Origin of the sequence: Pantoea sp. BL1, from assembly GCF_000963985.1 — a bacterium.
Taxonomy (GTDB): domain Bacteria; phylum Pseudomonadota; class Gammaproteobacteria; order Enterobacterales; family Enterobacteriaceae; genus Pantoea; species Pantoea rwandensis_B.
In genome coordinates this window covers 115,344-164,005 of record NZ_JZRH01000033.1, presented here as the reverse complement: position 1 = coordinate 164,005, position 48,662 = coordinate 115,344, and the positions used below count along the sequence as shown (strand labels likewise).

The following is a 48,662-nucleotide window of genomic DNA, read 5'->3' as shown; positions in this document are numbered from 1 at the left end:
GGCTTAACTGACTGGCATTACCCCTTCACGGGGCGTTTTTTATGCGGTCAGGCGGAAATCGCCGAACGTATGGGGAATGCGTGGGAAGGTGTGCAGGAACCAGGGCGTAAATTGTTCGGGCTGATCCTGCATCTCCTGCTGAATCTGTTCAACCGAACGATAACACCACGCATCCGCTTCTTCCGGATTGAGTTTCGGCTCAACATCACTAATGGCAAAGAAGACGTGACCGTACTCGTGCTCGGTCAACCCATTGCTAAGTGGCAGGTTGTAGCTCAACTCGAACACCGGGGTCAGTGCCAGTTGCATCCCCATCTCTTCACGCAAGCGACGTTCAGCCGCATCGCGGGTCGATTCCTGCGGATAAGGATGTCCACAACAGGTGTTGCTCCACAGGCCGCCACAATGATATTTACCGTTAGCACGACGTTGCAATAGCAGTTCATGGCGCGAATTGAACACGTAGACCGTCACCGCACGATGCAGCAATCCTTTCTCATGTACTTCCAGCTTTTCCATCTTGCCGGTGGGACGATCGAGGTGGTCGACGAGAATAACTTCAATGGCGGGCATGACAACTCCTTCAGATAATTCTCAGCTATTGTACACAACCTCAAAGACCGAAACTGAGGAAATCGCGCACATTCCGTGCGCTTAAATGGCGAAATTTAAGCTTAGCAGTCATCAGACAAAGCGGTAACGACGACGGAGGCAGAAATCAAATTGATCGGCGCTGAGCAGAATAAAGCTGTCGTAGTCATCAGCTGAACTGCGGTTGCGAGCGCCATTCCGGCCCCTTTGCATCTCACGTCATCGCATCTTTAAAAGCTCGAACGGTATAAGCGCGCAAAAGCTGCCATTCCTCACATGGCAGCCCTATTTGCAAAAATCCCAAACGGGGAGGCATGCGTTCTAAGGTCGCCCCTTTAGTTTTGGCTCGGCTTCGATCGTCGTATCGCGGGCAGTCGTGTGACGGGTTGCGCCCCACACTTCATCATATTCATAGCCAGTGAGATCTTTAATCACCACACGCGTTTCAGCATCGCAACCTCTCGCCGTGCCACCCAGTTTGCGGCGCGCCACCTCTTTGATCAGCAACTTATGGCTACGCTGCGTCAGTTTGAATTTAAAAGTCAGCCAGAAGCTCGCCACCAGCAGAGCCGTGGTGACAAACACCATCAACCCGACAATCGCATGGATGGCGCTTTCTGGTTGCGCGCCGTTGCCTTTTACAAAACCACTCTCCTGCAGCACGATGCCAATCATGAAAATGGCGATGGCCACCGAACTTTTGCGCGTCAACACCATGACACCAGCAAATATCCCTTCACGTCTCTTACAGGTCACCATCTCATCAATATCGGGAATAAAGCTGTAGATGTTCCACGGGATGTAAAACAGCCCGGCGCGTACGATGCCCAAAAACAGAAAGACTGCGCTGAACAGCAGCGTGGGCACCTGCCATTGCCACAGATAAACCGCAAACAGGAACAGGAAGATGACGACGATACTCAGGTAGGAGATCCGTAGCGCGTTGGAGGGCGTCATATTAAAGCGGCCCAGCAGCATCATGAAAATGAAGGTACCGGGAATCGACATAAACATCATGTTGCTCAGCAGCAGCGAAGCCAGTGAGGCATCCTGCTTCAGGCCATAGATCACGAAATAGGTGAACACCGCCAGAAACGCATCCATCGCGGTGAAAGAGCAGATATAGATCAGCAGATGCTGGCGGAAGGCTTTGATTTTAAAAGACGATGCTAAATCAACAAACAGATACTTTAGGTGGGCCTTCAGGCTTCCCTGGCGCGCCGAATGTTGCGCTACATCCTCTTCCGGCTGGATGTCTTTGGCCTCCCAGGTGGTTAGCCAGGTAATAAACACCGCCACGCAGTAAATCACCGAGAAGATGACGCCGGTCAGCGTATAGGTAATCGCATTATCTTTGCCGGTATAAGTCATGATGACGCCCGGCACCGAAACAGCGAGGAAACTGCCAAGCGCCGAGAACATCAGGCGCACGCCCGAAAGACGTGTGCGCTCGCTAAAGCGATTGGTCATCTCCGAGGACAAGGTTTCCCACGGCACCAGCACCATCGCTGACAGCAACTCGATGGTGAGATAGGTGCCGAGATAGTACCAGTAGCCCATATCCGTGACCCACAGTGCGCCATACAGCAGCATCAAGGGAGAGGAGATCAGCAGGAAGAAACGACGGCGGCCAAACTTACGCCCCAGCCAGGTGTTGCCGAAGTTGTCGGTAATGTAGCCCATGATTGGGCTTAATATCGCGTCAATGACGCGGGCGATGGCAAATATCGAGCCCGCTTCAAACACCGATAATCCGCAGTAGGTGGTATAGAAAAACAGCAGCCAGGTGCCAATCACCGCAAAGGCACCGCCACCAAATAAATCCGTCAGGCCGTAGCCGATTGCGACGCCATAACCGACGCGACGTTCTGTAGGTTTAACCATCGATCCGATTCCTGTTCTGGTAGGGTATGTAATAGCGGCAAGGTGCTATGCCCTGCCGCCGTTGTTATCAACAGAATTGGAAATCAACTTATTGGGCCGGGATGCTATCCCGCATTGGCTAACATCTGCGCTTTGACACAGAGTTCCGCCGCCTTAAAGGCATGGGCTTGCGTCATGGCGTGCTCTGTACGATGGAGGCAGTCATTAATCAGCTGTCCAAAGAACGGGAAGCCAACTTCGCCGGAAACGGCATAGCGAAACTCGCCCTCTTTGTTCACCAGATACACCACATCCTGCTCGCCACGCGTGAGATCGGTGTATTTGCGAATCTCGATGTAACCGTCAGTGCCGAGCAGCGTCATGCGCCCATCGCCCCAGGTCGATAAGCCGTCCGGCGTAAACCAGTCGCAGCGGAAGTAACCGGTGGCGCCGTTCTCGCCTGCCAGCATCGCATCGCCAAAATCTTCAAATTGCGGATGTTGAGGATGGCGGAAATTCCGCACCTGGCTGGCCACCACCGTGGCTTCGCTGTTGCTGGTGTAGTAGAGGAATTGCTCGATTTGATGGCTGCCGATGTCACACAGGATGCCGCCAAAATAGCGACGCTGATAGAACCAGTCGGGCCGTCCGGTGCCTTCACGGTGTGGCCCCGTGCCAAGGGTTTGCACCACCTGGCCGATAGCCCCTTTTTCTACCAACTGCCCGGCAAACACGGCGCTCTCCACATGCAGACGTTCGCTGTAATACACCGCATATTTGCGCCCGGTTTTAGCGCACATCGCTTTGGCATCTTCCAGCTGTTCCAGGCTGGTGAGCGGGGCTTTATCCGTGAAGTAATCCTTGCCCGCCGCCATCACTTTCAACCCCAGTGCACAGCGTTCTGACGGAATCGCCGCGCCTGCCACCAACTGCACCTGCGCATCGGCCAAAATGGTCTCCAGCGAGTCTGCGATCTGGACCTGCGGGAATTGCTGCACAAACTTATCGACTTTGGCGGCATCGGGATCAAATACCCACTTCAGCGTGGCTCCGGCTTCGGTCAGACCATTGCACATGCCGTAAATGTGGCCGTGATCCAGTCCGGCCGCCGCAATGATAAATTCCCCCGGCTGCACCACCGGCTGCGGTTTGCCTTTCGGCGCGTAGTTCATGCCATCCTGCTTATTCATGGTTGTTTCCTCACGCAAAGTTTTTGCCCAATGGGATGTCATCGACATCGGCGAAGTTGTCGACCGAAGCCTGTTTTTCATAGAAGTGCGGTGCATGGGCGATCAACCCGCCGGTGCGATAAAAGGCATCATCTTTAGGGATAGGTAACGAGACGGTGCTTTTGGTGATAGCCGATTTGTAGATGGCGGTAATCAGTTCCAGCGAGCGTTTGCCCTGCTCGCCATCAATCAGCGGTGCACGCTGCTGCTCAATCGCCGAGAAGAAGTCATCAACCTGTCCGGCGTGCAGCGTCCATGTGAGAGGTGCGGTGTTGGCATGCAGGCGATCCAGCTCGCGCTCCAGCGCCAGATTGTTCTCTTTTTCCGGGAAACCGTTCTCCGCTGCCTGCATGGCGACCGCTTTCCACGGAGCCGACAGGCGCGCGTTCTCTCCCTGCAGCACGATTTTCTGATCTTCACCGTGATGCACAACGGAAGCGGTCAACTGCGCCAGCGTGCCGTTGGGATAGCGGAATATCGCGGCGCTGAGGTCTTCCACTTCGGCGTTGTCATGTGCCACGTTGCCGATCATCGCCACCACTTCACTGGGCGCACCGAGCATCCACTGCATAGCATCAATGTGATGAACCGCATGGTTAAGTGTGCAGCCGCCGCCCTCTTTTTCCCAGGTGCCGCGCCACCACAGGTCGTAGTAAGAATGGCCACGCCACCAGAATGAATCGATCTGTGCGTGGCAAATTTTGCCTGCCAGCCCCGAATCCACCGCAGCTTTCAACTGCCAGAACGCATCAGTGAAACGGTTCTGCGCCACCACTGACAGAATTTTTCCGCTGGCTTTTTGTGCGGCAATCATGGCATCGCACTCTTCCAGCGAAGCCGCCATCGGTTTTTCGCACAGCACATGCTTGCCCGCCTGCAGGGCTGCAATAGTGTTTTCCGCATGCACATATGGCGGCGTACAGACATCGACCACGTCGATATCCGCGCCCTCGGCCAGCATCTCGCGGTGATCGTGGTAAACCCGCACATCGTACAGACCGTAGCGCTGCAATTTCTCCCGCGCTTTTTCGGGATACATATCCACCACCGCGACAATTTTGCCGCGCTCTGGAAACTGCAGAAACGCCTGGATATGTGAATTGGCGATGTTGCCCATGCCCACTATGGCAATTTTTAACATGGTAATTCTCCGCTCATGGCCGCTGTTGAGGTGTCTGCGAGGAACATAAAAAAGCGCTGCTAACCGGACAATCTGTTTTTGTGAGAATGCTCGCAGAGCGATGCAGGAGTTTGTGAACCAAATGTAAAACCGTCTTAATATCAGTCCACTGCGTCTGCAAAAACTTGCAAAAAATGATTGGGATGGGGATCACACTATGGCCGGCAAGCTCAGGATGGACGAAATTTCAGCAATTACGGGCTACTCGGTCAGTACCGTTTCGCGCGTGCTGAGCGGAAAATCCTACACCAGTGATAAGGCGCGTGAGGCGATTGTCGACTGCGCCCGTCGACTGGGCGTTTTGCAGGAAATGGTGAGTGGTCGTCTGCTGATCAATGACATTGTGGTATTTGCGCCGGGACGCACCTTCACGCCACGCGGCGATCACTTTTATCATGAGGTGACGCGCGGGATAGCCGAGGCATGCGCATCGCATGATGTGCATATCAGCTATTGCCCGCTGGAAGAGCAGCGCGCCGATGTGAAGCTGTTTCTGGAGAAGGCGAGTGCGAAAAACATCAGCGCCATCATCATCATCGGTACCGATGACCAAGCGATCTTTAGCCTGGCGGCATCACTCGGCAAACCCTGTGTGCTGATTAACTCTCGTGATAAAGATATGCGGCTGGATGCGGTGTCCCCCGATCACCGGGCGATTGGTTTCAGCGCTATGCAGCATCTGTTTGAACAAGGCCACCGCCGGGTGTTGACCGTCACCTGTCTGCGGCGTGAGACACTGTTTTTGCGTCTGGAAGGGATCAAAGACGCCTATCGCCATTTTCATATGCCGTTTAATGCGCAGCAGGATTTGATTGTCATCGAAGCTTACTCCTCGCAGGACACCGAGATCGCACTGAATCACTGGCTGGATACACACCCACGCGATCAATGGCCTGATGTGATTTTGCCCGGCGGCAAAGGCATTATTACCGGCGTGCAGAATGCACTGCTGTCACGCGGCTTGCGCATTCCCGAAGATATTTCGCTGATGACGACAGATTTAGCCAGCCGGCTGGAAGGATCGCCAGAGATGCCGATCACCGGCTTTGCGGTGCCGTGTCGCGAGCTGGGTTATGAGGCGATCCAACTGATCCAGAACCGCCTCAATCGTCCGCAGTCGTCGATTTACAATCTGCTATTGCAGGGGAAACTGGTGGATCGCGGTACGGTGGCGAATGCCACTCGCCATGCCGCGCGTGAGGAGATCCGTAACGCGTTTCCGTAAGGTGACCCAAAGCAGAAACGAACGTAATAAGAACATCGTGCCTGCGCACCCAAACCCAACGTCAAATCCTCGGCGCTGAAATAACCCTTTGAGTCACCAATCCATTCAAGCCTGAAACACATAGCCTTTTCTAACAAGCCACACAAAAGTTCAGAAGCAAGCTGGTGTCGCGCAGGGGCAGGCAATCCGCAGCGCCGAACAGAGTGAGTCTGCCAGGAGAGACCGCATGGATGCGGTCGAAAGGCTGGGCTGGAACAGGGATGTTCCATCCCAGCCGGTCCGTCAGGCGGACGAATGACGTGAGGGTACCGCGTCAGCGGCGCGAGGACAGTCGGCCCCTGCGCGGCACCAGATTGCGTTATCACCTGTGGTTTAGCAGCCTGCTATAAGCCAGCCAGCCTTACAACTTAAAGCTCTGCACCACCAGCTCCAGCTGTACGCTCTGCTCTTCCATCGCGCGCGCGGCAGCCGACACCTGCTCAACCAGTGCGGCGTTCTGCTGGGTGCTGCCATCCAGCTGGGTGATCGCCTGGTTAACCTGCTCGATGCCCATACTCTGCTCGCGGCTGGCAGACATGATTTCACTCATCAGGGTGGTCACACTGCTCACGCCCTGCATCAGCTCATCCATGGTCTGTCCGGCTTGTTCCACCAGCTGGCTGCCGGTATCGATATTCGCCACCGACTCCTCAATCAGCTTCTTAATCTCACGCGCCGAGTTCGCGGAACGTTGCGCCAGATTACGCACTTCTGACGCCACCACGGCAAACCCACGACCCTGCTCACCCGCTCGGGCCGCTTCCACCGCCGCGTTAAGCGCGAGGATATTGGTCTGGAAGGCGATGCTGTCAATCACACTGATGATATCCACCACTTTACGGGATGAGTGATTAATCGCCCCCATGGTGGTGACCACCTGACGCACCACATCCGTTCCGCGCGCCGCCACCTGCGAGGCACCGTCCGCCAGCTGATTGGCGTGGGTGGCATTGTCGGCGTTCTGGCGTACCGTGCCGGTCAGTTCTTCCATTGAAGCCGCGGTTTCAACAATCGAACTGGCCTGCGACTCGGTACGAGCAGACAGATCGGCGTTGCCGCTGGCAATTTCACGTGAGGCGGAGGTAATCGCCAGTGCGCTGTCGCCCACCTGACGCATCAACCCCTGCAGATACTCAATAAACTGGTTAAAACTTTGCGCCACCGCGTTAAATTCCGGGCTGTTGCTGGCAGGCAGACGCTGAGTTAAATCCGCGCCGCCAGTCGACAGGGCTTCGATATTGCGGTTCAGCAGGCTAAGACGTTTCATCATGGCGCGCACAAAGCCGAGCAGCACCAGCAGCAGAATCACCGCCAGCGGGATCTGCACCAGGCCGAGTCGGGTCAGCATGCTGTGGGTTTGCGCATCCAGCAAACTGGACGGCACATCGCTGGCGAGATACCACGGGCTACCGGCAATCGCCTGCAGGAACAGCGTGTGCTCGCCATCTTCGCCTTTAAAAGTGGTTTGCGTAGGCTGATTACCTGCCTGGCTCAGCAGACCTTTCAGCGCACCCGCCATCGGCAGTTGCGTATCCGCGAGATTTTCCAGCTTCGGTGCGCCTTCCAGCAGTGCGGCGTTGCCCACCACTTTGCCATCCGCTTCAACGATCAACACACGTCCGTGAATGGCGTCGCCCATCTGTTTCGCCAGTTGGTTGAAGAAACCGAGCGTTACGTCGATGGTTGATACCCCCCAGACCGTGCCATCACGATAAATCGCCATCGCACAGTTGGTTCGCGGCTGCGGGCTGGCCGCATCCTGATAGGCTTTGGCCCAGGCACATTGCCCTTTGGCCGCGGCCATACCGTCTTTGTACCACGGCTGCTCCCAGTATTTGTCCGCTGCATCGGAGTTCCAGTAGGTGTTGACCTGTAACTGGTTGCTGGCGTTACGGGCGAAGAACGAACTGTCTTTTTCCTTCGCCGGATCGCGACGATTAGGCAGCGGCCAGATACCGCCGCCAAACACGTTGCTGTCCTGATACTGGTTCACCAGCGCAGGCAGCAAGTTGTCGATGGCCGCGCTATCCATCACGCCTGCGGCTTCGGTAATGGCACGTTGCTGCGCCTGCACGCGGTTCATCTGCTCGACGATGCGTCCCGCCAGGCCATCCACCTCATAGCGCACTAATCGGCTTTCGTTTTGACTCAACTGCGGTGCCACAAACTGATTGATCACCACCACGGTAACCAGCATCAGCACCACGAAAAATGCGACCAGCGTCGCGGTAAAACGAGATTGTGTAGTTTTTAACATCGATGTGCCCTTACCCTGGTTGGCGAGTTGCCTGATCCAGGTTAACGGCGTGTTGCAGGGGAACTTGAGGTGCGCCAGATCACAAAAATGCAAATAGTTGATTTAGGTGATCATTAGGCGGGTGACTAACGTTGCGCTTACTGAGTCGCGTGCGGGCAACCGCCCGCAGAGAGGGCTATTGCGGCGGATCCACCACTTCCTGACGTGGTCGAAATACATGGTCATTACCTTCTGCCTGCAAACGCTGCAGCAGCTGTTGTCCACCGCGATCGTCGGCCTGAGCAAACTGACGTTCCGCTTCGGTGATTGGGGTGGCCCACAGCAGATTCGGCCGATCGCCATCGCGCTTGGGCAGTCGGAACTGGGCACCTTCCGGTGCTAAGCCATTGGCCAGCAGGAAGCTCTCGAAGCCCACTGGCGCCACTTCCGATGCCAGCGTATGCCCTTCGCCAATCCACGTTAGGCGCGCCCACGGCAAGTGCGCGAATTCCGCTAGCGCGCTGGCCATCTGCACCGCATTGGCTTCGGTCATCACTTCGCCGTCCACTGCCATCGCCAGCTCAACACGGCGGTACTGCGGGGCCAGCTCATCAAACAGGTAATCCACTTGCGGCATGGGCCGAATCCCCATACCCAGCGTGAGAAAAACCCACACGCCATTGTGCCAGTGCTGAGAGATGGCCATTGGCGGCCAGCTCCCCTGATCGATGGCGTAATACTTTACCGACTCACCAAACTGCGCCTGGTAGCACTGCATCAACTCATGCTGCACAACATCCCATAAATGGCCGTCGTGCCAGTCACGCCAGAAGTGCCGCTGCTGCTCGGCGCGAGCATAGTAATCATTGGTGGAGGCGGAGCCGAGCGGCGCGGTCAGGCGATTCTCTTTGATGCAGCCAGCGGAGAAACTGACCTGCTTATCCTGATACAGACTCCAGCCAGGGATCACCGCCAGCAGTTGGCCGTAATACCACAGGGCTGCGCCGTCATCACTCGGTTCCCACAGAATCTGTAGACCGGCAGGATCGAGCATCGGCTCGGCTTCTAAGGTGCGGCAATACTCTGCGCTGAGCAGTGGCGCAATGCCCTGCTCCATCGCTTCACGATCTTCACGCGCCGGGGCAGGCAACAGATTGCGCAGCCAGCAGCCGCGCACCGCATACTGGCTGCGAAACAGATCGTTTGGCCAGATGTAAAAGTAGGCCGTGCGCGCATCCTGTTCGACGATAGCGGTGAGTGTGTTTTGCTGATTTGGCACCTCAGCAATCAGAGGTTGGTGTGTCATAACGCCTCGACAAAGCCTTGAGGGATCCATTTTCCCTGAGAATAGAGCAGGATCGGCACTCGCACCACGTGACACAAGGGTAAAACTCTCAAAGTGCAGTCAGGAAGCGTGAGAATGGCTGATGAATGCCAGCACAACGCCCTGACAAACTTCAAATTAATTCGCGATTCATTTGCCGCCTCGCATGCTATTGTCTGCACATTCCTCCTTGCGGAGCTGCTCAGCATGGTGCTGCAAAACCTCGATTTGAACCTGCGCGATGTCGTGATTTTCGCGATTTTGGTGTGGCTGTTTCTTCGCTATACATGGGTGATGTCAGCGCTCACGTTCATGCTCGGTGGTGCGGTACTCTTGGTGTTGTTACCCATCGACATTTACTACAGCTTGTTGCCATTAGCGCTGCTGGGAGTGGGATTAGGGATGCTGCTTCATCATTATCAGCAGCGCCAGCTCACTCTTAAACGTGAAGCCCGCACACCGCGCACCTACACCAAAAAGCAGGACGAGCTGCATTTGTAGCGTTAGCGTCCCATGCGTTGCATGGCGCGGGAATAAGCCCCGCGCTGAATTGACCAGCGCAGCAAACCGGCAATCACCGCGATCTCTTTATCCACGCGCCACTGTGTCAACGGGCTGATCGGCTGCTGAATTTGCTGTTGCGCCCAGTCCGGTAGCAATCCCATCCCGGCTTTTAGCATCACCCGCATCGCCGGTTTCGCCTGCCAGCTTGGGGCCGGTGCATTGATTAATAGCTGCATCACTTCCAGCGTGCGTTCATCGCAAATCAGTTCCGGGCGCATGGCTTGCAGATAAGCGTCCACCGCCTGCACCGTTTTCGGTACCTTTTCCGCGCCCAGCGCTTCGGCGATGAGCGCCGCTTCATCGTAATAGCGATCCTGCTCGGCCAGCGAGAGCTGCGGATTTTTATAGCGCAGATGCGCGGCGAGGAAGCGGCTGGTTTCCGCCACGTGCACCCAGGTCAGTAAATGCGGATCGCTGGCGGCGTAAGGTTGCCCGGCGTTATCAATTCCTGTGACGCGCAGGTGGATAGCTTTAACGCGCTCGATCAGGATGTTGGCATCCTGCGTGTTACCAAAGGTGGTGACAGCGATGAACTGGCTGGTGCGCCGTAAACGGCCCAGCATGTCCTGACGAAAGTTAGAGTGATCCCACACCCCCGCCAGCGCTGCCGGATGCAGCATTTGCAGCATGAGTGCGCTAATCCCACCGCACAGCATCGAAGGGAAATCGCCGTGCACACGCCAAATCACATGATCGGGGCCAAACAGACCTGGATCGCCCAACGGTTGCGAGATATCGAATTCGTTCAGTGCGAGGCCATTCAGGCGAAAGACTTGCTGCTGGATGCGGTTACGAAGATTCATGGTGTCTGGATGATGAGCTGATTGACGTAGCAGGCATAAATGCCAACCCTGTAAAATCTGGCAAGCAAAGCATTGCAGGATCAGCACTCAGGCCAATCCTGCAAAACCTGGCAAGCAAAGCGTTGTCAGATCGGTTTTTAGGTCAACCTGACAACACCCCGCCAGCATAGCATTACAGGGACAGCATTCCTGCTGACCCTGTGCCAAATCGCACTAACGTTTACAGATAATCAAACTGCCCGTCTTGCGTGCGGACCGAATCCAGGCCAATCATCACATTGAATTTGCCCGGCTCGGCGACATGCTGCATTTTTTGATTCCAGAATTTCAGTGCATCCACATCAATCTTAAAGCTTACTGTCTGTGACTCGCCCGCTTTCAGCATGATGCGTTTGAAGCCGCGCAACTCCTGCACCGGACGGCTGATGCTGGCCACCGGATCGTTGAGATACATCTGTACCACCGTGGCACCATCACGTTTGCCGGTGTTGGTAACAGTGACGCTCGCTTCAACGGATCCATTGCGTGGCATGGTTTTGGCGGACATTTTCACCGGCGAAACGGTGAAAGTGGTGTAGCTCAGACCGTAACCAAACGGATACAGCGGACCATTCACCGCATCGTAGTAATGCGAGGTGTACTTGTTCGGCTTTGCGAAGTTGTACGGACGCCCGGTTGGCAAGTGGTTGTAGTAAATCGGCAGCTGGCCCACGGAGCGCGGGAAGGACATCGGCAGTTTGCCCGATGGGTTGTAATCGCCAAACAGTACATCAGCAATCGCATTACCCCCTTCGGTGCCGCTGAACCAGGTTTCTACCATCGCATCCGCGATACGATCTTCATTCACCACCGTCAGTGGACGGCCATTCATCAGCACAATCACCAACGGCTTGCCGGTCGCTTTCAGCGCCGCCAGCAGTTTTTGCTGGCTTGGCGGAATCACCAGATCACTGCGGCTGGAGGCCTCATGCGCCATCCCCTGCGCTTCGCCCACGGCAGCAACCACCACATCCGCTTTCTTCGCCTGGGCAACGGCTTCATCAATCAATTCCTGCGGCGAGCGTTTATCCACGCTAACCGCCTGTTCGTAGAGGTTGAGGAAGTCCTGAATACCTTTGTTATCGGTGATGTTGGCCCCTTTGGCATACAGCACGGTGCCTTTGCCCGCCATCGCATTGCGCACGCCCTGCAGCAGCGGAATCGACTGTTTCGCCACGCCCGCGGCTGACCAGCTGCCCATAATGTCACGCTGGCTGTCGGCCAATGGCCCCACGAGGGCCACGGTGGCGTCTTTTTTCAGCGGTAAGGTTTCATGCCAGTTTTTCAGCAGCACAATGCTCTTACGCGCCACATCACGCGCTTCGGCACGATGCAGACGGCTCTCGGCATTGGTGTCCTGCGGATCGCTGCCTTTTGGCCCCAAATGGCTGTAGGGATCGTTAAACAAGCCCATATCATATTTGACGTTCAGCACGTGACGCGCTGCATCGTCGATCTCTGCCATGGTAACAGCACCACTCTTGACCAGCCCTGGCAGGTATTTGCTGTAGTACTCATCGCTCATACTCATATCAATGCCGGACTTCAGCGCAATACGCACCGCATCCTGCGGATCGCTGGCCACACCGTGCTTCAGCAGCTCTTTGATCGCGCCGTGATCGCTGATGGTGATGCCTTTAAATTTCCACTCACCGCGCAGCAGGTCTTTCAGCAACCAGCCATCCGCCGTCGCTGGCGTGCCGTTCAGTGAGTTGAGCGCCACCATCACGCCGCCGCTGCCCGCATCCAGAGAAGCTTTGTACGGTGGCAGATAATCCTGGAACAGGCGCTGTGGGCTCATATCCACGGTGTTGTAATCACGTCCGCCCTCCACTGCGCCATAAGCGGCGAAGTGCTTCACGCTGGTCATGATCGAATAACGGTCGGCGGCGCTTTTGCCCTGCATGGATTTCACCATCGCGCTGCCCATTTGTGAAGACAGGAAAGTGTCTTCTCCGAAGCCTTCAGACACGCGTCCCCAGCGCGGCTCGCGCGTGATATCCACCATCGGCGCCCAGGTCATATTGAGACCATCATCGGCGGCTTCATAGGCGGAGATGCGGCCGACTTCCCCGATCGCATCCAGATCCCAGCTGGCTGCGAGGCCGAGCGGGATCGGGAAAATGGTACGCTGACCGTGCACCACGTCGTAGGCGAAGAACAATGGAATTTTCAGGCGGCTGAGTTGCATCACCTGATCCTGCATCGCGCGAATATCCGGACGCGTGACGGTATTGAAGATTGCGCCAACCTGACCGTGCTGGATCATGTCGCGAACCGCCTCTTTTGGCGTGTCTGGCCCCACGCTAATCAAGCGCATCTGCCCGATTTTTTCATCAAGGGTCATTTTGCCGAGCAGCTGGTTAACAAAGGCGTCACGCGCCTGTTCAGTCATCGGATGGGGGCCAAACAGGTCATCTGCGAAGGCAGGCTGCATGGCAAGGGAAACAGCGAGGCTAACAGAGCAAATCCATTTCATCAGGTCGGGTTCTCTTAAGTGACTGCGCAATATCGAAATAACCGGGCCAGTGTGCCACAAGTTCAGGATAGCAGGTAGCCACCGATGTCACACCGCGACCATGCCGTTGACGCGTGCTAAAGTAGATGCGCAACGTTAACGACAAGGACAGGTTCATGAATAACAACACCTCACACCCTACACTGCTGGCTGAACTGCGCCGCCTCGTCGGCCCTTCACACCTGTTAACCGAGGCGGAACAAACCGCACGCTATCGTAAGGGTTTCCGCTCCGGTGAAGGCGATGCGCTGGCGGTGGTGTTCCCCGGCTCCTTGCTGGAGTTGTGGCGGGTATTGCAGGCGCTGGTGCAGGCCGATGCGGTGATTCTGATGCAGGCCGCCAACACCGGCCTGACCGAAGGCTCGACGCCCAACGGCAATGATTACGATCGTCCAGTGGTGATCATCAGTACTTTGCGCCTCGATAAATTGCAGCTGATCGATGGCGGCAATCAGATTCTGGCCTTCCCCGGTAGCACCCTTTATCAGCTGGAAAAAGCCCTTAAGCCGCTGGGACGTGAACCGCACTCGGTGATCGGTTCCTCGTGTATCGGCGCGTCGGTCATGGGCGGGATTTGTAATAACTCCGGCGGTTCGCTGATCAAACGCGGTCCGGCCTACAGCGAAATGGCGCTTTATGCGCAGATTGATGCCGACGGCAAACTGAAGCTGGTCAATCATCTCGGCATGGATCTCGGCCACTCGCCGGAAGAGATGCTCGGTCGACTGGATGACGATCGCTGGCAGCAGAGCGATGTGCGCTGGGATGAACGTCATGCTTCGGATCATGAATATGCAGAACGTGTGCGCGATATCCATGCGGATACACCCGCTCGCTTCAACGCCGATGAGCGCCGCCTGTTCGAGGCTTCGGGTTGCGCGGGCAAACTGGCGGTATTCGCCGTGCGTCTTGATACCTTCCCCACCGAACCAAAACAGCAGGTGTTTTATATCGGCACCAACGATCCGGCGGTATTGGGCGATCTGCGCCGCCATATTCTGGCCGAGTTTAATAACTTACCGGTCGCGGGCGAATACATGCACCGCGACATTTTCGATATCGCCGAAGTGTACGGCAAAGACACCTTTGTGATGATCGACAAGCTCGGCACCGACAAAATGCCGCTGTTCTTCACGCTGAAAGGTCGGGTGGATGCCTGGCTGGGTAAGCTGAGTTTTGTTAAACCCCACTTTACCGATCGCGTGTTGCAGCGCATCAGCGGTTGGTTACCTGCCCATCTGCCGAAACGCATGAAGCAGTATCGCGATAAGTTTGAACATCACCTGATGCTGAAAATGTCCGGTGAAGGCGTAGCGGAAGCGCAGGAGTATTTGCACGAATACTTCCGCGAAGGCGGTGGCGAGTTCTTTGCCTGCGACGGCAAGGAAGGCGCACATGCTTTCCTGCATCGCTTCGCCGCTGCCGGTGCCGCAGTGCGTTACCACGCGGTGCATGCGGATGAAGTAGAAGATATTCTGGCACTGGATATCGCGCTGCGCCGCAACGATAGCGACTGGTTTGAACGTTTACCCGCCGAGTTCGACAACGATCTGAGCCATCGCCTCTATTACGGCCACTTCTTCTGCCATGTATTCCATCAGGATTACATCGTGAAGAAAGGCGTGGATGCGCATGCGTTGAAGGAGAAGATGTTGGCAATTCTGAGCGAGCGTGGTGCCGAATACCCTGCCGAGCACAACGTCGGGCATCTTTATCAGGCGAAACCGCAGTTGCAGGCGTTTTATCGTCAGCTCGATCCGACCAATACCTTTAATCCGGGGATTGGTAAAACCAGTAAGCAGAAGGGTTGGGCGGTGAAGGCTTGATTAAACTCATGGGCGGCCCGAGAGCCGCCCATTGGATTATGACAGTTGCTCGCCTTCATCCTGCGCTGCGGCAGGTATTGCCCGACGTTCAATGATCATCGTCTGCGGCGTGGACAACACAATGCCCTCTTTACGCAAGCGCGTCAGAATGTCGAACAGCAGATCACTCTTGGCGCTGGAGATCTGACGCTGGCCCGCCACGTTGCCGGTGACGCTCAACACGATACCCGCAGAGGTCAAATCCTTGAATGAGACGGATGGCTCAGGCGTTTCCAGAATACGCTCGTTCTCCTGGTAAACCTCCAGCAGAATCTCACGCACGCGCACCGGATCGATATCCAGCGGGAAGGTCAACATAATGGTCACCACACCCTGTGCATTGCCCATGGTGGCGTTACGCACGTTCTGTGAGATGAACTGTGAGTTCGGCACTATCACCGTGGATTTATCACTCAGCTGAATCTCGGTGGCGCGCACATTGATACGGCGAATATCCCCTTCAATGCCGCTGATACTCACCAGATCGCCCACTTTCACCGGGCGCTCGGTTAACAGAATCAAACCGGAGATAAAGTTCTTCACTATCTCCTGTAAGCCGAAACCGATACCGACCGACAAGGCGCTGACGATCCACGCCAGTTTGTTCCACTGCAGGCCCATGATCGACAGCGTCAGCAGAATGATCAGCACATAGCCGATATTGCTGAACAGCGTCACCAGCGACACGCGCATGCCCACGTCCATGGTGGTTTTTGGCAGGAAATCTTTATCCAGCCAGCGACGCACCGAACGCAGCACGTAGATGCCCACCACCAGACACAGAATGGCATTCACCATATGCGCCGGCACGATGTTCAGTGATTCCAGACCTTTGCCGCCCCAGAACTCAATCACTTTCTGAATCAGCTCGATCGGCGTTGAAGAGGCGAAGGTGCCGTTCAGCAGCGCCAGCACCACAATCCCTATCAGTGCGGTTTTACCAACAGCGCCCAGCAGCGTAGCCGCCTGCTGCAGATGGCGTTCGTCAATGTTTAACGAGGTCTGCAGACGTTTGCCGGTAGCATTGTTGGTAGAAAACAGGCTTTCACAGCCGTCATTGATCAAATGGCTGAGGAAGTAGAACGAGCCAAACAGAATGCCGCACCAGATCACCTCATAACCGAGGAAGCGTGCCAGCGTGACATAACCGACGATCAGCGAAATCAGAATCGCCAGTGCGGTCAGCGTCAGCGCCAGCTGTACCAGCCCGACAATAGTCGGACGGGCTTCAGGAGCATTGCCCTCTTGCACCATACGACGACGCACGCGGTTGGTACGCATGCTGATCGCCATACCGGTGGTACCGATCAGCAGTGCCGTCAGGCCGTTAGCGAAGATGGTGGTGTTCAGGCTGGTGCCGACGCTGTAGTTAAAGGACTCTGCGGTCTGGAAAATAAACACCAGCGCAGCGGTAATCGGCGGGAACGGCTTCAGCGCCTGCGCAACTTCATTGGAGATGCTGGGCAATCGCCAGCTCGGACGGCGCGTCGACAGGAAAGCACGGCCCAAACCGGCGATCAAACCACAATAGACGCTGAGTTGTACCAGACGCTCAACAAAATCCTGCACATCAGTCGAGACCTCATCACGACGGGTAAACGCCAGCGCGATAAAGTTAAAAGTCAGCACCACCGCGGCCAGGGTCGTCAGCGCAATCGCTGCCGCCAGGAAGCTACGGCGCAGACGCCCTTCCGGCATTTTGTGAATGCTCACCCAGGCGAGAAACTCTTCGCTGTAACGACGCCCCAGCGTCATCACCAGCATGGCCGCAATCAACCAGCCGATAGTGCCAAAACGCCAGCCAGGCTCCCAGGAGAGTGCTGCGGTGTCCTGCAATTCAGCGATAAAGTCGCTGATTTTCTCGCCATCCAAATCCTGACGGCTGACCATCGGCGCCCAAAAGCGCGGTCCCAGGATGCTACCGGAGTTCAACGCCAGCTGGCTCTTCAGCTGGTCACGACGCAGGTTGACGATCTGGGAGGAAAGCACCAGCGCGCCATTTTTAATGCCATCGGCCTGCTTGATTTGATCGTCCAGTTTACTTTTCTGGCTCTCCAGCGAGGCGCGTTTGCGCGTCACTTCCGGCGTTTCTTTCACGCCGCTGTCCGGTTTCGGTGCCGGACCCAGCACCGCGAGCTGCGCATCCAGTTGCTGACGCTGCGGGATCAGCGCCTGGCCCAAAGTTTCTGCGTTACCGGATAGCTCCAGCGCCATCTCATTGAGCTGGTTGAGCTGGCTCTCATTGGTATCGCCTGATACCTGGCCTTTAATCTTGTCGAGGATTTTCTGCATTTTCGGCAGCTCAACCGCAGGATTGACCTTGGGTGCGGCGTCCTCTTGCTGAGCCGCGGCGGCAGTGTTGTCATCCGCGTAGCTCAGTGCCGGGCTTAACAGCACCAGCAGCAGTATAAATGGGGTAAATAGCGAACGAAGCTTGTACATATGAGTGAGATTCCAGCGCAATGACAGCCGATAAATGCCAGTTAACTTTAGATGGCGGCCAGTGTAGAGCGTAGCCGAAGCGGAAACTATAGGAATGAAGCGCGAAAACTTTGGTGCTGACGATTAGGGATTTTTTTGGTCGTTCGGGAGTGCTTATCCCGCCAATCGGAAGCACTCACAGACGCACAATCCATTGTGCATCTGTGAAGGGAAACAGACGTCGTGATTACTCGTTGCTGGCCGTTTGCGACGATTTCTGCTTCTTGTAGGCCAGCGCCGCTGCCGGAACCGGCGCCGCTTTGCCGGTTTCCAGCCAGTCACGCAGACGGTTGGCATCGGCAAAGTGGGTGTACTTGCCAAACGCATCCAGCACCACCAGCGCCACCGGACGGTTGTTGATCACCGTGCGCATCACCAGGCAGTGGCCGGCTTCATCGGTATAACCGGTTTTGGTCAGCGCGATACGCCAGTCGTTTTTGTACACCAGGTGATTGGTGTTACGGAACGGCAGCGCATAGTTCGGATGTTTAAACACCGCTGTATCTTCTTTGGTGGTGCTCAGTTCACCAATCAACGGATATTGACGCGTGGCTTTTGCCAGCTTAATCAAATCTTCCGCATTGGAGACGTTGTGAATCGACAAACCTGTCGGTTCAACATAGTGGGTGTGCGTCATGCCCAGCGCACGCGCTTTGGCATTCATCGCGCGGATAAAGGCGTCATAGCCGCCCGGATAGTGATGCGCCAGGCTGGCGGCAGCACGGTTTTCCGATGACATCAGCGCCAGCAGCAGCATATTGCGGCGGCTGATTTCACTGTTCAATTTGACGCGCGAGAACACACCGCGCATCTCTGGCGTGTGGCTGATATCCACCGACAGCATCTCGTCCATCGGCAGTTTGGCATCCAGCACCACCATTGCCGTCATCAGCTTGGTGAGTGACGCGATAGGCCGCACACGATCCGGATGGCTGGAGAACAGCACTTTATTGGTTTCAAGATCGACAATCATGGCACTGCCGGAGGCGATTTGCGGTTGGGCAATCGGCGCCAGATTAGACAGCGCAGCAGGCGCGGCCAGTGCCGGAGTGACAGCTGCCGGTGCGGCGACAAACAGCGCCAGCGACAGCAAGGAAATACGCATTTTTACAGACATCGTGTCAAAAAAATCCGGTAAGGAGTTTTGCGCCGTGTTTAAGACACAGGCCGCGCGCATCAAACCAGACGGGATGCGGGCTGGCAGCAGCATAATACGCGCTTATCTGCGAAATTTCTTAGGTAGATTGTTTCTGAGCGTTAAAAAAACGGGAGACCTAATGGCCTCCCGTTCACGGTGTCATTGCAGGTTAGAACAATCGTGGTCCGTAACCCCACAACACCACGGTCAGTGCCAGCAGCACTTCAAACACCAGCACACCAATCGCCAGTGTCGATCCTGAGAAGCGCATGCTCTCTTCACGATCAATATTGAGGAACACCGGAATGCCGACGTACAGCAGATAACCGGTATAGAGTAACGCCACCGCGCCGACTAACACGCACAGCCACACCAGCGGATAAAGTGCCACCAGCCCACTGATAAACAACGGGGTGGCGACATAGCCAGCAAACACGGTACAGCGCTGAACGCTGGGACGCTGCGGATAATCGCGCGCCATCCAATGAATGACGCGACCCATCACCGCCACGCCGCCTAAGATAATCAGATAGAAAAGAATGCCGAGACCGATGCCGGTCAGCAGGTTGAGTTGTACGAACTGCCCTTCGCCCAGATTCCAGCCCAGTTGTGTGGTACCGATAAAGGCACAGATCACCGGGATCGCTGCCATCATCAAAACATGGTGGGTGTAGTGGTGCGAAACGCTCTCATTTTCTTGCTTGATATCGCGCATTTCCTGGTTAGGATGCGCCAGAAGACCCCAGACATGATTCATAAAATCACTCCTCTGATGCGATGGGCTGCCCCTTCAGCGATCAGGCCATGCAACTCAGGCAGCTTCCCTTCAAGTATAATCGGGGCTGCTGTTTTTGCGGACAGCGGCACAAAAAAAGCTGCTGGCGTATAAACTGTTACCTGAATCAATCGCGAAAGGGAGGATAATTTGCATCTCGATATCAACGGATTAATTACGCAGTACGGCTATCTGGCGTTGCTGATTGGCTGTATCGCGGAAGGGGAAACTTTTACCCTGCTGGGCGGCGTGGCGGCGCATGAAGGCCTGCTGCACTTCACCGGCGTGGTGCTGGCCGCGATGATCGGAGGGATTATCGGCGATCAGCTGTTGTTCTGGCTGGGCCGTCGCTACGGCACGCGCATCCTGCGCCGTTTCCGTAAACATGAAGACACCATTCGTAAAGCCAATCGCCTGATTCAGAAGCGCCCGAGTCTGTTTGTGATTGGCGTGCGCTTTATGTACGGCTTCCGCATTATTGGTCCGATCATCATCGGTACCAGCCGGTTAAAACCGCTGCGTTTCTTTGTGCTCAACGTGATAGGCGCCGCGCTCTGGTCGCTGATCTTTGTCACCCTGGGTTACTTCGCCGGGGAGATCATTACCCCGTGGCTGCATAAGCTCGACCAGCACCTTAAACATTTGCTGTGGCTGGTGGCGGCGATTGTGTTCGGCATCGCGCTGCGTTACGTGATTCGCCGCTGGAACCGCCGCCGGGCGGATTAGTGGTGGTAGCCTTTAAACTGTGGGTTGGCCAGCATAAATCCACCGTCAACAATAAACGATTGTCCGGTGGTATAGGTCGCCCATTCCGAACACAACCACGCCACTAAACTTGCCACTTCACGCGTATCGCCGGGGCGTCCAATCGGAATTTCCGGCATACGTGTGCTGCGCGCCTGATCGTCAGTGAGATGGTTCATCGCGGTGGCAATCGCGCCCGGTGCAACGGCATTCACCAGAATGTGATGCGGCAACAAACTCAACGCCATCGATTTGGTCAGACCGCCGAGCGCATGTTTCGCCGCGGTGTAAGCGGTGGCATCCGGCAACGGAGTGTGTTCATGCACTGAAGTGATGTTAATGATGCGCCCACCATCGCCCTGATCGACCATATGACGGGCGGCGATCTGTCCGCAGATAAACGAACCATCCACATCGACGCTGAACGTTTTCCGCCAATCTTCAAAGGTGACATCGAGAAAATCAGCTTTCATCATCACGCCCGCGTTGTTGACCAGTACGTCAATGCGACCCAGTGAATTGATGAGCTGCGCCAGTTGCTTGCCCCCTTCTTGCGGATCGGAGAGATCCAGCTGCCGCACCTGTGCGGTTTGCCCTTTACTCTCGACCAGTCGCGCCGTTTCCTGTGCCCCCGCTTCATCTGAGCGCCAGGTGATCCCTAACGTGTAGCCCGCTTCAGCCAGCATGACGGCACAGCTGCGGCCAATGCCGGAATCGGATGCGGTAACCACGGCCACTTTCTGTTTGCCCAGTGCCATAACATTCTCCTGCGTGATGGGTGTCTTCACAGTATAGAAGTTATCGATCTGTGCCTCGGGTCAGCCGAAAACACCCTTTCGTCTATAGTTAACAATCAGATGCAGTCAAGGAGGCAGGATGAGCAAAATTAAACGCAGAATTGATGATCACGGCGTGATTGGGGATTTACGGACCTGTGCATTGATCGCCAATGACGGCACCATCGATTATCTCTGCTGGCCGGAACTGGATAGCCCGTCCGTGTTTGCTGCGTTGCTGGATGGCGATGATGCCGGTCTGTTCTCACTGGCACCGGACTGGAAAAATGCGCGCCAGCAGCAGCTCTATCTGCCGGATACTAATATTTTACAGACGCGCTGGTTAGGCGATGCGGGCGTGGCGGAGATCACCGATTACATGCCGATCTGCGACCAGCCCAATAAAGTACCGCGACTGGTACGTCGGGTCAAAATGGTGCGCGGAACGGCCACCTTCAATCTGCTGTGCGCCCCGCGCCATGATTATGCCCGTGCCGAAACCCATACCGAACTGCGCCCTGGTGGCGTGGCCTTTCTTGCCGAAGGCCAGCCCGCGTTACGGCTGAGTGCTACGGTGGTAATGACCCGGGAAAACCACAGCGCAGTGGCCGAATTTACCCTTCAGGCCGGGGAATCTGCTGAGTTCGTATTTGGCAGCGATGACGATCCCTTTGTGGCAGAGATTGCCACTGAACAGTGCTTCAGCGACACACTGGCCTACTGGCGGCGCTGGAGCAGCCACAGCACGTATCGCGGACGCTGGCAGGAAATGGTGACGCGATCCGCACTGGCACTCAAACTACTCACCTCGAAACAGCACGGTTCGATTGCCGCTGCGGCAACCTTTGGCCTGCCGGAAGAGTTAGGCGGCGAGCGCAACTGGGATTATCGCGCCTCGTGGATTCGGGATGCCTCCTTTAGCATGTATGCGCTGATGCGCCTGGGTTATGTGGAAGAAGCGCGAGACTTTACCCATTGGGTGGGTCGCTGTGTCGAGCACAGTCATGACGACACGCCGCACTTGCAGGTGATGTACCGTCTGGACAGCGGTACCGAACTGCATGAAACCGAGTTGCTCAATCTTTCCGGCTATGCCAACTCGCGCCCGGTGCGCATCGGCAATGATGCCTGGCGGCAGACCCAGCTGGATATTTACGGCGAGCTGATGGATGCCATTTACCTTGCCAATAAATACGGTGAAGCCATTTCACAGCGCGGCTGGCGGCATGTTTCCGACATGATTGATTATGTCTGCGGCAACTGGAATCAGCCCGATGCCGGTATCTGGGAGATGCGCGGTGAGCCAGAGCACTTTCTGCATTCGCGCCTGATGTGCTGGGTGGCGCTGGATCGCGCCCTACGTCTCGGCCTGAAGCGTTCATTGCCGATGCCGTATGAGCGCTGGGATCGTGTGCGCAGCGAGATCCGCGATGACATCTGGCAAAACTTCTGGAACCCGGAACAGGGCCATTTTACCGCCACACGCGGCGGCAAGTTCCTTGATGCTTCTATGTTGCTCATGCCGCTGGTGCGCTTTGTCAGCTCCACCGATCCCGACTGGATTGCCACCCTTGACGCGATTAAAACGCATCTGGTGAGCGACGGTTTAGTGCGCCGCTATAACATTAGTGAAACCCCTGCCGATGCCTTAACCGGGGGTGAAGGTTCCTTTGCCGCCTGTTCCTTCTGGTATGTGGAGTGTCTGGCGCGGGCCGGCCGCGTGCACGAAGCCCATTTTGAGTTTGAGAAATTACTGAGTTATGCCAATCCCCTGGGGTTGTACGCCGAGGAATTTACTACGCATGGCGAAGCGCTGGGAAATATGCCGCAGGCGCTGTCGCATCTGGCGTTAATCAGTGCCGCTTTTTTCCTCAATCGTAAATTGAGCAATGAAGTGACGCTGTGGCAGCCTTAAGAAAATTCACATTTTGGGCGGTACGGCAACGAGATGGGTCGGGAAATGCCCACTATTTAAGTAAAGTATCATCAGCCATTGAAAATCCTGATTCCCATCACTGCGCCTATGCACATATAATGCGCACCGGGTCATTGAGACCAAGATGGATTCGACACACTGACAAGCCTGAAACACGGCTATAACGACTTGAAAAACATGAAAAAGAGCATTCGCGCGTTCGCTTCACTTGCTTTGGTACTGGCGGCGTTCAGCCAGTCGGCATTCGCAGTAGTGTATCCGCTGCCAGCGGCTAACATCCGTTTGATCGGCGAAAACCTTGAAATCACCGTGCCTGATGACAGCCGACTTCCGCTGGAAGCCTTCGCTGCTCAGTACCAGATGGGCCTCAGCAACATGCTGGAAGCCAATCCGGGCGTTGATGTTTATCTGCCAAAAGCGGGCACCAAAATGGTGATCCCTCAGCAGCTGATCCTGCCTGACGCCCCGCGTGAAGGCATCGTGATCAACAGCGCGGAAATGCGTCTTTATTACTATCCGAAAGGCACCAAGACCGTGGTTGTGCTGCCAATCGGTATCGGTGAACTGGGGAAAGACACGCCAGTGAACTGGACCACGACCGTTCAGCGTAAAAAAGCCGGTCCAACCTGGACGCCAACCAAAGCGATGCACGCAGAATACGCATCACGTGGCGAAAGCATTCCAGCCGTATTCCCGGCAGGTCCGGATAACCCGATGGGACTGTATGCGCTGTATATCGGCCGTCTGTACGCAGTTCACGGTACTAACGCCAACTTCGGTATCGGTTTGCGCGTGAGCCACGGCTGTGTGCGTCTGCGTGCTGACGACATCAAATGGCTGTTCGACAACGTGCCGGTTGGCACTCGCGTACAGTTTATCGATCAGCCGGTGAAAGCCACCGTTGAGCCAGACGGTTCTCGCTATGTAGAAGTGCACAACCCACTCTCTACTACCGAAGAGCAGTTTAACTCACGTGAAGTGGTGCCGATTACGCTGACCGCTGCGGTGACCAAAGTGATTGCCGATGGCAGCACTAACCAGGATGCGGTGAATAACGCGATTCAGGCGCGTAACGGCATGCCAACTAAAATCAACGGTCCGCAGGGTGAAGTGATGCCTGCTCCGGTACCGGTTCAGGAATCTTCTGACGCCACGCCAAAAGAAGAGCCGATGACCCCGCAGGGCGCCAGCGCCGTTGCACCGCAGAGTGATGTGGCTCCGGCTGCTCAGCCTGCGCCAGCGACCGGCAACAGCCTGTAATCGCTGACTCGCCATGCAGTAAAAAGCCAGCCCATTGTGGCTGGCTTTTTTTTGCCCGGTCGCCATAAGTGGCAACCCTACGATGATATTGCGTAATGCTTGTCACTTCAGTGCGCTTTGGTCGCCATTAATGGCGACCCTACAAAGTTGGGTATGGTATTCGTAGGGGGCGCATTTATGCGTACCGGGTTAAATACGCACTCATTGGCTTGTTTACGGGGTTATTCCCGCCGCCGTCTCAACGCCAGCCAGCCCGCCACCAGGGTAAACACCAACACCAGAATCACCAGCAGTAAGAAACCGTGCGGATTATTCGCCAGCGGAATCCCGCCCACGTTCATACCGAAAAAGCCGGCAATGATGTTAATCGGCAGCGCCAGCACGGTGATCACTGTCAGTAAAAACAGCGTGCGGTTGCTCTGTTCCATCAAACTCGCGGCAATCTCTTCCTGCAACAAACGAATACGTTCCATCAGTCCCGCCAGGTCATTCAATGCGACGCTGAACTCTTCGGTAAAGATGCGCAATTCACTTAGCGGTTCGCGCTTGAGCCACTTTGGTGGCCGATTTAACAAACGAAATAGCGCGGCGGGTTCAGGTGCCAGCAAACGCTGCACACGCAGTAGCATGCGGCGTAAATGGCCCAACTCACTGCGGTTGCTTTTAATCGCGGCACTGAGCAAACGCTCTTCAATGGCATCCACCGCCTGACTGGAGCGGCGCACCACTTGCTCTAGTTGCGCTTCCTGCTCACCCAGCAACCACAACAGCATCGCATCCGGCTCGGCGAACGGGAGACGATCAATTTGCTGATGCATGCGCTCAATCATTCCCACCGGACGATAACGCGCGGTGACAATGGTGTGCGTACAGCACCAAATCCACAGCGTGGCATTCTGTGTACTGCGCTCTTCTTTACTGAAAGTCACATCATTGAGCACGGCCAGCAGCGCATCGTTTTGATGGGCCAAACGCGTGCGCGGTGAAGCAGAATGGATCTCATCGAAAAAATCATCGTCTACACTAAAGTGGTCCTGAACCCAGCGCTCGGCACGGGCATGATTCAGGTTGATGTGTAGCCAAAGAAAATAGGATTCCGGCAAATTTTGCTGCGCGAGCTGCGAAGCTTCACGCGCGTTGAGTCGCTGTGGCGGTGCTTCCGGCGTGAACAGATACCCATGAATGAGTCCGGCCACTTCATTATTGAAGTCCGGCAATGAGGCAAGCGGCAAGACAGGCTGGAACATGGCAGCGTGAGGATCCCGAAGCGGTCAGATCCACAGACTGCGACAGCCGTGTTACAGCAAGATGACAGAGCGTGATCGCGATCATCATTCTGTCATACAAACCACGTATCACACTGCGGGTAACGGATGCCAATCGAGCATCGTCAATCCACACCGGGGTGTGTTATGGCTGAAAACAGTTTACCTGCATCTACATCAACATCATCGTCCCAAAACGGACGCCCGAATCTTAACCAGGGCAACGGAAAAATCTCACGCATCATCTTCCTGATCTTGCTGTGCGGCGGCCTGCTGTTCACCGCCATCAACCTGTTTAATGACGTTGAGGAGACCGGCGCGCCTGTCACCAGCTATACGCCGTTCCTGCTGCTGGGCGTGGCTTTAGTGATTGCCCTCGGCTTTGAGTTTGTTAACGGCTTCCACGATACCGCCAATGCTGTCGCCACTGTGATTTATACCCATTCGCTGTCGCCGGGTGTTGCCGTGGTGTGGTCTGGCTTCTGCAACTTCCTTGGCGTTTTGCTCTCCAGCGGCGTGGTGGCGTTTGGCATTATCTCACTGCTGCCGGTGGAGCTGATTCTGCAGGCAGGTAGCGGCAACGGCTTCGCTATGGTGTATGCGCTGCTGTTCTCAGCGATCATCTGGAATCTCGGCACCTGGTACTTCGGCCTGCCGGCGTCCTCTTCACACACGCTGATCGGTTCGATCATCGGCGTGGGCGTGGCGAATGCCCTGCTGCACGGTCGTAGTGGTACCAGCGGTGTGGATTGGGATCAGGCGATCAAAGTGGGTTACGCCCTGCTGCTGTCGCCGATTGTCGGCTTTATCTGTGCGGCGCTCCTGCTGCTGGCGATGAAGGCCTTTATCCGCAACCGCCAGCTGTATGAAGCACCTAAGGGCAATCAGCCTCCACCGGCATGGATTCGCGGCCTGCTGATCCTGACCTGTACCGGTGTCTCATTTGCCCACGGTTCAAACGACGGCCAGAAAGGCATGGGCCTCATCATGCTGATTCTGGTGGGCACCATGCCCATTGCTTACGCCCTGAACCGTTCGCTGCCGCCGGATCAAATCCCGCGCGTGGCCGCATTAACCCAGGTCACCGAGCAGCAGCTGCTGACGCTGCAACCGGCACCCGCCGCGATGCCCGCGCCGCGTGAAGTGCTGACCGAGTTCGTGCGCACCAGCCAGAACCGCCCTCAGGTACTCCCTGCCCTCGGCATGATGCTGGGCGATATCGGCGATCAGATCCGTCGTTATGGTGCGGTGGAGAATATCCCGGCTCAAGCGGTGACTAACACCCGTAATGATATGTACCTCGCCTCCGAAACCATCAAACATCTGCAATCGGCTAAAGTCGCGATGCCGGAAGAGATTGCCAGCAATCTCACCGCCGTGAAGAAAGAGTTGGATGCCGCCACGCGCTTTATCCCGATGTGGGTGAAAGTGGTGGTGGCGATTGCCCTTGGCCTCGGCACCATGGTGGGCTGGCGCCGCATTGTGGTCACCGTCGGTGAGCGCATCGGCAAAACCCATCTGACCTACGCACAGGGTGCCAGTGCGGAGCTGGTGGCGATGGCAACCATCGGTGCGGCGGATGTGTTCGGCTTACCGGTCTCCACTACTCATGTCCTGTCATCAGGCGTGGCCGGTTCGATGGCCGCTAACAAATCTGGCCTGCAGCTCTCGACGATTCGTAACCTCGCGCTAGCGTGGGTGCTGACGCTGCCGGTCTCAGTCTTACTTTCAGGGCTGCTTTACGCTCTGTTTATTCATCTGTAACGGGGAAAAGTCATGGCGACACACGACAATAGCTTCCACAGCGAGACCTTCAATGCGCGTCTGCTGCAGGAGTTTTACGACAGCTACGACGAAGAGCTGGAAATGGAGCTGGATGATCTGCGCTTCAATGATAACGGTGAACCGCAGCAGGAAGGCGATAAGGCTTTCCGCCGCCGCTACTTCCGTGAGTTGCTGCATCTGCAGGGCGAGCTGGTGAAGTTGCAGGATTGGGTGATGCGCACCGGACATCGCGTGGTGATTTTGTTTGAAGGCCGTGATGCCGCCGGGAAAGGCGGGGTGATCAAGCGTATCACCCAGCGTTTAAACCCACGGACCTGTCGCGTCGCCGCCCTGCCCGCGCCGAACGATCGTGAGAAAACCCAGTGGTATTTCCAGCGCTATATCGCTCACCTGCCTGCAGCCGGTGAGATTGTGATGTTTGACCGCAGCTGGTACAACCGCGCAGGCGTCGAGCGCGTGATGGGCTTCTGTAATGAAGCCGAAGTCGAAGAGTTTTACCGCAGCGTGCCGGAATTCGAAAAAATGCTGACCCGCAGCGGCATTCAGATCATCAAATACTGGTTCTCGATCACCGATGAAGAGCAGGAGCTGCGCTTCCTGAGCCGCATCCACGATCCGCTGAAACAGTGGAAATTGAGCCCGATGGATCTCGAAAGCCGCCGCCGTTGGGAAGATTACACCGAAGCGAAAGAAGAGATGCTGGAGCGCACGCACATCCCTGAAGCGCCATGGTGGGTAGTGCAAGGTGTGGATAAGAAGCGTGCGCGCCTGAACTGCATCAGCCATCTGCTGCAACAGGTGCCGTACGAAGAGAGCGAGAGCAAAACCATAATGTTACCGACGCGCGAACGCCATGAAGATTATCGCCGCGCGCCAGTACCAGAAAACATGGTGGTACCAGAGAAGTATTAGTTAACAGTTTGCACGGCTGCCTCGCGGCCGTGCTGCTGTTGCAGACGCAATGTTATGGCAAATGCGCCCAGCACCATCAGGGCCGCCGCCAGATACACTGATTGCATCCCCCAATGACCAATCAGCAATCCCGCCACCGGACCGGTTAATCCCAGCCCTAAATCAAGAAACGCCGAGTAGGTACCCAGCGCCGAGCCCTGATCCTGCTGCTGCACGCGTTTAACCGCTTCCACGCCCAGCGCCGGGAACACCAGCGAGAAACCACCGCCGGTCAGGAATGCACCGATATCCACCAGCCAACTGCTATCAGCCTGCCAGATTAACAGCAGACCGGCACACTCCAGCACAAATGACACCAGCGACACTTTCAACCCGCCAAAACGAGTGATGTAGCGGCCACCGGCCAGGCGCACCAGCACAAAGCCCAGACTAAACAACGTCAGGGCAAAAGCAGCGCCGCTCCAGTCGCGGCTGGCAAAATATAGCGTGATAAACGTTGAGATGACGCCAAATCCGATGGTGCCAAAGCCCAATGCCAGCCCAAACAGCCAGACGCGGCTGACCACGCGATGAAAAGGGATACGCACGCCCGCGGTGACGCTGACCGCCGCTTTACGGCTCGCCATGCAGAAACCGATGACGCCCATCAACGCCACAAGCCCGGCAAAGCCGCTGATGCCGAACATTTGATTGAGCAGCACCCCGAGCGGTGCGCCTATCGCCATCGCAAAGTAGGTGGCAACGCCATTCCATGAGATCACACGCGCCGTCTGCAACGGCCCGACAATGTTCATCCCCCACAGCGTTGAGCCAGTACTGCTAAAGCTTTCACCCACCCCCAGAAACAGCCTTCCCACCGCCAATAGCGCCAGACTGAGCATCGGCACATCGGTGAACAACGCAGCGAAAAGGGAAAGTACGCCACTCATGCCGCAGCACACCAACCCCATCATCACCACACGTTTCGGGCCATAACGATCGGCCAGACGGCCCGAATGCGGACGGCTGAGCAGCGTGGCGAAGTACTGCAGGCTAATGATCAATCCGGCGATGAACGAACTGAAACCCAGTTGGTTATGCACAAATCCCGGTAGCACCGCGAGCGGCAACCCTACCGAGAGGTAGCAGAAAAACGTGAAGACAATAACGGAGATGATGCGTTTATTTAACTGAGCATGACTCAGTACAGCGGCGTCAGACATAAGTGATGGCATTACAAATGAATGTGAAACGCTACTATAGCGCAATTAGCGTTGAGCTTGAACCTGACTTTACATGGGACTGTGTCATAGGGTAATTCTGTATAATTCCATTATCAGGCTTATTTAAATATCGCCCCGGCATTTCACCTTCGATTAATAACAGAAATTAATTCAATTTCTTTTACACATCGGCCTGACAAATCTGAAAAAAAACCTTTTCGGAAAACGATTATCCAAAAAATATTCCATTAAAATAGCAACAAAACCAACTGTTAATCTTTTCAGGTCGCGCGAATGCTGAGAGAGGCGCGCGCAATCATTCACATTAAGACATAGATTCCGCCCCCGATTGCCTTTAGGTTACAGACTAATCAATCAAATACCGATCGTTACTTTCGGTGCGTAATAGGCATAACGGCAACGTTGAGCCTGTGCACCCGCTTAAGCCAATTTCTGACCTCTGTTCATTCTGTTCCCTACCGACCAGGAGAGATTATGAAGATAATCATCAGTGGAAGCGGATATCCTGAAAAAAGAAATATCATCACTAACCCACACAACAAATATATTGATTGCCGAAAAAAGAATATCTATTTCTATTTAAATGCCGTCAAAGCAAAAATCTTACATAAAAATAAACAATTTGTTTTTCTTCCGCTCCCCGGCTTACTGCCACATGATGCGGATGTCATTCACCTTTTCAATGAAGTGGCCGACACCAAAAGGAACTGGATCGCCACCTTTGAAACCGAAATCCCACGCGTGCTGCCGGTGCCCGGTGTGGCAAAATACGACAATCCTGAATTGAAGTCGCAGCTGCGATTAATCGCGAAAGCGGAATGCCTGACGTTGATTGCCATCTCGCAAGCGACCCTCGACATCCAGTGGAAGCTGCTCGATGCGTTTCCCGCGATCAAAGCCGCCGTCAGACACAAGCTACACGTTCTGCATCCGCCGCAACCGCTATTGTGCGTTAAACCGCGCCTGATCTCGCCCGGAGAAATACGTTTCATTTTTATCGGCAATGAGTTCTATCGCAAAGGCGGCGCGGAAGTGGTACTGGCCATCTTGCAATTAACTGAAGAGGATGTGTTCACCCGCGGCCAGATTCAGGTCACGCTGATCGGTGACATCACACAGCGCCATAATATTGCCCATCGGCAATTTCAGGATGATGAGACGTTTTACACGCGCATTGAGCAGTTAATCAAAACCTCGCCCCACATTCAGCATTTCACCACCCTGCCCAACAATCAGGTATTGACCTTACTGCAGCATTCGCACGTGGGATTGTTGCCCAGCTGGCAGGATACTTACGGCTTCTCAGTGCTGGAGATGCAAGCCAGTGGCTGTCCGGTGATCACCACCAACATTCGTGCCTTGCCAGAGATCAATCCACCCGGTGCAGGGTGGCTGATTCAGCAGCCGGTCAATGACGAATATGAGTATGTGGTTGATTCTCTGGAGAGTAAATTGCAGATCCGTCGACAAATCGTGCAGCAGCTAAAGGGGCATATCATTGATATTTTGCGCAATCCGGGCGTGATCACGCAATACTCTGCGCAATCACTGAAGAGAATTGCTGAGCAACACGATCCCGGCAAATTCAGCGAGCAACTTGCCCTCTTCTATTCAGCCAGCAAGCAGATGCACTTCACAACGGCGTTTAAATGAGGATGGGTTAAACCGGTGCGGTTAACTGAAGAGCGTGGCGCTCAATCGCCGTGGCGATCTCGGCCGATACGCGCAGGGTGCGGATTTCACTGAACAGCCCATCGGCTTCGTTATAGGCTTTACGCAAATAGCCGAGCCACTGTTTGATGCGGGCGACGTGATACATGCCGGTATCGCCCTGCTTCTCTAACTGCGTGTATTTGAGCAGCAGTTCGACCACTTCAGACCACGGCATTGGTGCTTCGTTATATTTCACCACACGACCGAGATTCGGGATGTTGAGCGCACCGCGGCCCAGCATCACCGCATCGCAACCGGTGACGCGCAGACAGTCTTGCGCATCCTGCCAGCTCCAGATCTCACCGTTGGCGATCACCGGAATCGACAGACGCTGGCGAATTTCGCCAATCGCCTGCCAGTTAATGCTTTCAGCGCGATAGCCCTCTTCTTTGGTGCGACCGTGCACCACCAGTTCGCTGGCGCCGGCCTGCTGCACCGCGTCGGCAATTTCAAAGCGGCGCTCGCCCGAATCCCATCCCAGACGCACTTTCACCGTGACGGGAAGGTGATCGGGTACGGCTTCACGCATCGCTTTCGCGCCGCGATAAATCAGCTCAGGATCTTTGAGTAAGGTGGCGCCGCCGCCACTGCCGTTCACCAGCTTTGATGGACAGCCGCAGTTGAGATCGACGCCCCAGGAACCAAGCTCCACCGCACGCGCGGCGTTTTCTGCCAGCCACTCAGGATATTGCCCGAGGAGCTGCATACGCACGCGCGTACCGGAAGCCGTTCGGCTGCTGTTGTGCAGCTCGGGACACAAACGGTAGAAGGATTTTACTGGCAGCAGTTGATCGACCACGCGTAAAAACTCAGTGACGCACAGATCATAATCATTTACCCCGGAGAGCAGTTCGCGTACCAGCGAATCCAGTACGCCCTCCATCGGTGCCAGTAATACCCTCATCGCGTTAGATGTTCCCGCTCTTTTTCGCTGCCGGACGACGACGACCGCTGTTGGCGGCTGGCGCATTTTGACCGGCACTGCTGCCCTGGCGACGTGCCGGGCGCGCTTCGCCTTGTGGACGTGCGCCATTGCCACCCTGTGGACGCTGACCGTTGCCACTGTGCGGGCGAGAGACATTACCGCCTTGTCCACGACCCTGACCACCCTGACCACGGCCCTGGCCGCGACCCTGCTGCTGGCGACCATTCTGGATCGGTTCCGCTTTGATACTCGGGTCCACTTCGAAACCTTCCAGCTCAATGCGCGGGATCTCACGCTTCAGCAAACGCTCAATGTCACGCAGCAGTTTGTGTTCATCGACACACACCAGTGACAGCGCGGCGCCGGTTGCCGCAGCACGACCGGTACGACCAATACGATGCACATAATCTTCCGCCACGTTTGGCAACTCGTAGTTCACAACGTGTGGCAGTTCTTCGATATCCAGACCACGCGCAGCGATATCCGTCGCCACCAGCACACGAATGCCACCAGATTTAAAGTCAGCTAACGCACGGGTACGCGCGCCCTGGCTTTTGTTACCGTGGATCGCCGCTGCGGTGATGCCATCTTTGTTCAGCTGTTCAGCCAGATGGTTAGCGCCGTGTTTGGTACGGGTGAACACCAGCACTTGCTGCCAGTTATCGCGACCAATCATCAGCGACAGCAGTTCCCGCTTACGCTTCTTATCAACGAAGTGTACTTGCTGTGAAACCTGTTCAGAGGCGGTGTTACGACGCGCCACTTCAACCTGTTCCGGGTTGGTCAGCAGTTTTTCCGCCAGGGTTTTGATCTCATCCGAGAAGGTGGCAGAGAACAGCAGGTTCTGACGTTTCGCCGGCAGGCGCGCCAGTACACGGCGGATGTCGTGGATAAAGCCCATATCGAGCATGCGATCCGCTTCATCCAGTACCAGAATTTCGACCTGTGACAGATCAACCGCATTTTGATGCGCCAGATCCAGCAGACGGCCCGGCGTCGCCACCAGCACATCCACACCCCCGCGCAGTTTCATCATCTGCGGGTTAATGCTGACGCCACCGAAGACCACCAGTGAACGGATATTGAGATACTGACTGTACTCACGGACGTTCTCGCCCACCTGCGCCGCCAGTTCACGGGTTGGGGTGAGGATCAACGCACGTACCGGACGACGGCCGCGCGCGTTAGAAGGATTCGCAGTGAGACGCTGCAACAGTGGCAGCGTGAAACCGGCGGTTTTACCGGTACCGGTTTGGGCGCTCGCCAGCAGGTCACGGCCTGCCAGCACTACGGGAATGGCCTGACGCTGAATCGGCGTCGGTTCCTGGTAGCCTTGTTCCGCTACCGCACGCAAAATATCGGCACTTAAGCCGAGAGAGTCAAATGACATGCAGGTGTATTACTCCGAACCGCCCTGTTCGCTGTCAGCGATGTAGTTTTCAGGGGGTATATGACGCAAGCCTGGTGGGCTCACGTGTGAAAAGGGCACAAACTACCATGCGTAAGGGCGGGAGTTTAGCAGGTTTCCGCTGCCACCGCGACTGACAATAGTCACGGCACTGTAACATGATGTGGGTAATCTTCCTGACGTGGCAAGCGTGGTGCCGTTGCTCACCGCGCCCGTTATCGCGCGGCGCATAACAAAAAAGGAGCCGCATTCGGCTCCTTTCTGTTCGCTACTGAGCTTGAGCTTAGCTGCGTTTTTTCTCCACGCGATGCGCGGGTTCTTTCGCCAGCAGTGACACCAGTGCCGGCCCGACCAACATCACCACGCCCAGGCAACCGATCAACAGGTTGTTATGGATGAAGCGAGAGATCAGGAACAGCGTCAACATCGCTGCGCCGAAGTAATACGTTGTCGTGACTTCTTCCAGCGCGTCACCCATGCGACGTAAACGGGCACTACGCTGCAGAGCCAGCATGGCGATAAACACCACTGCATAAGCTGCTACCAGGGTACTGCTCACTTCAACCAGCGCCTTGTGCTTCCAGCCCCAAACCAGCGCGGCAATCACCAGCAGGTGCATGGCAATGTGCAAACAGGTTTGACCGGTAACGATCTGAACACGATTAGACCATTTCATTCTCTTCTCCTGGCAGACCCAACAGGTCGCCCAAGTGTATCTGGCTGCGGCCAGACGGATTTCCTCAATGTAAAGCAAATTTCGGATAACGCCCTAATTTTCTGCGCCCTTCACCACCCATTTGTGACAAAGACTACACTTTGTGCTGTTGATGATGAAAAGGAGCGCGTCGAAGTATGCCACAAAACACGCAAGGATTTTCATTTAAAGTCCTGACGATCAATACCCACAAGGGGTTCACCAGCTTTAACCGCCGCTTTATCCTGCCGGAATTGCGCGACGCTGTCCGCGCCACCTCGGCGGATATTGTCTTCCTGCAAGAGGTGATGGGCACCCACGCTATCCATTCGCTGCACATTGAGAACTGGCCGGAAAACTCTCATTACGAGTATCTGGCCGATACCATGTGGCATGATTTTGCCTATGGCCGTAACGCAGTTTATCCCGAGGGACATCACGGGAACGCGATATTGTCACGTTTCCCTATTGTTGAATATGAAAATCTCGATATTTCTGTGGCGGGAAGCGAAAAGCGCGGCATGTTGCACTGTCAGATTCGCCTGCCGGATCGCCCCGATCCGCTGCATGTCATCTGTGTGCATTTAGGGCTTAAAGCGCAGCATCGCCAGGCGCAGATGAAGATGTTGAGCGATCGCATCAACGCCCTGCCACATGATGCGCCGCTGGTGGTAGCCGGGGATTTCAACGACTGGCAGGTGCGTGCCAACCGCTTCCTGAAGCGCAGCGCGGGATTGCAGGAAGTGTTCAGCATGAAAAATGGCCGCCCGGCACGCACCTTCCCGGCACGTTTTCCGCTGTTGCGGCTTGATCGCATTTATATCCGCAACGCCACCGTCAGTCAGCCCTGGGCGCTGCCAGTGAAACCCTGGTCACACCTTTCCGATCATGCTCCTTTGGCCGTGGAGATTTTTCTATGAATTTCAGCTGGCGTGAAGGCAATCAATTACGGTTGCTGGAGAACGGCGATCAATTCTTTCCCTGCGTTTCAGCCGCGATTCAACGTGCCGAGCGCTCACTGTTGCTGGAGACGTTTATTCTGTTTGAAGACGACGTCGGCAATGCGCTGCATAGCGATCTGCTGGCGGCAGCGCAGCGGGGTGTGAAGGTCGAAGTGATGGTGGATGGCTATGGCTCACACGATCTCTCCGACGCGTTTGTGAACACGCTAACCGAAGCCGGCGTGCGTTTTCTCTATTACGATCCGCGCCCGCTGGTGCTGGGCATGCGCACCAATGTCTTCCGTCGCCTGCACCGTAAAATCGTGGTGGTGGATGATGCCCTCGCCTTCGTCGGCGGCATCAACTTCTCCGCGGAACACAATACCGATTACGGCCCGGAAGCGAAGCAGGATTATGCGGTCGAGGTAACGGGACCGGTGGTGCTGGATATTGCTCGCTATGTGCAGCAGGCCATCGGCAGCAAACAGACCACACGGCGCTGGTGGGGAGGACGTTCGCAGCGACTGGCGGTCAACGCCATGCCCGGCGATGCGCAAGTGCTGTTTGTCTATCGCGATAACGATGACCATCGCGACGACATTGAACAGCACTATCTCGATATGCTGCGCAAGGCAAAGCAGGATGTGATCATCGCCAATGCCTATTTCTTCCCCGGCTATCGACTGTTACGTGAAATGCGCAGTGCAGCACAAAGAGGTGTGCGCGTGCGGCTGATCGTGCAGGGCGAACCGGATATGCCCATTGTCAAAGTGGGCGCCGAATTGCTTTACAACTATCTGGTGGATGCCGGGGTTGAAGTCTACGAATATTGCCGCCGCCCGTTGCACGGCAAAATTGCGGTGCAGGATCAGCACTGGGCCACGGTAGGCTCCAGCAATCTCGATCCCCTGAGTTTATCACTCAATCTGGAAGCCAATCTCATCGTGCACGATCGCACTTTCAATCAGACGCTGCGTGACAATCTGGAAGCCTTGCTTCAGCACGATTGTGTGCGCGTGCAGGATGACAAACTGCCGCCGCGCACCTGGTGGCATCTCACCAAAAGCGTGATTGTGTTCCATTTCCTGCGTCACTTCCCGGCCATTGCCGGTTGGTTGCCCGCGCACACGCCTTCGCTGGCGCAGGTTGATCCCCCGGTTCAACCGGAAATGGAAACCCAGGATCGGGTCGAAACCGGCAACGAAGGAGCGAAACCCTGATGAGCAAAAAACATTCGCGCTGGCAATGGGCAAAGAAAATCCTTACCTGGCTGTTCTTTATTGCGGTAATCGTGCTGCTGGTGATCTATGCGCGCAAAGTGAACTGGCAGGACGTTTATCAGGTGATCGTCGGCTATAACCGCTATGTGGTACTGGGCGCGGCGGCGCTGGTGGTGGTCAGCTATCTCACCTATGGCGTGTATGACTTGATCGGCCGCGCCTACTGCGGTCACAAACTGGCCAAGCGTCAGGTGATGCTGGTGTCGTTTATTTGTTACGCCTTCAACCTGACGCTCAGTACCTGGGTGGGCGGCGTGGCAATGCGTTATCGTCTCTATTCCCGTCTCGGCCTGCCCGGCGGCACTATAACGCGCATCTTTTCCATGAGTATCGCCACCAACTGGCTTGGCTATCTTTTGCTGGCGGGCGTGGTGTTTGTCGCGGGCATGGTGCCGATTCCGCCGCGCTGGTTTATCGGCGAAAGCACTCTGCGCATTATAGGTGCCGTGTTATTAGCGCTGGTCGCGATTTATTTATGGGCCTGCGCCTTTGCGAAAAAACGCCGCTGGACAGTCAAGGGGCAGCATTTACAGTTGCCGTCGCTACGTATGGCGCTGATTCAGTTTGCCGTCTCCAGTGCAAACTGGCTGGTGATGGGCACCATTATCTGGCTGCTGCTGGCGCGACAGGTGGATTACCCGCAAGTGCTGGGGGTGTTACTGATCAGCAGTATCGCTGGGGTGATCATTCATATTCCTGCGGGCATCGGGGTGCTGGAAGCGGTGTTTCTGGCGCTACTGGCTGGCGAGCATGTTTCGCACGGAACCATTATTGCCGCCCTGCTGGCTTATCGCGTGCTCTACTTTATTTTGCCGCTGCTGCTGGCGCTGATGTTGTATCTGGTGCTGGAGAGCCGTGCAAAACATCTGCGGCAGAAGAATGAGCGCAAGATGGCGAAATCGGACGCGGGATAACCGAAGAGAAGGTACTCACACGCAGAGGGCACCATCAATGGCGCCCTCTAAAAAATGCGGTGCAGATGGATACGGTCGACATTGATGCGCGCGGGCCAAAATCAATTTCGCCCCCTACACGCATCCTGTTCGGAGGTTGTAGGAGGCGCATTCACACAAGCCAGAAGCGGTGAGCGGAGGTTAACGGCGGTTGCCGAAAATACGCAGCAGCATCAGGAACAGGTTGATGAAGTCGAGATACAGCGTCAATGCACCCATGATTGAGTAACGACGCAGGTTCTCTTTGTCATTGACGTCAATGGTCTCGCCAATCGATTTCAGCTTCTGGGTGTCATAAGCGGTCAGACCGACAAACACCACTACGCCGATATAGGTGATCGCCCACATCAGCGCCGGGCTTTTCAGCCAGAAGTTCACCAGAGACGCCAGCACGATACCAATCAGCGCCATAAACAGCAGGCTGCCAAAGCGGCTAAGATCACGCTTGGTGGTGTAACCGTAGAAGCTCATGGCACCGAACATCCCTGCCGTCACGAAGAAGGTGCTGGCAATCGAGGAGTAGGTGTAGACGAGGAAAATGCTGGCCAGCGTCAGGCCCGTCAGCGCCGAATAGAGCATAAACAACCCGGTGGCTAAGGTACTGCTCAGGCGATGCACCATGCCCGACAGCACAAAGACCACCGCCAGCTGCACAATGATCAGCCCGAAGAAGGTGATGCGATTGGCAAACACCAGCTCCATCACCGCCGGCGTGCGCGCTGCAAACCAGGAGACAAAGGCGGTTAGCAGCAAGCCGCAAGTCATCCAGCCATAAACCTGCGCCATATACGCCTGCAGCCCGGTGGACGCCTGCTGCACGATAGAATTATTACGTGGATATCGGTCCATGATGCACCTCTTTAAGTTAGACAAACGCTCTAAGTGTGGAGTCTACACCGCATTGCGTCAACGGCGCGTCAAGCACTGCTGATATCGGCCATTTACGCGCTGGGCAAACCAGGCGGTAGTCAGGTTGCGGGTAATCTTGGGGCTTTCCAGTTTAATGCCCGGCAGCATTTCACGCGGCAGACGTTTACCGGCCATTTTATCAGCCAGAATAAACGTCTGCTTCCAGAGCGTGCTGTTGCTGAAGCTTTCCGTATCGCCCTTCTCCAGGTCGCGACGGATTTCCCGATTGCTCATGTCCAGTTGCTTGCTCAGCGTGCGTACCGCTAATTCGGTGGAACCCGCTTGCTCGCTACCGTACATAATCAGATCACCATCCAGCGCCAGTTTGATGCCGCTGGCGCGCGCCACGGCTGCCTGGAAAGCGGCGTTGCGGCTGGCGTACCAACCGGCATTGAAATCGGCAAAACGGTACAGCATCTGGCTGTAATCCGCCGGATAGCCGAGCAGATGCAGCGTGCCAAAGTAGATGCCGCCTCGGCGGGTAAACACCTCACGACGAATCGAGCCATCAATCGCGTACGGATAGCCTTTGGCATGTGCTTCAGCAAATTCAATGCTGACCTGCATCGGGCCGCCGGTGTGAATCGGATTGAGATTGCCAAACAGCTTCTGCCCCATCGGCACCATGTCGATAAAATCATCGAAAATTGCGCTCAGCTCTTTCTCACTGCGCACCTTATCCAGTCGCGCGGCGTAGCTTTCCCCGGTGGGCGATTTAATCAGTAAGGCGGTGCGCACTAAGAACGCGGGGACATGAACTTTGGCGGCGCGGCGGTCAATTTCACCCCAGGCGATTTTGGGTAAACCTGGCACCGCCGCATCAGCACTGAAATTGGACTCCTGATCGGTGACGGCGATCACCGCGCAGACGTTACTGGCGCTGGGATCGATCTGCTGGACGCGAAATGCCGTGTAGATGTCGTCCGCCCAGGCGCTTTTTTGGCTGACATCGTTCGGCAGTAACTTCTGAATTTGGGATTTGACGTCGGCAGGTTGACGCGCAGGTGCCTGCGGTTCTTTTTTGGTACTACATCCGGCCAGTACCAGCGCGGTGAGCAGCGCCGCGCCTTTGAGCAATTTAGTGGTATTCATCTTGTTCCCTGACAGGCCAGCAAAACCCGTACCTTAACGTTTTCAACTCGCTACGGCTATCAGAGCTGGTCGGTTTTACGCGCTACTTCCAGCGATCGGCGGCCTGATGGTCACTGTCGCGCGCATCGACCCAACGATCGCCCTGTTCAGTGGCTTCACGCTTCCAGAACGGCGCGCGGGTTTTCAGGTAGTCCATGATGAATTCGGTGGCGGCAAACGCGCTACTGCGATGGGCGCTGCTCGCTCCCACAAACACAATTTCATCGCCGGGAAACAGTTCGCCCACGCGATGAATCACCGTCACCTGCTGCAACGCCCAGCGCTGACGCGCCTCTTCGACAATTTCTGCCAGCGCTTTTTCCGTCATACCCGGATAGTGTTCCAGGGTTAAAGCGGCCACGCTGTCACCGAGATTGTGATTGCGCACTTTGCCGGTAAAGGTGACCACCGCGCCATCACTGTCATGCGCGGCGAGTTGGCGATACTCCTCGCCGACATCAAAAGGCTCTACGCCAACGCGAATACGTGTGGCCATGCTCATCCTCCGGTGACCGGCGGGAAGAATGCCACTTCATCACCCGCACGCAGTGGATGAGTCATCGGCACCAGCGTCTGATTGACCGCTGCCAGCAACTTGCCGGATTCGAGCGCCAGCGCCCAGCGATCGTTCTTGCTGGCCAGCGCGGCTCGCAGCGTGGCGACATCCTGATACTCCGGTGCCAGCTCCAGCGTGCTGGTGCCGGTCAATTCACGGACCTGGGCGAAAAACAGCACCTTAATCATGTGCCACCGCCTGAAAATCGCCGGATTTGCCGCCGCTTTTACTGAGCAAACGCAACTGATCGATCACGATATCTTTCTGCACCGCTTTGCACATGTCGTAAATGGTCAGCGCGGCCACCGATGCGGCGGTCAGCGCTTCCATTTCCACGCCGGTTTTTCCGGTCAGACGGCAACGCGAGGTTACGCGCACGCGGTTGTGCTCAGGCTCGGCCACCAGCGTCACTTCCACCTTGCTCAACATCAGCGGATGGCACAGCGGGATCAACTCCCAGGTGCGTTTCGCGGCCTGGATCCCGGCGATGCGTGCCGTGGCGAACACATCGCCTTTATGATGGCTGCCGTCGATGATCATCTGCAGCGTTTCCGCGCTCATCAGCACCAGCGCTTCGGCCTGGGCTTCACGCACTGTTTCGTTTTTACCGGAGACATCCACCATGTGGGCTTCGCCAGCGGCATTGATATGAGTTAATGATGACATGCTTACAACTTCTTCAAATGAGAGACAAAATTACAAGGGCGCGTGCGTGCATCCAGCTGTTCTTCAATGATGCGTTCCCAGCCGCTGCGGCAGGCGTTGGTCGATCCCGGCACGGCAAAAATCAGCGTCTGATTCGCCAGCCCGGCCACCGCGCGTGATTGCAGCGTGGAACTGCCAATCTCTTCGTATGAGATCATGCGGAACAGTTCGCCAAAACCGTCAATTTCCCGATCAAACAGCGGCAGCAGCGCTTCCGGCGTACTGTTTTTGCTGTTAAAGCCGGTGCCGCCGTTGACGATCACCACCTGCACATCATCGCTGGCAATCCAGCGCGACACCGTGGCGCGAATGCGGTAACGGTTATCAGGCACGATCGCGCGATCCACCACCTGATGCCCGGCTTCTGTCAGTGCCTCACGCAAGTAGTCGCCCGAGCTATCATTGCTGGTATCACGGCTGTCCGAGACGGTCATCACCGCCACATTCAAGGCGACAAACTCGCCGGTAGGTTTACCCATGGCTGTAACTCCTGTGTTTAGCCGCCAATGAAGGAGAGGTTTTGTGTGATGCCGGTGTTGCCCTGATGCAGGAAGTGCGTCTGCTTTTTCTGTCCGAGACTGTGGGCAATACGCGCCTGTAACTCACTCTGCTGGGCATCGGATGCCAGTAAATCGCGCAGCGGAACACCGCCGTCGCCAAACAGGCACAGATGAAGATTACCCATGGCTGACACGCGCAGACGGTTGCAACTGGCGCAGAAATCTTTTTCATAAGGCATGATCAAACCGACTTCACCCTGATAGTCAGGATGGCGGAACACCTGCGCAGGTCCGTCACTGCGACCGCGCGACTGGCGTTGCCAACCCTGCATGATCAGCTGATCGCGAATCACTTCACCCGAGATGTGATGACGCCGGAACAGATCACCGCCCTCGCCGGTTTCCATCAGTTCGATAAAGCGCAGCTGAATCGGACGGGTGCGGATCCAGTCGAGGAAGGTCGCCAGGCTGTGGCTGTTGAGATCGCGCATCAGCACGCTGTTGACTTTGACCTTCTCGAACCCGGCGTCAAACGCGGCATCAATTCCGGCCATCACTTCCGCGAATTTGTCCTGGCCGGTGATGGCGTGAAACTGGCGCGCATCAAGGCTATCGACACTGACGTTAATGTGGGTGAGCCCGGCATCACGCCACGCGCGCACGTCTCGCGCCATTCGGTAGCCGTTGGTGGTCATGGCGATCTGGCGAATGGCATCGTTTTCGCGCACCGCAGCGATGATATCGGTGAAGTCGCGACGCATGGAGGGTTCGCCGCCGGTGAGACGCACTTTTTCCGTGCCCGCGGCCGCAAAGGCACGCGTCACGCGGCGAATCTCGTCCAGCGAGAGGAAACTTTTGTTGTGATTACCGTTCGGTTTATAACCATCGGGTAAACAGTAGGTACAACGGAAGTTACACACATCCGTGACCGACAGGCGCAGATAGTAGAAGCTGCGCGCATAGGCATCTGTAAATTGTGGCACCTGAACACCTTTCCAAATACGGGAGATGCAGTCATTTCTTTCTGCACCCTGGCAGCGATGCTGCGGCCAGGCATCCATATCGTTATGACTTAGGCATGCCAGGCTTGGGAGTCTGTTGTCATTGTGGACAACACGGTTAATTCGAATGGTAGCGCGATTTCTCCCTCGCATCCATCAGTGAATTTCGCTATATATATTGATACATAACGTTTTTTCACCGCATTTTCGCCGCAGGATACGGTAAAATGCGCGACAGATATTGATACACATCACTTCAACTGCACGACAACCTGCAGTTGTCAGTTAAAAGGAACAGCATGAATCGTACCCTGGCAGATTTGGATCGCGTGGTAGCACTGGGCGGCGGGCACGGCCTGGGTCGTGTGATGTCGGCGCTGGCACCGCTGGGCTCACGCCTGACCGGCATCGTGACCACCACCGATAACGGCGGATCCACCGGACGCATTCGTCGTTCGGAAGGCGGTATTGCCTGGGGAGATATGCGTAATTGCCTGAACCAGTTGATCATGGAACCGAGTGTGGCGTCGGCAATGTTTGAATACCGCTTTGCCGGTAACGGTGAACTGGCCGGCCATAACCTCGGTAACCTGATGCTGAAGGCGCTTGATCACCTTAGCGTGCGGCCGCTGGAAGCCATCAACATCATCCGCAATCTGCTCAAAGTCGATGCCTTCTTGATTCCGATGTCGGAGCAACCGGTAGACCTGGTGGCGCAGGATTGCGAAGGCAATATGGTGTATGGCGAAACGGCAATTGATGAGATGAAGCTACCGCCGCAAGAGTTGATGCTGCATCCCAATGTTACTCCCACTAAAGAAGCACTGGATGCGATTGCGGAAGCGGATTTGATCCTGATTGGCCCAGGCAGTTTTTACACCAGCCTAATGCCCATTCTGCTGATGGAGGAGATGGCACGCGCGCTGCGCCGCACCCCAGCCACCATGGTGTTTATTGGCAATCTTGGACGCGAGTTAAGCCCGGCCGCCAGCCTGACGGTGGCGGATAAACTGGCGATGATGGAAAAAGCCATTGGCAGGCGAGTGATTGATGCCGTGGTGGTTAGCCCGTCAGCGGACGTCAGCGGTGTGGAAGACCGCCTGATTGTACGCGAACCGCTGGAGGCCGCCGATATCAAGTATCGCCATGACCGCCAGCTGCTGCGAATTGCATTAGAACATGCGATTCAGGCGGTGTGACCCTGCGAAAGCCGTGCGCGTGATGACGACCCAAACCCTCACGCTTCTATTAAGAGGCGGCGATAAACAACTCGCGCAGCTGGTGCAACTGGTCGCGCACGCTGGCGGCCTCTTCGAACTCCAGATTCTGCGCGTGCTGCTGCATCTGCACTTCCAGCTCGTGAATTTTCTTCTGCATGGCTTGTGGCGTCAGCGCCAGATAGTTGGCCTCTTCTTCTGCCGCCACACGTGAGGCAGTTTTGCCCTTGCCGCGCGTTTTCACCACATTTTTGCCCAGCTCAAGAATATCGGTGATTTTCTTGTTGAGGCCCTGCGGCACAATGCCATTCTCTTCGTTGTAACGCTGCTGCTTCTCTCGACGACGTTCGGTTTCGCCCATCGCGCGTTCCATCGAAGGGGTGATCTTATCAGCGTACAGAATCGCCTTACCGTTGATGTTACGCGCCGCACGGCCAATAGTCTGGATCAGTGAACGTTCGGAACGCAGGAAGCCCTCTTTATCCGCATCGAGGATCGCCACCAGCGACACTTCCGGCATGTCGAGACCTTCGCGCAGTAAGTTGATGCCCACCAGCACATCGAACTCACCGAGACGCAAATCACGAATGATCTCCATACGTTCAACCGTATCGATATCGGAGTGCAGATAGCGCACCTTCTCGCCGTGCTCCACCAGATATTCGGTAAGATCTTCCGCCATGCGTTTGGTCAGCGTGGTGACCAGCACACGTTCATTGATCGCCACGCGTTTGCGAATTTCTGACAGTAAGTCATCCACCTGAGTGGCGACCGGTCGCACTTCCAGAATCGGATCCAGTAGCCCGGTGGGACGTACCACCTGATCAATCACTTCGTCACCGGATTTTTCCAGCTCATATTTACCCGGCGTGGCCGAGACATAAATGGTTTGCGGTGCCAGCGCTTCAAACTCTTCAAAGCGCATCGGACGGTTATCCAGCGCCGAAGGCAAGCGGAACCCATATTCTACCAGCGTCTCTTTACGTGCGCGGTCGCCACGATACATGCCGCCAATCTGGGGAATGGTAACGTGCGATTCGTCCACCACCAGCAAACCATCGGCGGGCAGATAGTCAAATAAGGTCGGCGGTGGCTCGCCCGGACCGCGACCCGAGAGATAGCGCGAGTAGTTTTCAATGCCGGAGCAGTAGCCGAGTTCGTTCATCATTTCGAGATCGAACTGGGTACGCTGGCTGATGCGCTGCTCTTCCAGCAGTTTGTTGTTCTCCAGCAGCACCTTACGGCGATCCACCAGCTCAACTTTGATCTCTTCCATCGCCTGCAGAATACGCTCGCGCGGCGTCACGTAGTGCGTTTTCGGATAGATAGTGAAACGCGGAATCACGGACTCAATCTGGCCGGTCAGCGGATCGAACAGCGACAAGCGCTCAACTTCTTCGTCAAACAGCTCGACACGCAAGCCGATGTCGTCGGATTCAGCCGGGAAGATGTCGATCACTTCGCCACGCACGCGGAAGGTGCCACGCTGGAACACCTGGTCGTTGCGGGTATATTGCAGCTCCGCCAGACGACGCAGAATGCTGCGCTGGTCGATAATCATGCCGCGCGTTAAGTGCAACATCATTTTCAGATAGAGATCGGGATCGCCCAGGCCGTAAATCGCCGAGACCGAGGCCACCACAATCACATCGCGGCGCTCCAGCATCGCTTTGGTGGCCGAGAGACGCATCTGCTCAATGTGTTCGTTCACCGCCGCATCCTTCTCAATAAAGGTGTCGGAACTCGGCACATAGGCTTCAGGCTGGTAGTAATCGTAGTACGAGACGAAAAACTCCACGGCGTTATCCGGGAAGAACTCTTTCATCTCACCGTACAACTGCGCCGCCAGCGTTTTGTTCGGTGCCATCACCATCGTCGGGCGATTGAGATCGGCAATCACGTTGGCGATGGTAAAGGTTTTACCCGATCCAGTTACCCCCAACAGGGTTTGATGTGCGAGACCATCCTCCAGCCCCTCTTCAAGACGACGAATGGCCTCAGGCTGATCGCCTGAAGGTTTGAATTCAGAGTTGAGTTTGAAGGCTTTACTCATGGTTTTGCGGTTCCTGCAGAAGATGTCAGCGAGCAGGCTGATAATTCTACTCTGCTATGACGATTTTGCCAGAAAAAAATACTGGATATATTTACAGATATCTTGCACGATAACGGGGAAAGCACCTGTTTCGCTTCAGTTCAATTTAAGCGGCAAAAGGCAAAAGCTTGTTGCGCAAGGTTATCCCCAGAGCCGTGACGCTTTTAACATTTGTCAAGAGAGCGTCATTAAATTGCAGTCCGATGACAAGGCAGAAAAATCTCAGGCTTGCTTTTAATTAACCTGCTGATTTTATTGACAATGACTTCAAAGTCCAGTTTCGCAGCATAATGTATGCAGGCCGCGTATTTCCTCGCTTCCACACGGTTTTCAGTCGCTAATGCACAAGGTTATCCACAGGAATAGTGGATAACTGAATCCAGCCCCGAGCCCATCAGCTGTGTATAATTTTCTCCGCTCTTATCCTGGCGTGCGAAATATTTTTTTTTGCGTTTTTTTTCCGCCTGCCTTAAACCGCTTTAACTATCCTTTTCGCAAGTCAAGCACCATTGTTGTCGTAAAAACCGTACCTTGAGACCACTTATTTCTTCAGTGATTGCCTTATCAGTGAACAGATGCACCAGAAACGTTAAGCATTCAGCACCGTCAAAGTGCAGCCAGGTTATTACCCAGTGGAATTATTAAGCATTACTCACCTTTTAAGCCCGCTTTCACCTGATTCTGACGCAGAATGCCTCGTCCCACTAACCTGGCCTGGTAATTGCAGTAGTTTAACCATGGAGTGACGAGTCCATACGGCTTGCCTTGCGAGCTAACAACAGCAGTGTCCACCCTAATCGTGCACAACTGTATGCCAGACGACACAGAGCGGGAGCATTCAGGCAAATAATCTGGAAGGAGTATGTCAGATGCTGAGTTTACGTTCGGTGAATCAGTTTTACGGTCACAACCATATCCTGTGGGATGTGGATCTTGATCTGCCGCCCGGCACCTGTACGGGTGTGCTGGGCAGTCCTGGCATGGGCAAAACCACGCTGGTGAACTGCATTATGGGTCGCTTGCCCATTAACAGTGGCTCGATGATCTGGCAGGAAGATGGCTCGCCACCCGAGAATTTGTTGCTGCAGCCCGCTGAACAGCGTGCGCGCATGGGGATCGGTTATGTGCCGCAAGGTCGCCATATCTTTTCGCAGATGAGCGTGGAAGATAATTTAATGATCGCGCTGATGGCCGCCCAGGACGATCGCAGCCGCGCCATTCCTGAAATGGTATTTGATCTGTTCCCGGCACTCTATTCCTTGCGTCATCAGCGCAGTGGCGAATTGCCGATGGATCAACAGCAGCAGTTGGCACTGGCGCGTGCATTAGTGCTGCAACCTAAGCTACTAATTCTGGACGAGCCGACCGAAGGGATGTCTCCGTGGCTGGAAGAGGAGATGGGCAACCTGATCCGCCGTCTTAATCGCGATTACGGCCTGACCATTTTGCTGCTGGAGCAGCATGTCTCCTTCATCCGCCGCGTGGCAGACTATTTCCTGCTGCTTCACCGTGGTCGCAATGTGGCGCAGGGTAAGGTCGCTTTGCTGGATGATGTGACGGTGAATAAGTGGCTGACAGCGACCTGATGACCTGGTCGCCATCAATCAACTGCACCCCAAAATGTTGGATCATAATCTGACATTGAAGGTGCGGGTCTATGGCAGCCCTACGGACGAAATGACGTCAGGTGCGCATTGTTGCGCTCCTGAGATAGATTCGCCATCCATAACGATCCTACGGGCGATATAAACCAGAGTGCGCATGGATGCGCATCTAAAACCGGCTCATTACTGCGGCAACGTCAAATACTGACCGCACTCGGCCTGTTGTGCTTCACTGTCCAGGTAGGGAATTTCACCGAGGAACGGTGCTTCAATACGTTGACGCAGGGTGGCCATATACTCAGCATGTCGCTTACCCGGCGGCTGAATATCATTGGCAATCCACCCAGCTAACCGTAACCCACGCGCCTTCACCGCTTCCGCTGTCAGCATCGCATGGTTAATACAACCCAGCTTTACACCCACCACCAGAATCACCGGCAGCTGTTCTGCTTCGACCCAGTCGGCATAGGTCTGCGTTTCGGATAACGGCGTAAACCAGCCACCCGCGCCCTCTACCAATACCCATTCGGCCTGCTGCTCGAGCGCACGCAATCCGGCGGATAAGGCAGGAAAGGCGATCGGCCTGCCCTCTTCCGCGCTGATAATATGCGGTGACGTCGGCTCGACAAATGCCACTGGATTAACCTGCTCATAGCTGAGCGTCAGGCTGCTGTAGCGTTGCAACGCCAGCGCATCGCTGTTGCGCACGCCTTCAGGGGTGATCTCACAGCCCGATGCCACAGGCTTGTATCCTGCGGTACGTAATCCCGCTGCGCTTGCCGCCTGCAACAGTGCGCCACTGGCGACCGTTTTCCCCACTTCGGTATCCGTTCCGGTAATAAACCAGCGTGTCATTTATGCAAAACTCCATACATCAGGTGATAACTAAGGCGATAACCCTGCGCATCCTGCGGCCAGTGCTGCTCCAGTTGCGCGAGCTGCGAGCGCGTGAGCGGCTGCGCGCCACGTCCGTCGTGCAGATGCGTGGCGCCGATGCCTTTCAGAGAACGCATGGCACTCAGCGCGCTGGGGAAATGCAGCGTGATAATCTGCGGCTGGCACTGTGCCGGTAAACCACTGAGAGCGGCAGAGAACTGCGCTGCACTGAGAAAACGGTTGGCGTGCTGACGGCCATCTAACCGAGCCCAGGCTTCATGCACTTCATGCAGGGAGTCATCAAGCAAGGTCGAGAACAGCACGCTCCCCCCTGGCCGCGTGACGCGCAGGAACTGCTGCAGCGCCAGACGCAGATTGCTGCTCCA

41 protein-coding genes and 1 riboswitch (1 of these 42 only partly in view) are annotated in these 48,662 nt (G+C 55.7%); of the genes, 14 read left to right on the top strand and 27 right to left on the bottom strand.

Annotated features, from left to right (window positions below):
• Positions 1-39 precede the first annotated feature (39 nt).
• The 4 genes from idi to VH86_RS16615 all read right to left on the bottom strand — a co-directional run bounded on the left by idi (position 40) and on the right by VH86_RS16615 (position 4,824).
• On the bottom strand, positions 40-573 hold the full coding sequence (idi, locus tag VH86_RS16630; RefSeq protein WP_038648030.1) for an isopentenyl-diphosphate Delta-isomerase: 534 nt from the start codon (positions 571-573) through the stop codon (positions 40-42).
• 339 nt (positions 574-912) lie between these two features.
• Positions 913-2,475 (bottom strand): MFS transporter, encoded by a 1,563-nt coding sequence (locus tag VH86_RS16625; RefSeq protein ID WP_045833562.1) that lies wholly within the window; start codon positions 2,473-2,475, stop codon positions 913-915.
• A gap of 104 nt (positions 2,476-2,579) precedes the next feature.
• Positions 2,580-3,644 (bottom strand): Gfo/Idh/MocA family protein, encoded by a 1,065-nt coding sequence (locus VH86_RS16620; protein ID WP_045833561.1) that lies wholly within the window; start codon positions 3,642-3,644, stop codon positions 2,580-2,582.
• A gap of 10 nt (positions 3,645-3,654) precedes the next feature.
• On the bottom strand, positions 3,655-4,824 hold the full coding sequence (locus tag VH86_RS16615) for a Gfo/Idh/MocA family protein (RefSeq protein ID WP_045833560.1): 1,170 nt from the start codon (positions 4,822-4,824) through the stop codon (positions 3,655-3,657).
• A 196-nt stretch (positions 4,825-5,020) separates the two neighbouring features.
• Between VH86_RS16615 and VH86_RS16610 the strand changes: the two genes are divergently transcribed.
• Entirely contained in the window at positions 5,021-6,088 is a 1,068-nt protein-coding gene (locus tag VH86_RS16610) for a LacI family DNA-binding transcriptional regulator (protein WP_045816662.1), read from the top strand.
• 400 nt (positions 6,089-6,488) lie between these two features.
• On the opposite strand, the gene VH86_RS16605 is transcribed toward VH86_RS16610, so the two are convergent.
• Both VH86_RS16605 and VH86_RS16600 read right to left on the bottom strand, forming a co-directional pair.
• Positions 6,489-8,384, bottom strand: a complete 1,896-nt coding sequence (locus VH86_RS16605; protein ID WP_045833559.1) for a methyl-accepting chemotaxis protein — start codon at positions 8,382-8,384, stop codon at positions 6,489-6,491.
• A 175-nt stretch (positions 8,385-8,559) separates the two neighbouring features.
• Entirely contained in the window at positions 8,560-9,669 is a 1,110-nt protein-coding gene (locus tag VH86_RS16600; protein WP_038648045.1) for a suppressor of fused domain protein, read from the bottom strand.
• Between the two features lie 114 nt (positions 9,670-9,783).
• On the opposite strand from VH86_RS16600, the gene VH86_RS16595 reads away from it, so the two are divergent.
• Positions 9,784-10,188: a hypothetical protein gene (locus VH86_RS16595; RefSeq protein WP_231647244.1), complete on the top strand. Its 405-nt coding sequence runs from the start codon at positions 9,784-9,786 to the stop codon at positions 10,186-10,188.
• 2 nt (positions 10,189-10,190) lie between these two features.
• Here VH86_RS16595 and VH86_RS16590 read toward each other — a convergent pair whose 3' ends face one another.
• Complete coding sequence (locus VH86_RS16590) at positions 10,191-11,054, bottom strand: oxygenase MpaB family protein (RefSeq protein ID WP_045833565.1); 864 nt, start codon at positions 11,052-11,054, stop codon at positions 10,191-10,193.
• 220 nt (positions 11,055-11,274) lie between these two features.
• On the bottom strand, positions 11,275-13,572 hold the full coding sequence (gene bglX / locus VH86_RS16585; RefSeq protein ID WP_045833558.1) for a beta-glucosidase BglX: 2,298 nt from the start codon (positions 13,570-13,572) through the stop codon (positions 11,275-11,277).
• Positions 13,573-13,727: 155 nt separating this feature from the next.
• On the opposite strand from bglX, the gene dld reads away from it, so the two are divergent.
• A complete protein-coding gene (dld, locus tag VH86_RS16580) occupies positions 13,728-15,437 on the top strand; it encodes a D-lactate dehydrogenase (protein WP_045816665.1) in 1,710 nt (569 codons plus the stop codon).
• A gap of 36 nt (positions 15,438-15,473) precedes the next feature.
• Here dld and VH86_RS16575 read toward each other — a convergent pair whose 3' ends face one another.
• The 3 genes from VH86_RS16575 to VH86_RS16565 all read right to left on the bottom strand — a co-directional run bounded on the left by VH86_RS16575 (position 15,474) and on the right by VH86_RS16565 (position 19,852).
• A complete protein-coding gene (locus VH86_RS16575; protein WP_045816666.1) occupies positions 15,474-17,918 on the bottom strand; it encodes a DUF3772 domain-containing protein in 2,445 nt (814 codons plus the stop codon).
• A 226-nt stretch (positions 17,919-18,144) separates the two neighbouring features.
• On the bottom strand, positions 18,145-19,074 hold the full coding sequence (pbpG, locus tag VH86_RS16570; protein ID WP_034821245.1) for a D-alanyl-D-alanine endopeptidase: 930 nt from the start codon (positions 19,072-19,074) through the stop codon (positions 18,145-18,147).
• 190 nt (positions 19,075-19,264) lie between these two features.
• A complete protein-coding gene (locus tag VH86_RS16565; RefSeq protein ID WP_038648059.1) occupies positions 19,265-19,852 on the bottom strand; it encodes a Yip1 family protein in 588 nt (195 codons plus the stop codon).
• 168 nt (positions 19,853-20,020) lie between these two features.
• On the opposite strand from VH86_RS16565, the gene VH86_RS16560 reads away from it, so the two are divergent.
• Positions 20,021-20,596: a DedA family protein gene (locus tag VH86_RS16560; protein WP_038648061.1), complete on the top strand. Its 576-nt coding sequence runs from the start codon at positions 20,021-20,023 to the stop codon at positions 20,594-20,596.
• On the opposite strand, the gene VH86_RS16555 is transcribed toward VH86_RS16560, so the two are convergent.
• Positions 20,593-21,372 carry an SDR family oxidoreductase gene (locus VH86_RS16555; protein ID WP_034821059.1) on the bottom strand — a complete coding sequence of 260 codons (780 nt, stop codon included), beginning with the start codon at positions 21,370-21,372 and terminating at the stop codon, positions 20,593-20,595. The genes VH86_RS16560 and VH86_RS16555 overlap by 4 nt on opposite strands.
• Before the next feature lie 118 nt (positions 21,373-21,490).
• Between VH86_RS16555 and VH86_RS16550 the strand changes: the two genes are divergently transcribed.
• Together VH86_RS16550 and VH86_RS16545 are read left to right on the top strand one after the other, a co-directional pair.
• Positions 21,491-23,305: a glycoside hydrolase family 15 protein gene (locus tag VH86_RS16550; RefSeq protein ID WP_045833557.1), complete on the top strand. Its 1,815-nt coding sequence runs from the start codon at positions 21,491-21,493 to the stop codon at positions 23,303-23,305.
• Positions 23,306-23,503: 198 nt separating this feature from the next.
• Positions 23,504-24,586 carry a L,D-transpeptidase family protein gene (locus tag VH86_RS16545; protein ID WP_045833556.1) on the top strand — a complete coding sequence of 361 codons (1,083 nt, stop codon included), beginning with the start codon at positions 23,504-23,506 and terminating at the stop codon, positions 24,584-24,586.
• A 221-nt stretch (positions 24,587-24,807) separates the two neighbouring features.
• Here the strand turns inward: VH86_RS16545 and VH86_RS16540 are convergent, their stop codons facing one another.
• The gene (locus VH86_RS16540) at positions 24,808-25,833 is read right to left on the bottom strand and encodes a transporter (protein WP_045833555.1); all 1,026 of its coding nucleotides are present in this window, start codon (positions 25,831-25,833) and stop codon (positions 24,808-24,810) included.
• A 165-nt stretch (positions 25,834-25,998) separates the two neighbouring features.
• Here VH86_RS16540 and VH86_RS16535 point away from each other — a divergent pair, with 165 nt between their 5' ends.
• Positions 25,999-27,615, top strand: a complete 1,617-nt coding sequence (locus VH86_RS16535; RefSeq protein ID WP_045833554.1) for an inorganic phosphate transporter — start codon at positions 25,999-26,001, stop codon at positions 27,613-27,615.
• Between the two features lie 12 nt (positions 27,616-27,627).
• Positions 27,628-28,548, top strand: a complete 921-nt coding sequence (gene ppk2, locus VH86_RS16530) for a polyphosphate kinase 2 (RefSeq protein ID WP_045833553.1) — start codon at positions 27,628-27,630, stop codon at positions 28,546-28,548.
• Here the strand turns inward: ppk2 and VH86_RS16525 are convergent.
• Positions 28,545-29,750 (bottom strand): MFS transporter, encoded by a 1,206-nt coding sequence (locus tag VH86_RS16525; RefSeq protein ID WP_075564123.1) that lies wholly within the window; start codon positions 29,748-29,750, stop codon positions 28,545-28,547. The genes ppk2 and VH86_RS16525 overlap by 4 nt on opposite strands.
• Positions 29,751-30,245: 495 nt before the next feature.
• On the opposite strand from VH86_RS16525, the gene VH86_RS16520 reads away from it, so the two are divergent.
• Complete coding sequence (locus tag VH86_RS16520) at positions 30,246-31,424, top strand: glycosyltransferase family 4 protein (RefSeq protein WP_045833552.1); 1,179 nt, start codon at positions 30,246-30,248, stop codon at positions 31,422-31,424.
• Positions 31,425-31,431: 7 nt separating this feature from the next.
• On the opposite strand, the gene dusC is transcribed toward VH86_RS16520, so the two are convergent.
• The 3 genes from dusC to VH86_RS16505 all read right to left on the bottom strand — a co-directional run bounded on the left by dusC (position 31,432) and on the right by VH86_RS16505 (position 34,493).
• Entirely contained in the window at positions 31,432-32,388 is a 957-nt protein-coding gene (gene dusC / locus VH86_RS16515; protein WP_045833551.1) for a tRNA dihydrouridine(16) synthase DusC, read from the bottom strand.
• Positions 32,389-32,392: 4 nt separating this feature from the next.
• Entirely contained in the window at positions 32,393-33,799 is a 1,407-nt protein-coding gene (gene rhlE / locus VH86_RS16510; RefSeq protein WP_045816461.1) for an ATP-dependent RNA helicase RhlE, read from the bottom strand.
• A 301-nt stretch (positions 33,800-34,100) separates the two neighbouring features.
• Positions 34,101-34,493 carry a YbhQ family protein gene (locus VH86_RS16505; protein ID WP_034821088.1) on the bottom strand — a complete coding sequence of 131 codons (393 nt, stop codon included), beginning with the start codon at positions 34,491-34,493 and terminating at the stop codon, positions 34,101-34,103.
• 176 nt (positions 34,494-34,669) lie between these two features.
• Between VH86_RS16505 and VH86_RS16500 the strand changes: the two genes are divergently transcribed.
• Genes VH86_RS16500 through VH86_RS16490 form a run of 3 tightly spaced genes read left to right on the top strand, consistent with a single transcriptional unit; the run spans position 34,670 to position 37,646 of the window.
• Positions 34,670-35,431: an endonuclease/exonuclease/phosphatase family protein gene (locus VH86_RS16500; RefSeq protein WP_045833550.1), complete on the top strand. Its 762-nt coding sequence runs from the start codon at positions 34,670-34,672 to the stop codon at positions 35,429-35,431.
• The gene (gene clsB / locus VH86_RS16495; RefSeq protein ID WP_045833549.1) at positions 35,428-36,672 is read left to right on the top strand and encodes a cardiolipin synthase ClsB; all 1,245 of its coding nucleotides are present in this window, start codon (positions 35,428-35,430) and stop codon (positions 36,670-36,672) included. The genes VH86_RS16500 and clsB overlap by 4 nt, the downstream gene beginning before the upstream one ends.
• Positions 36,672-37,646: a lysylphosphatidylglycerol synthase domain-containing protein gene (locus VH86_RS16490; RefSeq protein WP_045816464.1), complete on the top strand. Its 975-nt coding sequence runs from the start codon at positions 36,672-36,674 to the stop codon at positions 37,644-37,646. The genes clsB and VH86_RS16490 overlap by 1 nt, the downstream gene beginning before the upstream one ends.
• Positions 37,647-37,826: 180 nt before the next feature.
• On the opposite strand, the gene VH86_RS16485 is transcribed toward VH86_RS16490, so the two are convergent.
• From VH86_RS16485 to moaA, 7 genes are all read right to left on the bottom strand, one after another.
• Positions 37,827-38,534 carry a Bax inhibitor-1/YccA family protein gene (locus tag VH86_RS16485; protein WP_038648093.1) on the bottom strand — a complete coding sequence of 236 codons (708 nt, stop codon included), beginning with the start codon at positions 38,532-38,534 and terminating at the stop codon, positions 37,827-37,829.
• Positions 38,535-38,591: 57 nt separating this feature from the next.
• Positions 38,592-39,686 (bottom strand): DUF1615 domain-containing protein, encoded by a 1,095-nt coding sequence (locus tag VH86_RS16480; RefSeq protein WP_045833548.1) that lies wholly within the window; start codon positions 39,684-39,686, stop codon positions 38,592-38,594.
• An 82-nt stretch (positions 39,687-39,768) separates the two neighbouring features.
• Complete coding sequence (moaE, locus tag VH86_RS16475) at positions 39,769-40,221, bottom strand: molybdopterin synthase catalytic subunit MoaE (RefSeq protein WP_045833547.1); 453 nt, start codon at positions 40,219-40,221, stop codon at positions 39,769-39,771.
• Positions 40,222-40,223: 2 nt separating this feature from the next.
• Positions 40,224-40,469 (bottom strand): molybdopterin synthase sulfur carrier subunit, encoded by a 246-nt coding sequence (gene moaD, locus VH86_RS16470; protein WP_038648100.1) that lies wholly within the window; start codon positions 40,467-40,469, stop codon positions 40,224-40,226.
• A complete protein-coding gene (moaC, locus tag VH86_RS16465; protein WP_038648103.1) occupies positions 40,462-40,947 on the bottom strand; it encodes a cyclic pyranopterin monophosphate synthase MoaC in 486 nt (161 codons plus the stop codon). Before moaC ends, moaD begins: the two co-directional genes overlap by 8 nt.
• A 2-nt stretch (positions 40,948-40,949) precedes the next feature.
• Positions 40,950-41,465, bottom strand: a complete 516-nt coding sequence (moaB, locus tag VH86_RS16460) for a molybdenum cofactor biosynthesis protein B (protein ID WP_038648106.1) — start codon at positions 41,463-41,465, stop codon at positions 40,950-40,952.
• Between the two features lie 17 nt (positions 41,466-41,482).
• Positions 41,483-42,469, bottom strand: coding sequence for a GTP 3',8-cyclase MoaA (gene moaA / locus VH86_RS16455; protein WP_038650214.1), 987 nt, complete (start codon positions 42,467-42,469; stop codon positions 41,483-41,485).
• A riboswitch (molybdenum cofactor riboswitch) is annotated at positions 42,458-42,592 on the bottom strand. Its footprint overlaps the gene before it by 12 nt.
• Positions 42,593-42,786: 194 nt before the next feature.
• Here moaA and yvcK point away from each other — a divergent pair.
• The gene (gene yvcK / locus VH86_RS16450; protein ID WP_034821119.1) at positions 42,787-43,686 is read left to right on the top strand and encodes a uridine diphosphate-N-acetylglucosamine-binding protein YvcK; all 900 of its coding nucleotides are present in this window, start codon (positions 42,787-42,789) and stop codon (positions 43,684-43,686) included.
• Positions 43,687-43,735: 49 nt separating this feature from the next.
• Here yvcK and uvrB read toward each other — a convergent pair whose 3' ends face one another.
• The gene (uvrB, locus tag VH86_RS16445) at positions 43,736-45,757 is read right to left on the bottom strand and encodes an excinuclease ABC subunit UvrB (RefSeq protein ID WP_038648108.1); all 2,022 of its coding nucleotides are present in this window, start codon (positions 45,755-45,757) and stop codon (positions 43,736-43,738) included.
• A gap of 908 nt (positions 45,758-46,665) precedes the next feature.
• Here uvrB and VH86_RS16435 point away from each other — a divergent pair.
• Positions 46,666-47,382 carry an ABC transporter ATP-binding protein gene (locus VH86_RS16435; protein WP_034821129.1) on the top strand — a complete coding sequence of 239 codons (717 nt, stop codon included), beginning with the start codon at positions 46,666-46,668 and terminating at the stop codon, positions 47,380-47,382.
• Between the two features lie 201 nt (positions 47,383-47,583).
• On the opposite strand, the gene bioD is transcribed toward VH86_RS16435, so the two are convergent.
• Positions 47,584-48,255 (bottom strand): dethiobiotin synthase, encoded by a 672-nt coding sequence (gene bioD / locus VH86_RS16430; protein WP_045833545.1) that lies wholly within the window; start codon positions 48,253-48,255, stop codon positions 47,584-47,586.
• Positions 48,252-48,662 carry the 3' portion of a malonyl-ACP O-methyltransferase BioC gene (gene bioC / locus VH86_RS16425; protein WP_045816470.1) on the bottom strand. Its footprint extends 345 nt past the window's final position, so the window shows 411 of its 756 coding nt (coding positions 346-756); its start codon lies beyond the right edge, outside the window; its stop codon occupies positions 48,252-48,254. The genes bioD and bioC overlap by 4 nt, the downstream gene beginning before the upstream one ends.

What these genes read in the sequence shown, in the direction of transcription:
- moaD (WP_038648100.1), bottom strand. Translation starts at nt 40,469, where the DNA reads ATGATTAAGGTGCTGTTTTTCGCCCAGGTCCGTGAATTGACCGGCACC.
- VH86_RS16545 (WP_045833556.1), top strand. Translation starts at nt 23,504, where the DNA reads ATGAAAAAGAGCATTCGCGCGTTCGCTTCACTTGCTTTGGTACTGGCG.
- bioD (WP_045833545.1), bottom strand. Translation starts at nt 48,255, where the DNA reads ATGACACGCTGGTTTATTACCGGAACGGATACCGAAGTGGGGAAAACG.
- VH86_RS16505 (WP_034821088.1), bottom strand. Translation starts at nt 34,493, where the DNA reads ATGAAATGGTCTAATCGTGTTCAGATCGTTACCGGTCAAACCTGTTTG.
- VH86_RS16550 (WP_045833557.1), top strand. Translation starts at nt 21,491, where the DNA reads ATGAGCAAAATTAAACGCAGAATTGATGATCACGGCGTGATTGGGGAT.
- VH86_RS16480 (WP_045833548.1), bottom strand. Translation starts at nt 39,686, where the DNA reads ATGAATACCACTAAATTGCTCAAAGGCGCGGCGCTGCTCACCGCGCTG.
- ppk2 (WP_045833553.1), top strand. Translation starts at nt 27,628, where the DNA reads ATGGCGACACACGACAATAGCTTCCACAGCGAGACCTTCAATGCGCGT.
- VH86_RS16600 (WP_038648045.1), bottom strand. Translation starts at nt 9,669, where the DNA reads ATGACACACCAACCTCTGATTGCTGAGGTGCCAAATCAGCAAAACACA.
- idi (WP_038648030.1), bottom strand. Translation starts at nt 573, where the DNA reads ATGCCCGCCATTGAAGTTATTCTCGTCGACCACCTCGATCGTCCCACC.
- pbpG (WP_034821245.1), bottom strand. Translation starts at nt 19,074, where the DNA reads ATGTCTGTAAAAATGCGTATTTCCTTGCTGTCGCTGGCGCTGTTTGTC.
- VH86_RS16610 (WP_045816662.1), top strand. Translation starts at nt 5,021, where the DNA reads ATGGCCGGCAAGCTCAGGATGGACGAAATTTCAGCAATTACGGGCTAC.
- bglX (WP_045833558.1), bottom strand. Translation starts at nt 13,572, where the DNA reads ATGAAATGGATTTGCTCTGTTAGCCTCGCTGTTTCCCTTGCCATGCAG.
- clsB (WP_045833549.1), top strand. Translation starts at nt 35,428, where the DNA reads ATGAATTTCAGCTGGCGTGAAGGCAATCAATTACGGTTGCTGGAGAAC.
- VH86_RS16565 (WP_038648059.1), bottom strand. Translation starts at nt 19,852, where the DNA reads ATGAATCATGTCTGGGGTCTTCTGGCGCATCCTAACCAGGAAATGCGC.
- VH86_RS16605 (WP_045833559.1), bottom strand. Translation starts at nt 8,384, where the DNA reads ATGTTAAAAACTACACAATCTCGTTTTACCGCGACGCTGGTCGCATTT.
- moaC (WP_038648103.1), bottom strand. Translation starts at nt 40,947, where the DNA reads ATGTCATCATTAACTCATATCAATGCCGCTGGCGAAGCCCACATGGTG.
- dusC (WP_045833551.1), bottom strand. Translation starts at nt 32,388, where the DNA reads ATGAGGGTATTACTGGCACCGATGGAGGGCGTACTGGATTCGCTGGTA.
- VH86_RS16540 (WP_045833555.1), bottom strand. Translation starts at nt 25,833, where the DNA reads ATGTTCCAGCCTGTCTTGCCGCTTGCCTCATTGCCGGACTTCAATAAT.
- VH86_RS16520 (WP_045833552.1), top strand. Translation starts at nt 30,246, where the DNA reads ATGAAGATAATCATCAGTGGAAGCGGATATCCTGAAAAAAGAAATATC.
- VH86_RS16575 (WP_045816666.1), bottom strand. Translation starts at nt 17,918, where the DNA reads ATGTACAAGCTTCGTTCGCTATTTACCCCATTTATACTGCTGCTGGTG.
- VH86_RS16535 (WP_045833554.1), top strand. Translation starts at nt 25,999, where the DNA reads ATGGCTGAAAACAGTTTACCTGCATCTACATCAACATCATCGTCCCAA.
- moaE (WP_045833547.1), bottom strand. Translation starts at nt 40,221, where the DNA reads ATGGCCACACGTATTCGCGTTGGCGTAGAGCCTTTTGATGTCGGCGAG.
- rhlE (WP_045816461.1), bottom strand. Translation starts at nt 33,799, where the DNA reads ATGTCATTTGACTCTCTCGGCTTAAGTGCCGATATTTTGCGTGCGGTA.
- VH86_RS16525 (WP_075564123.1), bottom strand. Translation starts at nt 29,750, where the DNA reads ATGTCTGACGCCGCTGTACTGAGTCATGCTCAGTTAAATAAACGCATC.
- VH86_RS16615 (WP_045833560.1), bottom strand. Translation starts at nt 4,824, where the DNA reads ATGTTAAAAATTGCCATAGTGGGCATGGGCAACATCGCCAATTCACAT.
- VH86_RS16555 (WP_034821059.1), bottom strand. Translation starts at nt 21,372, where the DNA reads ATGGCACTGGGCAAACAGAAAGTGGCCGTGGTTACCGCATCCGATTCC.
- VH86_RS16590 (WP_045833565.1), bottom strand. Translation starts at nt 11,054, where the DNA reads ATGAATCTTCGTAACCGCATCCAGCAGCAAGTCTTTCGCCTGAATGGC.
- VH86_RS16595 (WP_231647244.1), top strand. Translation starts at nt 9,784, where the DNA reads ATGGCTGATGAATGCCAGCACAACGCCCTGACAAACTTCAAATTAATT.
- VH86_RS16500 (WP_045833550.1), top strand. Translation starts at nt 34,670, where the DNA reads ATGCCACAAAACACGCAAGGATTTTCATTTAAAGTCCTGACGATCAAT.
- yvcK (WP_034821119.1), top strand. Translation starts at nt 42,787, where the DNA reads ATGAATCGTACCCTGGCAGATTTGGATCGCGTGGTAGCACTGGGCGGC.
- VH86_RS16490 (WP_045816464.1), top strand. Translation starts at nt 36,672, where the DNA reads ATGAGCAAAAAACATTCGCGCTGGCAATGGGCAAAGAAAATCCTTACC.
- uvrB (WP_038648108.1), bottom strand. Translation starts at nt 45,757, where the DNA reads ATGAGTAAAGCCTTCAAACTCAACTCTGAATTCAAACCTTCAGGCGAT.
- VH86_RS16435 (WP_034821129.1), top strand. Translation starts at nt 46,666, where the DNA reads ATGCTGAGTTTACGTTCGGTGAATCAGTTTTACGGTCACAACCATATC.
- dld (WP_045816665.1), top strand. Translation starts at nt 13,728, where the DNA reads ATGAATAACAACACCTCACACCCTACACTGCTGGCTGAACTGCGCCGC.
- VH86_RS16625 (WP_045833562.1), bottom strand. Translation starts at nt 2,475, where the DNA reads ATGGTTAAACCTACAGAACGTCGCGTCGGTTATGGCGTCGCAATCGGC.
- VH86_RS16620 (WP_045833561.1), bottom strand. Translation starts at nt 3,644, where the DNA reads ATGAATAAGCAGGATGGCATGAACTACGCGCCGAAAGGCAAACCGCAG.
- moaB (WP_038648106.1), bottom strand. Translation starts at nt 41,465, where the DNA reads ATGGGTAAACCTACCGGCGAGTTTGTCGCCTTGAATGTGGCGGTGATG.
- VH86_RS16485 (WP_038648093.1), bottom strand. Translation starts at nt 38,534, where the DNA reads ATGGACCGATATCCACGTAATAATTCTATCGTGCAGCAGGCGTCCACC.